We start from the raw sequence: 56881 nt of genomic DNA, 5'->3' as shown, positions 1-56881 counted from the left end.
TCGTATTGAAACTGGCAGTCAGTAGTAAATCAGGCAGGTAAAACGGTAAAGAGACATGTACGTCCACGGAAGTTGACGTGCATCTTAAACGTGCGCACAATCTCTATTTCCTTCTAGCGGGCCGATTGAGCTTCGAATCTAGCCCCTCCCCACCTGAGATCTCCACGTATGAGCACTAACCAGCGTTTTGCACCTAAAACTGAACTCACCATTACGCCTTTTTGGCGCAGGTTGCCGGGATTCTTCATCTATCCACTGAAAACTGCCTCCATTCTGCGGATTGCCGGATACGCACTCGTTGCCGCACTTACTGCAGTACTGCCCAAGTTGTTGGGCGGCATAGTCAATCTTGTTTTGATTGTGCTTTTTTTAAAGTATGTGTTTGTGATCATGGAACGTACCATGAATGGGCAATTTGAAAGCGAAACCAGTCTTGATGCGGACGAGGGCGATGTAAAACAGGTGTTTCGTCAGTATGGCCTGATTATTATTTTGGCGTTTCAAATTGGCATCTGTGCCGCACTCGGTGGCCGTAACGGTTTATTTATAAGTCTGTTGATGGGCGGGTTGATGATGCCAGCCGCGATCATGATTATTGCAGTCACGCATAGCTTGTCACAGGCGCTGAATCCTTTACGCATTTTGTTCTATATAAAAACTATCGGTATTCCCTATTTGGCGTTGTGTTTTTTTCTGTTTAGTTTGATGGGTAGCAGTGCCTGGTTACAAAGTTTTTTGCATGCGCATGTCACTTCGTGGATGGTGCAGCCGCTGATGAATTTTGTCAGTTTTTATTTCATGCTGATGATGTATCACATGATGGGTTATGCGATTTACCAATATCACCAAAAATTGGGTGTTGATGTGGAAGTCGGATTTGAGCAGGCCGAAGCCAATCTGGCAGAGAAAAAGGGCAGTGATCCTGCGCTCGCTTTATTGAGTACGTTAATCGCGGATGGGCAGGAACAGGCCGCTATTGACTTGCTGCGTGAAGCGATAAAAGCCCGTTGGGAAAATAACGAATTACATGAGCGTTATCAAAAACTGCTAATGGCTCATGACCCCAGTGCGGCGCAACATCATGCGCGTGAATTTATCGCGAAAATGGTCAATGAAAAACGTTTATTCAAGGCGCTCGATTTATGTGAATATCACTTGAAACTGGACCGAGAATTTCGACTTCAGGATTCGTACCAGATCCACGTATTGGCAACGGCGGCCAAATTGGCGAGTCGCCCCAAACTGGCCCTGGATTTAATGCGCCAGTTTGACCGACGCTACCCAACTCACCCGGATATTCCAGCGATCTACTTTTTATCCGCGCAATTACTCAGCGAGCACTATCGTAAAAACGCCGAGGCGCAACAAATTTTGCAGGCGATTCAACGGAAATTTCCCGACCATCCCTTGGCCGGTAATGCGCGTGATTATGCTGTGGTGTTAGATAAAATGGCAGCGTTGGGCTGACGTTTTAGCCCGATTTTTAGCTCATTTGCAGTATTTTATTTGCTGCCTGAGCTTCTTCCGAATGTGGAAATTGCCGGATTAAACGCTGTAAAGTCGCGTTGAACTGGTCTTTGCGCTGCTCACGATAATAACCACGCGCCAGCGCTAACAGTACCGTCGGAAGTTCTTGGTGCGGTGGCGTGGCACGTTGCAATACAGCGGTTAATTTTTCCGCATCATCCACATAGCCGGTGCTGGCAAAACGTTGTGCCAACTTGCTGACCAGATCACTCCCTAAACGGTGCGAAGGTTTAGCGCAGCGCAGATACTCCTGAAAAATAGTGTAAGTCTGATGTGATGTCGTTTCATCCATGGCGCGCAAGGAGAGCAGGCGTAACGCCGCGCGGTGATATTCCTGGCTAGCCGGATCCGCTTTGGCAGCACGATAAACCAGTTTCGCCAAATTCACATCCTTGGGGTGTTTGGCTTGAAGTTCCGTGAAGATGCTCAAGGCTTTTTTGAACTCCATTTGCCCCAAATAATTCATGCCGCGTTGGAATGCGGCGCCATCCATTTCATCTTTTTCGGCTTCTTGATGCTGTTGTTTGATCTGATTGGGACGCTGCCAGCGATACAGCGAGGCAATCAACGCGCCGCAAAGCAAACCACCAAAGTGCGCCATATACGCAACATGCGAGCCATTTGCGCTAAAAAACTGATACAACTCATTACCCAGCCAAAGCGGCAGCAGCATAATCGCCGGGGCGCGGACATAGTCAAAATAAAATCCCAGCGAGTAAAAGAAATCAATTTTTCTAGAGCCGAAAATGACAGTGTACATTCCCATCACGCCGGCAATTGCTCCGGAAGCACCCAGCAAGGTTTGACTGACTTCAGCGTTCAGTAACCCAAAACTATACGCTGCTACCAAAGCTGAAATACAGTAACCCAGCGTAAAAACAATTTTCCCAACCATCGATTCCACCAGAAAACCGACTAAAAAAAGTACCACCATATTACCGAGTAAATGATCGAATCCGCCATGTAAAAATGCGGAAGTAAAGGCCTTGAGCAAGCTTGGGTTATCTACCTCGAAAATATAGCGGGAGGTAAAGGAACGTTGCTCCATATAGTGTACGTGCTGGGTTTTCCAATTGGTGTATTCCGGCGCTGTTGGTGTAATGATTTTTTCGGACTGTAAGGCAAGCATGAATTTGGTGTCATGCACCATTATCGGTAACGCCATACCATTTTTTTTCAGTAGCAGAGCATTGAATTTTTTGAATTCATCGCTGCGACCCTGTTGCTCAAGATAGCTCGCATAGCGCGGTAATTCCCAGTCGGGTAACTCGGAAGAGAAATAGTATTTTCCAGCTTGCTGTTCGTGCTGTGCATCCTTACCTTGCAATGCAAAGAACACGTAACAGTTCACTAAAATCAGCAACAGAGTGATGATAGGTGGTCGCTTCCAATTTACTCTGTCGCCAACGGGGATAATAAACATGGTGGTTAATATGGTCTAAATACGTTGTTTCCGCTTACGTTACAAATAGTTGCTTATTTGCATTATTGGGAGCTTATAGGCTTCGTGGAAGTTTGTCTATGCCCTAAATAGGGCATTCAATCATGTAGGAAAAATTCCTTCGCCATTAACTCTGTAATCGCATTCCCGTCGTTTTAGCTGCTTTTTTATCGAACGTAGCGGTATAGTCGCAACCTGCTTTATGTGCGGATCGTTCAATCAAACAATCGGAAAAATCTGCATTGGAACGCGTAAAAATTGTCAGTGCTTTGATTGCTGTTTCTGCATTTTCCACGACTAATTCTTTGGTTTTTAACAGCATGTCGAGAATCGTAATGACCTCTGGTTTGGTCGCGTTGTAACAGCTTTGCATGACCCAGACTAATTCAGTTAATGCCACGATGGTGATGTAACCTGGATTTTCGCTGGATAGGGAGGTAATTAGCGTGGTGGCAATGGCGGATTGTTGCGGCTCATCTTGGGCAATGTAGCGAACCAGTACGTTAGTATCGAGCCCGATCATCGTGCTTTTGCCGCTTGGGCGGCGATTGCCTGATTCATAGCCTCAATGGTGATCGGTTTTTCTGGCATGTGCAGCATGCCTTTCAGCGCGAGTACTGGGCTGGTGGCTGGGATGATGGCAAACTGTCCTTTTTGAATTTCAATAAACTCAATCCGGCTACCTGCTTCAAGACCAAGTGCGGCGCGGATGGGGGCTGGGATCGTGATTTGACCTTTTGTGGTCATGGTTGCCGTTGTCATCATTTTCTCCTTGATTCCTTACATTAAGGTAAGGAATCAAGCTTGTCAAGGAGAGGATATTAGCATTTGCTACTTTTTAACCGACTTCTCCACATAACAATTCTCCTGCAAAAAACGCATCGCGCCGTATAAATTGGTGTCCCAATCATCAAGCAGGTAGGTTTGCGCTTCCAGGCTAAAGTCAGTCCAGTCGTCTAGCAAGCTAGCTTGCTTTTCATGCGGAGCATGCTGTTTGATGAAGTCGCTAGCCAGTTCTGGCTGAAAGCCTTCGCTGCGGATTTTTTTGACTAAGGTTTTTGCTGCTTTTTCGCTCAAACTGGTTTTGGCTGGAGTGGCGGCGGCAATGCACAGCAGCATTGTCAATATCGCGTCGATATCGGTTTTGCCCTTGGTGTGCTTGCTCCATTCTTTGGATACCAGCGCGTCATAGCTGGCGCTGTCTTCCATGTCGTGGTCGCGGATGAAGAAGCGATCTTTTAGCTGATTGATCAGCTTATCCAAAGAAATTTCTGTATCGAGAATTTTTGGAATGTCGTTGGTCAGAATATCGTGTTGCAGGCGCGTGATGATGGCTTGCTCTGCTGTGCTCAGTTGCTGACTTAGTTCAATGCTCAACTTTGCTGCTTTAGCGATGCCTTTGCTGCGCGTGAGATTGAGCATGTTGGCGAATTCCACCTGATTAAAACAGCGGATATTGACGATGACTTTCTTTTGCAAACTGATTAATAGCGCGCTGCGGATAATTGCTTCGGCTTCGCTATGTTGGTCATGAAAATCATGCGCAGATAAACCGAGCGCTTTTCCCAGTTTTAACGCCAGATTAATCTCTACCTGATTCGTTTGCCGTTGCTGAACTGCCGCTTGATAATCCGGTCCAGTTTTTTTGCGTGACCAGAACTCCAGGAAATCTTCGATCCGGCCTTTTTCATCCATGCCCAGAATCGCATATTCAGGCATGGCAAACAGCGCTTTGAGTAAATTCGAGCCGCCGCGTGACAGGCTTAAAAAAGTATTGTCACGGATTAGTTTTGCCGCAAGTTCCAAGTCGCCCTTAGCGGTTTCAATTAGGTACAGGCTGGCTAAATTGACGATGCGCAGGCGCGCTGTGTCAATTTCCGGACGCAGGTATTGACTACCAAAGGCGGCGGCAATCTGCACCATGCCTTTGGGTGCTTCAATGGCGATGGCGCTTATTTTTTCGTTGTTGATGATGCCTTGTTGAAAACCGTAACGGAGTGCTTTTTCAAAAAACGGCCTATCTTCAAACGTGGCAACTTGAAAGTCGCTGTCAGTATCGCTCATCGTGGTTATAGAGCCGATTCTTCTTGCAAGCCTTCAAAATCAGGGCGCTCGGTACTTGGCATCGGTTTGTCATTATCTAAAACGCCTTCCGGCAATTCACCCATGTTTTCCATAAAGGCGTCATGTTGGGCATTTTCTTTTTTCAGGCGTGCGCGTAATTTTAGTAACACTTCACGGAAAATATCCGGATGTTGGTAGCGCAGAATCGTGGTGACTTCCATCCAGTCATGGTCTTCCACATTCGACATGTCAAGCGGTGACGATTGCGGTTCCGATTCGCGAGTTAAATTGAGCAAGTCATCATCAATGGCCTGAGTTTTAACTTCGTCGCTGTATTCAAATAAATCGAAGGTCGCGTAGCGATAAAAGAATTCGATGCGTTCGGTGCGTTCAGCCAGATAATCGGCCAGTGCGTCATAACCGCCATCGACTTCACTGATCGCATATAAAAATTCAGATGGGTCAGCGTCTTCGCGGAAAATCACCGAATTGATCATGCCACGTAATTGTTCGTGGCTTAAATCGGCGTAACGTTTTTCCAAAACCACCGCCTGTGCGAATTGCGCCGGAGTGACCAATAAATTGACCAGTGATTCTTTAGAGCAGTCGTATTCGCGAATAATGGCTAATAAATCTTTGGCCGGAAATTGATCCAGAGCGACCACTAAAGCCTGGTCGCCTTCGGTTTCAGCCAAGGTTGCCAAAGCAGATTCTGCGCCGACGATGTCGCCAGCCTTAATTAAGTTTTGTGCTTGTATCAGTGCAGGTAGGCTCATGGTTTCCTTGTATTAGTAGGTAAGTGAGTCAAATATTAAAGTTACTCTTTACGATCAAAACCTTGTTCAGCCAGCCAGTTTGCGCCGGCTTTATCTAAATCATATTCGGTGGTTTCGCCTTCATCGGCCACGCGCTCATCCGAATTCAGGTAAGCGTCGTTATTGTCGTCGTCATGCTCATTGTCGTGCTCATGATCATGGAGATCATCATCTTGATCTTCGTGATCAGCACTGTGCTCGTCTTCGTCGGCATTCGACGGATGTGCCGCACGTGACTGGCTGCTGCGGTTTAAATATTCCAATCCGGCTGTGGTGATTAAAAACGCTTCACCGTCTGGGTCGGTTAGTACGATGTTGACTAAGGCCTGTGCCCAAGGCTCCAGAATAATGGCCTTTTTTAGCGTTTCCCAAGTTGGGAATTTATTCTCTTCGCGTGTCACCAGCGCTTCCAACACCATCACGTTTTTAAAAAAGAAACCGCCATGAAAAGCCACTGCCACCATTTCAGGTGCGCTTTGCATCATCATCAATAATTGCGGAACCTGTTCGCGCTTTTTGGCCAGACGTGCTTTAAGCACGTTGTTGCCTTCAGAATCGGTGCGCAAGTCATCTAATTCGGCATTGTAAGATGATTTTAAATTCGCAAAATAACGTGATATTTTCAATGCAGTACTCCTGATACATAAGTGGACCAAATTTCGCTGGCGGTTTCGAGCGGTGATTCCAGCAGATTGCGCCGCCGGTTGTCATCATAAACGGCTCTTGTTACCGGGTCAGAAAGCACTTCATAAGCTTCCCTAACTTCGCGAAATTTGCTTGGTGCTAGTTCTGACGTGTTTTTATCCGGATGAAATTCAGAGGCTTTCAGCCGGAACGCTTTTTTAATTTCGTCTGGTAACGCAGTACTGGCTAGACCCAGCACCGCGTACAAATCTTTATTAATGTTCATGACCGTGAGCGCCATGGACATGGCCGTGCTCAATTTCTTCTTCTGAAGCGGCGCGTACTTCCAACACTGTTGCTTCAAAACGCAGCGCCATGCCAGCTAATGGATGATTGCCGTCGACAGTTACTTTGCCTGCATCAATTTTGGTGATGCGGAATTGATGCGATTCTTCTGTTTCTGGGTCACGCGTTTCAAACATCATGCCGACTTCAATATCGGTTGGGAACAAGCCGACTTCTTCTTCGCGAACCAGGCTTTCTTCGATTTCACCAAACGCTTCGTCTGCGCTCATGTTTACTTTGACCGTGTCGCCCGCAGCGCGGCCTTCCAGCGCGGCTTCAACCGGTGGCAAAATGCTGTCGTAGCCGCCGTGTAAATACACAATCGGCGCATCATTTTTGTCGATTAATTGGTCGTTTTGGTCGAACATGCTGTAGTTGAGGCTGACGACGGTATCTTGAGTAATTTTCATAGTAATTTGAGGTGTGGTGTTGGTGGTGAATCCGCAGAATTTTAGGTGCGCGTTAGCGAGCTAGTTAAAATGAGGTGCGCAGAGCGCGGATTCAGTTAAGACGTTACTTCGGTAAGGGCGATATTGTACCAGAGCAGCAAGCTAAGTTAGCAGTGGCGCATCTATTGTTGCGCTTGTTTGTCTTTGTTTTATTATTTAGCATACCGGAGCATGCAAATAAATAAATCGATCTATCTATAAACTAAATTTCTTATTGAGCTATTAATATACTGTCGAAAAATGCGATTTTTATCGACTGGAAAGCCATTGAATACGTTAAATTTTTCAAAAAACAGAGCGAGTATATGATTTTTGTGTTTTTGATGCAAAAGTACGTTATTTAGTCGGAATGAATCGCTATTATCCGCTTCGTTAGAGTGGAGATCAATGTTGTTCACTGGAATATTGTTGGCATATACAGACGCAATAGAACAAGATAAAGTCGGTAAAAATGATATGTCCCTATTAAGTTGGCTTAAAAAGTGTTTTGTTAAGTCTCTGTTTGCTCTTCGGCTATCCTAAACTACGTAAAAATTTCAACATCAATTTAACAAGGAAAAATATGTTACCAAATTTCATTTCACGCACTCGCTTAGTCGCCCTGTTTAGTGCCCTGCTATTGGTGAGCACGTTGGCGCAGGCTGAAGCACCTCCGGCAAAATTGGCCAATATCGTGATCCTGGCTACCGGCGGCACCATTGCCGGTTCCGGTGCCAGCAGTACGACAACGGTGGGCTACACTTCTGCCACCGTAGGCGTTGATAACTTGATTAATGCGGTACCTGAATTAAAAAAAGTGGCAAATGTGCGTGGTGAGCAAGTATTTCAAATTGCCAGTGAAAGTCTGACGAATGAACATTGGCTTAAATTAGCCAAGCGCGTCAATGTGTTGCTGGCTCAACCGGATGTTGATGGAATCGTTATTACGCACGGCACCGATACCATAGAAGAAACCGCTTATTTTCTCGACTTAACGGTAAAAAGCCGCAAGCCTGTCGTCGTGGTTGGTGCTATGCGTCCCTCTACGGCCATTTCGGCAGATGGTCCGATTAATTTGTACAACGCGGTGCTGTTGGCGGCCAGCAAAGATGCCATCGGCAAGGGTGTTTTGGTCAGTTTGAACGATCAGATTAATGCCGCACGTGAAGTGACCAAAACCAATACATCTACGCTGGATACGTTTAAAACACCTGAACTCGGCATGCTGGGTTACATCCAAGATAATCGCGCCCATTTCTATCGTCAGTCGACGCGTAAAAATACCTTAGACACTGAGTTTGACATTGGCAATCTGGACGTCCTGCCACAAGTTGATATCGTTTATGGCTATGCCAATGTGAATCGCATTGCACTGGATGCGTTCGTTACTGCTGGCGCAAAAGGCATTATTTATGCAGGTGTGGGTGACGGAAGTCTGGCGGCGCAAATAAAAGGACCATTGGCAGAGGCGCGTAAAAAAGGGGTGATTATTGTGCGTTCCAGCCGCGTTGGACAAGGTATTGTGGCCCGCAATGGCGAAGCCAATGATGATGACCTTGACTTTGTCACTTCTGATACGTTAAATCCGCAAAAAGCACGTATTTTGTTGATGTTAGGTCTGACTAAAACCCATGACACCAAGGCGTTGCAAACAATGTTTTCTATCTATTAAGTAATGAACAGGCAATGAAGATGGCAAAAGTGCATCGCCTGCGTGCCAGAGCTGCCGAACATGTCGGCAGTGCTGAAGCGGAGCATCGGGCGAATTTGGATGTCGCATTGCGCTATCCCGGCAAACGTAGTTTGGCGCAAGTGTTGAGTCAAATGCCTAATGTCGGTAAAGACGAGGATTTTGTTCGGCCTATAGAATTAATGCGTCAAGGTTTGGCCGATGTTTTTGATTGATACCAACAATCACCATTCCTGGTTACGATGCAATATCGCAGACTATTGCCAATAGTGGCGTAACTCTGCTCAACCCCTTTGATAATGTCAGTTGATTTTGGCGTTATTTGCCGAAAAATCTGGGATAATCAGCCCTTCTGAAATAAATTACCGACCACTATCATGGAATTAGCTAAGTCATTTGAGCCCGCCGAAATCGAGAAAATTTGGCGTAATGAGTGGGAGCAACGCGGTTATTTCGCGGCTTCCATGGATCCCAACGCTCCCTCGTTTTGCATTCAGCTACCGCCACCGAACGTTACCGGTACCCTGCACATGGGGCACGCTTTTAACCAGACAATTATGGATGGCTTAACCCGTTATTACCGGATGCGTGGTCACAATACTTCCTGGGTGCCGGGCACCGACCATGCCGGGATTGCTACCCAAATCGTGGTGGAACGTCAGTTAGATGCGCAAAAAATCTCGCGCCATGATTTAGGTCGTGAAAAATTCGTTGAAAAAGTCTGGGAATGGAAAGAACAATCCGGCTCCACTATCACCGGACAGATGCGCCGCATGGGAGCCTCGGCCGACTGGGCGCGTGAATACTTCACCATGGATGCACCGCGTTCTAAAGTGGTGGCCGATGTGTTTGTTCGCCTGTTTGAGCAAGGCCTGATTTATCGCGGTAAACGGTTGGTTAACTGGGACCCGGTATTAGGTACCGCGGTGTCTGATTTGGAAGTGGTGTCGGAAGAAGAAGACGGTTCGATGTGGTATATCCACTATCCGTTTGCCGACGGCTCCGGTCAAGTGACCGTGGCCACGACCCGTCCGGAAACCTTGCTCGGTGACGTAGCGGTAGCAGTTGATCCGACCGACGAACGTTTTACGCATCTGGTTGGCAAGATGTTGAAACTGCCGCTCACTGATCGCGAGATTCCGATTATTGCAGATGAATACGTTGATAAAGCCTTCGGTACCGGCTGCGTCAAAATTACGCCTGCTCATGACTTTAACGATTACGCCGTCGGTCAACGTCACCATCTGCCGTTAATCAGCATCTTGACGCTGGACGCCAAAATTGTGGATGAAGCGCCGGAAGCGTATCGCGGTCTGGATCGCTTTGTTGCACGTAAAAAAATGGTGGCCGATTTAGATGCGCAAGGTTTGCTGGAATCGGTAAAGCCGCACAAACTCATGGTGCCGCGTGGCGACCGTACCAATGTCGTCATTGAGCCGATGCTGACCGATCAGTGGTTTATGGCGATGAGCAAACCAGCACCGGAAGGCACGCACTTCCCGGGTAAATCGATTGCCGAAGTCGCGTTGGAAAAAGTAGCGAACGGCGAAGTTAAATTCGTACCGGAAAACTGGAGCACCACTTACAACCAGTGGCTGGGCAATATTCAGGACTGGTGTATTTCACGTCAATTATGGTGGGGTCATCAGATCCCGGCCTGGTATGGTGATGACGGTCAGATTTTTGTTGCACACAGCGAGGCAGAAGCCAAGTCCAAAGCAGCGCAAGCGGGATATAACGGTGCATTAAAACGCGATGAAGATGTATTAGACACTTGGTTCTCGTCGGCGCTGGTGCCATTCTCAACCATGGGCTGGCCGGAACAAACGCCAGATTTAGCGGCTTTCCTGCCCTCATCCGTTTTGGTAACCGGTTTTGATATCATCTTCTTCTGGGTTGCACGCATGGTCATGATGACCGCGCACTTCACTGGAAAAGTTCCGTTCCACACAGTGTATGTGCATGGTTTGGTGCGTGATTCGAGCGGCCAGAAAATGTCCAAATCCAAGGGTAATACGCTGGATCCGATTGATCTGATCGACGGTATTTCGGTCGATGCATTGGTCGGCAAACGCACCACTGGCTTGATGAATCCGAAAGACGCAGAAAAAATCAGCAAGGCTACCCGCAAGGAATTTGCCGACGGTATTCAAGCGTACGGCACCGACGCGCTGCGCTTTACGATGGCGAGCTACGCCTCACTTGGTCGCAACATCAATTTTGATCTGGGTCGCTGCGAAGGCTATCGCAATTTCTGTAATAAATTATGGAATGCCACGCGTTTTGTGTTGATGAATACCGAAGGTAAAGACTGCGGTTTTGACAGCCATGTAGACGGTGTTTGCAAGCCGGAATATTTAGATTTTTCACCAGCGGATCGCTGGATAGTTTCTGCTTTACAGCGCACTGAACAAGACATCGCTAAAGGCTTTGCCGACTACCGTTTCGACAATATCGCCGCCAGCATTTATCAATTTGTCTGGGATGAGTATTGCGATTGGTATTTAGAAGTTGCTAAAGTACAGATGCAACATGGCAGCGAAGCGCAGCAACGCGCAACTCGTCGCACCTTGTTACGCGTGCTTGAAACCATTTTGCGTTTGGCGCATCCGATCATTCCGTTTATTACCGAATCCTTGTGGCAAACCGTTGCGCCATTAACTGGTCATAAAATGAATCCGGCTGGTGACAGCATCATGTTGCAAGCGTATCCGGAAGCTAATCTGGACAAACTCGATGAAGCCGCCGAAGGCTGGATGACGGCCTTAAAAACCTTGACCGATTCTTGCCGTAATCTGCGCGGTGAAATGCAATTGTCACCTGCACAGCGCGTGCCTCTGTTGATGCAAGCCGTGAGCAGTGAAGAGAAGCTGCGTTTGCAAGCTTTTGCGCCGTACTTGCAAGCGCTTGCTAAATTATCTGAAGTACAGGTGTTAGATGCGTTGCCAGAATCACCAGCGCCAGTGTCGATTGTTGGCGAAACCAAGTTGATGCTGAAAGTGGAAATTGATGTGGCCGCTGAACGTGAACGTTTGAATAAAGAAATCACGCGGTTAGATACCGAAATCACCAAAGCGCAGGCTAAGTTGGACAATGAAGGTTTTGTAGCTAGAGCACCTGCTCAGGTTGTGGCGCAAGAGAAGGAAAGAGTGGCAAACTTCTCCGCTACACTGAATAAGCTGCGCGAGCAGTTTGCGAAGCTGCCCGTCGCGTAATTAATCAGATTAAAGCAGGCGTAACGTGTCGATAAGCTGCGTTCGCCAGTAAAAAATAACCAAGGAGATCTGCATGACGCATAAAAAAATCAGCACTGTAGTTATTGGCGTATTAGCCGCATTCATTAGTTTTGCGGTTTGCGCGCAAGATAGCCCGGTTGGTTTATGGAAAAACATCGACGATGTAACAGGTAAACCAAAAGCCTTGATCCGCATTACAGAAAACAATGGCGAACTGACTGGAAAAATTGAAAAACTCTTCAAAGAAGCCAACGAAGATCAAAATCCAAAATGCGACAAATGCGAAGGTGCCAATAAAGACCAACCAGTAATCGGCATGGTTATTCTGAAGGGCTTAAAGAAAGACGACGACGAATACAACGGCGGCACTATCTTGGACCCAGCTAACGGTAAGATCTATAAAAGCAAATTAGTGTTGGAAGAAGGCGCAAAGAAACTTAATGTGCGTGGTTATATTGGCTTCCCGTGGTTAGGGCGCAGCCAGGTTTGGGTACGCGAGCAGTAATTATTAACGTGTGAATTAACGCTTGATTCATTAGCGTGATTGAAAAGGGAAACAGCTTGTTTCCCTTTTTTCCTTTTAACATGCAACATTGGTCAGATTACGTAAATTTTAGATGGCTAATTAAAAATTATTTGCTATTGTGAATCTTAGGCGTGTTTGATATTAAGCGTTAAAAATTAGTGTCAAAATATTCGGTGAAATGCACATTCGGAGCATAAATGGGTAATTTGATTTCCAGGTTATTTAAGATTTTTAAATCTGGGTATGTTCCTAAGGATAGCCAGTTTGCCCCCATTCAGACTAATTCTCCGTTAGTTTTAAAAGAAGACCCCTCTGTTGTTTCGAGCACCACTGTAGACAATACAGTCAATACCCTAGCATCTGAAGAAAATAAAAAGGCAGATTCAGTTATTGAATACGACGGTGACTATAAAGATTTGCCTGACTTTGTTGATCGTTGTTATTTTGACTGGATGGCAGGCAAAGCCAGTGAAAACTCAAGTACGGATGAGTCGTTCGAACGCAAAATTATTGAGTATCTCGATGTACTGGCAGAATCTGAATTTGCTGGCGCCAATTTAATTCCGCGTGTTCCCAGCGTTATGGTGCAATTGCTGAAACGTACTCATGAAGAAAATGTAACCGGTTCAGAATTGTCGCGCATCATTGCCAAAGATGTGGTGCTGGTCGCCGCCATCCTGAATGAGGTGAATAGTTCTTTTTATAATATGAACGATAAGGTCACTGAACTCAGTCAAGCCATCCTCCTGCTCGGCCATAACCGCTTGCGTATGGTGTTGGCAAAGATCTCCTTTACGCCGGTCTTCAATGATCAGTTGGGGACATACTCCAAACTGACCTCGTCTAAACTTTGGGAAGAGTCGCAACAGCGCGCAATAGCCTGTTATTTATTGGCCAAACACCAAAATATTGATCCGTTTATGGCATTTTTAGCCGGATTAATGCAAGACGTGGGAATAATAGTGGCGCTGCGGATTTTTGACAGAAGTAGTAATAATTCTGATTTTCCAACCGCTACCGAATTCCGTGCAGCATTTCAAAAGAAATCGTTGATTTTATCGGCACGGATAGGCCAAATCTGGACATTGCCGGAAATTGTGACTAAAGCAATTGATGCGCAACTGATGGAAAGCACCGAATTAGCCGCGCTACCTATGGGAGTGGTATTAAAAAAAGCCGATTTCATCAGTAAAACCTGCATATTGATTAACACCGGACAACTCAATGTGGATATGGAGCAGGTTAAAGATATTCTTATCGAGTCAGAAATGGATTGCCTTTTGTCCATGCAGGGAGGGCAGATAAGTTTGGCTAATATTATGTAAACGGTTGGCGCTGTTATTAACAAAGGAGCTACTTAATGAGATCGTACTTAAACCCCTCGTACAGAGGGATTGATCAACAATGAATCATTCAGAAAAATATAACTCAACTCGATCTGTCGTCCACGTTGCAATGCCCGCGCCAAAACAATCAACATCTTCAGTCCAAACCGGACAATCGAACCTCATGGCACAAGCCAATATCGGCCAATCGTCCGCATCACGAATAGCAATTCGTTCTAAAGCTTGTTGTTTTAATTCAATGTAAAGATCAAGTTCGATGGGTTGAATGATGACGGTGAGATTGTTTAATAACTGCATCGCCGTGGTGCTTTGAATGCCACGTTTTTCAAGCAAGGCTGGCAGATATTTTCTGGCATCAGCATAGGCTATTTCAGGTGCAAAGAATTTGATTGTAGCCGCATACTTAAATATGAGCTCCCTAGCTCGTTTTCCCAATACTGCGCGTATCAAAATATTGGCATCAAGTACGATGGTTTTGCTATTCATTCTGTTTTACACGCGTTTTTTTACGTATCGCTTTGAATTCATTCACAACAGCATCCACATTAATCGACTTTTCTGCAAGCATCTGATCCAAGGTTTTGCTGGCTTTTTTTAAAGCAGCAATGTCCGCATCAACCTGACCATGTGTCGGAATGAAGTAACCAACGGTTTGGCCATGACGTGTTACTGCTACAGGAATGCTGGCCGCAATGTATTCAGCCAGGTCGGCACGAAATTCACGAATTCCTACTTTTATCGTTTCCATATTATTTCCTTAATATTGATAATCACTGTGTACACATTTTATGTACTGATTGGCTTAAATGTAAATAGGGCGATTACTAACTTCGTCGTGTTATCTTCTGCATTGCAACAAACTGTTTCAGTTTTATTTGGAAAAGAGTAGGCTGTGCTAGACTTCTTCGTTGGTATTTTGTACTTAAACCCCTTGCTCTAGCTCCAAAAAATGTTAAGGAAGGAAACAGTATGACCGAAGATGAAGTACGACAAAACGGCTTTGCCATGCCGATGCATAATCCGGCTTATCCTCCAGGACCGTACCGGTTTGTGGATAGGGAATTTTTGATCATCACCTACCGCACTGACCCGGTAGCGCTGCAAAAAATCATTCCTGCACCGCTCAAAATGATCGATCCTATCGTCAAATTTGAGTTCATCAATATGCCTGATTCCACCGGTTTTGGTCATTATTGCGAATCCGGCCAAGTTATTCCCGTGACACTGAATGGCGTGCCTGGCGGCTATGTGCATAGCATGTACCTGAACGACCATCCGCCGATTGCTGCTGGGCGCGAATTGTGGGGCTTTCCTAAAAAACTCGGCGAACCTGAATTGCGCATACACAAAGACACCCTGCTAGGCACGTTGGAATATAGCGACACGCGGGTAGCTACCGGCACCATGGGTTTTAAGCATAAAACGCTGGACCCGAAATCGGCATTGGCGGCGCTGTTGGCACCGAGTTATTTGCTTAAAATTATTCCTCATGTTGATGGCACTCAGCGTATTTGTGAACTGGTTCAATACAATTTAACCGACATCATTATCAAAGGCGCATGGAGCGGCCCGGGCGCATTGGAATTAGCCTCCCATGCATTGGCTCCGGTAGCCTCATTACCCGTTTTAGAAGTTCTTTCTGCGACCCATATTCTGGCGGATTTAACACTGCCGTATGGGACTGTTGTGTACGACTATCTCAATCGATAAGGAAACATCATGCTACTCAAAGATAAAGTTGCCATCATTACTGGCGCAGCCAGCGGAATTGGTAAAGAAATTGCATTTGAATACGCCAAACAAGGCGCAAAAGTCGTCATCGCCGATTTGGTTTTAGATGCCGCACAAGCCACAGCTGCTGAAATTGTTGCCGCTGGCGGCGTTGCCATGGCTGTTGCCATGAACGTAATCGACGAAGCGCAGGTAGATAAAGGCGTGGCCGATGTGGTTGCTGCGTATGGCGGCGTGGATGTGTTGATCAGCAATGCCGGGATTCAAATCATTAGCCCTATCGTTGAACTGAGTATGGATAGCTGGAAAAAACTGTTGGCGATTCATTTGGATGGCGCATTTTTAACCACCCGTGCCTGCATGCGCGCCATGATTAAAACCGGTCGCGGCGGCTCTATCATTTATATGGGCTCAGTCCACTCACATGAAGCTTCGCCATTAAAAGCTCCGTATGTAACGGCGAAACATGGCTTGATTGGTTTGTCCAAGGTGGTGGCGAAAGAGGGGGCAAAAGATAATATCCGCGCTAACGTTATTTGCCCTGGTTTTGTACGCACGCCATTGGTGGACAAACAAATTCCAGAGCAGGCTAAATCATTAGGTATTTCTGAAGCCGATGTGATTAAAAACGTGATGCTAAAAGAAACCGTGGATGGCGAATTCACGACCGTGCAAGACGTCGCGCAAACCGCCATCTTCTTAGCCGCATTCGGTTCGAATGCCTTAACCGGGCAATCGATTACCGTAAGCCACGGATGGCATATGCAATAACCTGAACTTAGAATTGAATTAAGTGACGATAAAAAAATGGCGTGATGTTCACGTCATTTTTTTATGCAATGGGTTTATAAGGTGAGAAGTATGGAGTGCTTAGATTTAGACGTATTACAAACAGCGTTGACATGGCGTGAAGCCGGCTTTGATGTGAGCCTTGCCACGGTGGTGCAAACTTGGGGTAGCGCGCCGCGTCCACCGGGTTCATTGCTGGCGATTCGTTCTGACGGGCAGGTACTTGGTTCGGTTTCTGGCGGTTGTATTGAAGATGATCTGATCGCTCGGGTGCGAAATCAGGGTATGCCAGAGAAGCCGGAATGGGTGCAATACGGTGTAACGCGCGCACAGGCGCAGCATTTTGGATTGCCTTGTGGCGGAATTTTAGAATTGGTGTTGGAGCCGGTAACGGACTCAAGCTGGATTGCTGAAGTATTACAACGTACCAGCATGCATGAATTGGTACAGCGGACTTTAGTGCTAGCAAGCGGCGCGATTATGTTGTCGCCAGGTCAGCCTCAATCATCGCAATCGTTATTTTTCGACGGTGAAAAATTGACGATGGTGTTTGGCCCGCAATTACGCTTGCTGATGATCGGTGCCGGTCAGTTGTCGCAAATTGTGGCGCAAATGGCGCAACCATTGGGGTTTGATGTGCTGATGTGTGATCCGCGTGAAGAATATACCGGTACGTGGCAGCCCGCATGGGGACGGCATATTGCCGGCATGCCGGATGACGTGGTGCTGCAAATTAAGCCTGACGCACATACCGCGATTGTGGCGCTTACCCACGATCCTAAATTGGATGATATGGCCTTGCTGGAGGCCTTAAAGTCGGCGGCTTTTTATGTCGGTGCGCTAGGTTCGCGCGCTAATAATAAAAAACGTCGTGAACGATTAGCCTTGTTTGACTTGAGCGATGAACAGATCGAGCACCTGCATGGTCCGATCGGTTTGCATATCGGTAGCCGAACTCCGGCGGAAATTGCGATTTCGATTTTGGCGGAAATTATCAGCGTTAAAAACGGGGTGATACCGTCTCAAAAAAAACTAATCGATTAAATATTCGCTATACAAAACTAATCGACAACCCCGCCAAACTCGCGCCGGAAAACGCACTGCTCCAAGTTTGTCCTGCTTTGATCTGCGGTAAATCAGTCCAGGTTCCAGTACAAACTATTTCACCGGCTTGCAAAGTAGTTGATTCAGGCTGATTTTTTAGTAGTTGCTGCAAATGCCAAAGCGCGTGCAGCGGGCTTTCTAATAAATTGCTGCCAAAACCGGCTGAAAGCAAGGTGCTATCACAAGATAGCGAAACGGCGGTATTCCCTAAAATTCCACCTAAATTATGGCGCGTAGTCGATGCTAGTTGATGTGGTTCGCCGATTAGCAAGGAGCCATGAAACCCAAACGCCGCAATCGCGTCGGCGGTATTGAATTCCCAGCGTGGAAATGGGCAAACTACGATTTCCATTCCGTGCGCCATCCACTCCAGACAGTCGGCCAATTCGGTCAAACTTGCATCTGGTGCTGGCGTGGTACCGAGCTTGAAAATAATTTCAGGTGCTAAGCGCGGCTGTACTGCGCCAGTTAAACTTTGAACGACGTGGGTTTCTTCCAAATAGCGCACCGTGCTGGAAAATAATGGCGTCCAAACCAGACCTTGAATCGGTGCATTTCTTCCGTATTTTTTCAATAAAGTCTGGTTGGCAAATGCAATCTTGCGACCGATTTGCACTTCACCTGCGGCGAGTCGTTGGGCTTGAATTTGGCGCGCAATAAAATAAGCATCTTCCACGCTGATCTTGGCGTTGGCGGGAAAAGGGCGCATCTGTTTTGCTTGTTCTCGCGCCTCTAAAAATTGGGTGGCGTACTGATCTGCTTGAGCGGGCGAGAGCATGGTGGATGTGTTGGTTGGTATTAAGGAGGCATCATTGTGAGCGAGGTGCCGGCATTAAGCAAGCCTTGTCAACGTTGCGTTACTTGGCTAAAAGCGGTTCAAAATAGGAGAAAAAGTGCCGAAAACCATGGAAAATTCGATGAATTTATATACTCCTATGTTTTTTTTAATATTTAACAGTATATTTAAAGCCCAATATCGAACCTTACTATTTTCTTGATATTTATAAAATATACATAGGTATTATTAAAGCAAGATGTAGGGTGGGCACGGTTTTGTGCCCACGCGTAACCTTTAATACACAATGGATTTGTGTGAAATTATTATTGATCGAAGGTAATGCGTGGGCAGGTAAGGAACGCGCCCTGCATGGCGACGCCGTTCCGCAGGCGAGGTGCATGCCCTCGAATTCCCTGCTCCACCGTGCTCACGCTACATATTACGTCTGCGTCGACCAATATTCACTAACTACACCCGAGGTTGGCAGTGTTAAACCAAAGTGCTGGTAGGCGCTAGGCGTGGCAATGCGGCCGCGTGGCGTGCGCTGTAAAAAACCTTGCTGTATTAAAAATGGCTCAAGCACGTCTTCAATCGTGTCGCGTTCTTCGCCGATTGCCGCTGCCAAATTATCGACGCCAACTGGTCCGCCGCCAAATTTGTAGAGCACTGCTTCTAACAGTTTTCTATCCATTAAATCAAAGCCCAAGCCGTCCACATCCAACATGCGTAACGCAGCATCGGCTACTTCTTTGCTAATTTGGCCGTCATGTTTTACTTCCGCAAAATCGCGCACCCGGCGCAATAACCGGTTGGCAATCCGCGGTGTACCACGTGCGCGTTTTGCGATTTCGCGTGCGCCGTCAATATCAATTGGTGCGCCCAGCAACGCGGCTGAACGGGTCACAATTTTAGTCAATTCATCAGCGGTATAAAATTCTAAACGCGCCACAATGCCAAATCGATCGCGCAATGGATTCGTTAACATGCCGGCGCGGGTAGTAGCGCCGACCAGCGTGAACGGTTGCAGATCAAGTTTTACCGAACGCGCCGCCGGGCCTTCACCGATCATGATGTCGATTTGGTAGTCTTCTAATGCAGGATATAAAATCTCTTCCACAACCGGTGACAGCCGGTGGATTTCATCAATAAACAGCACATCGTTGGCTTCTAGGTTGGTGAGTATCGCCGCCAGATCGCCCGGGCGTTCCAGCACCGGTCCCGAAGTCTGACGTAAATTAACACCCATTTCACGCGCAATAATGTGAGCTAAAGTGGTTTTTCCTAAACCCGGTGGCCCAAACAATAAGGTGTGGTCAAGTGCTTCGCTACGCATCCGTGCGGCAGTAATGAAAATTTCCAACTGAGCGCGAATTTTTTCCTGACCAACATATTCATCCAGTTGTTTAGGACGAAGCGCACGTTCAATCACTTCTTCCTGTTTGGATGCCGGAGCCGCCGTAATAATACGCGGGGGAGGTGCAAATTGGTCGGTTTGGATGCTCATAGCTGCCTTGGATTTTATTTAGAAAGCGACTTTAACGCCAGCTTGATACCGTCAGAGACGCCGCAATCTTTAGGCAATAATTTCAGCGCCATCAACGCTTCTTTGTCGGAATAACCCAGTGCAATCAGGGCATTTAAAATGTCGCTGGATGCATCTGGCGCGGCAACTTCACCCACGCCATGTGCGATGTTTGCGCCAAGTTTTCCTTTGAGTTCCAGCAGCAAGCGTTCCGCCGTTTTTTTACCGATGCCTGGTACTTTAATCAAACGCCCGGCTTCTTGTAGCGTAATCGCTTGCGCCAAATCAGCGACCGACATGCCAGATAAAATCGACAACGCGGTACGTGCACCGACGCCGCTAATTTTGATCAATTGTTTAAATGTGGCGCGTTCTTCGTGGTTGCTAAAGCCAAACAGCACATGCGCATCTTCGCGGATTGCTAAATGGGTATGTAACACCACTTTTTCACCTAGAGAAGGCAAGTTGTAGAACGTGCTCATCGGCACATCAATTTCATAACCAACGCCATTGCAATCGAGCAAAATCTGCGGAGGATTTTTTTCCAGTAAAACACCAGCAATGCGACCTATCATCGGGGAACTTTCAACTTATCAAGTAGACGGTATTTTAGCTGTTTTAGGTGCTGCATATGTCGATAAATCGCAAATGCCAGGGGTTTTGTTTAAACAACAAATCTTCGTGATCCCAATTGAACAATCAGTGCAGCCGTAGTCGCAATTAAAAAAGCAACGGCGATTTCCATCGTTGGTAATAGTAGGGCGAGAGTAAAGCAAAAAGTGGCAAAGGCGTACCAGCCGAACAGCATGCCGCGTAGCTGATTTGTGGCAAATTCACGACCTTCGCTGCGGTGTGAAAACACGGTCAGAACCAGACTCATCACGGGAAACATCGCAAAAATACCAGTCAGGCGCGGCCCCAGATTTGGCGCGAAGTAAGTCACCGAAACTGCCAACACGGCTCCTGCACTCATCCGTAAAGGGAGATCAAAGCGCGATGGCGCTGAATTGCTTGGGCGACTGATCACTTTCGGGTATAAGCGCGGCGCCGCAATGATAGCTAAAACACTGGCGATTGCTGCTGCGTAAAGTGACAAAGAAAGCAGCTTGAGTCCGAGCACCGCCAGCGTATAAAAGAATAAGGCGACCGCTAAACTACCAATCCAGTTCAATCGCACTGCCGCCCAAACATATGCCAGGCCAAATACGATGATGGCTAATACGGCCGATAAGGTGCTGGTAGCAGCGATAATCGCGAATTGATTACCCTGATCTAATGCGATGAAGAATAAAATCGGTCCGGCGACGATAGGAAAAGCGGATAACCAGCCAGCTATTTTAGGCCCCCAGCGACGGCCCGATAAAGTGACGAGGCCAATCAGCGTTGGCACTAACAGCAATTTTAGTAGGAGAGTGATGAGCACAATGATTCTTTGTTTAGGGGAGTGTGAGCACGAGCAGCTTTATTGCCGGGCTTGCCAATCTGAGAAAAGCAGCCCGTAAATTGCGGAGTCCGAACTTACGCCATCGACAATCCAGCGTTCGCGCAGATAGCCTTCTTCCTGAAAACCAAGCCGTTCCAGGGTTTTGGCCGAGCCGGTATTTCTTGGGTCGATATCGGCCTCAACCCGGTTCAATGCCAGCTCGGTAAAGCCGAACTTTAGCAGCGCTTGCAAGGCTTCGTTCATATAGCCAAAACCCCAGGCGTCATGCAACAAGGCGTAACCCATTTCTGCGCGTCGGCATTGTTCGTCGAGACGGAACAGCGTGCAAGAACCGATTAACAGATCATCTTCAATCCGGACAATGGCTAAATCTAAATATTCACCTGCTTGCATCGCTCTTAAATCTCTTGCAATGCGTTCATGGGCGACTTCAATTGACGTCCATGGCAATGAACTCCAATAGCGCATAACTTCTTCGTTTGAATGGATCGCAAAAAGAGCTGCCGCGTCTGACGGTTGCATTGGGCGTAACAGTAAACGCTGCGTGCTAATGGTAACAAGATCGAACTGTGGCATAGCGATAGAGAAAATTTAGTTGCTACATGTTAGCACTATGATGCCTTAGTTGCAGAGAGGTAAGCTAAGCGCTTGTAATATTTTTCCTTGCGGATTCTGCACAAAAGCAACCACGGACAGATTTTTCTGTTTCGAATTGATCGGAATGTTGAGATGAACCAGGCTGGTATTTTGCAACTCTGGCGTGAGTTTGATGACCGTCCCCCAATCACGCGCGACTGCATCGTGCTGCAGAGTTTCGCCTTTATTTTCGCCTGCGCTAACAGAGCTGCTCAACCCTTGCTCCACCAAAACGTAATGCAGTTCGCTGGCTTGCGATGTTTTAGTGTCAATTTGAAGTGTGAGTTTATTCGTGACATTTTTTTCAAGCTTGATATCTATCGACGCTAAGGCCGGTTGTCGATTGATGGTTTTAACAGCTCTAAGCAAGTCGGAACGCCAATTACGAAACTCAAGCCCGCCGATAAAAAATTCAGGCGTATAAATGGTGCGTGAGCCAGACAGAGCGCTTAAATAATTTTGCCTTTCCGTATGCAGCGGTTGCGCATACGGATCTTTCCAGCCGATGTAATCCCAATAATCGACATGCAACGCAAGGGGAATAACGTTATCTGCGGTAAGGCCGGGTGTTTGGTAAAGCTGTTTCACCGTTTTGTCAGCTGGTGGGCAACTACTGCAGCCTTCCGATGTATACAGCTCAAGCAAGGCAATGGTGTAAGAGGGGCTGGATTTACTGCAAACTTCAGCCGCCGGGCTGGAGGTCAGCCAGGCAAACTGTACAGCGACGATAAAGAGTAAGTGTTTCATAACAGCCTTTGAGGAAAGTCATAGACATCAGTCGATGGAAATGCCGTTTCCTTACAGCCGATCTTGAACGTTCTTTCTATGGTGCTTGCCTTAAAATCCAGCCGTTTCCGTCTGGATCGTTAAACATGGAATAACGTCCCCAAGGTTCTTGTCTAATTTCAGAGAGTTGCACGCCTCGCGCAGATAGCGTTGCGTGATCTTGATCGATATCGGTAACATTGAGCATGACACCCTGAAGACCTCCCGGGGGCATTTTTTCAAGCCATGTCACTAGTGCAATGGTGGTTGCGCAGCCCTTGGGGGCTAGTTGTATCCATTGCATTGCTGGCCCCATGGACTCTTCCCGAATTAGCTCAAAACCCAGTATTTCCTGGTAAAAGTGTTTCGATTTCGACTGATCGGATACCGGTACTGAAATGATTTCGAAAGAAATGATAGACATCAGATGTTCCTCCTTAATATGACAGCTTTCCAAGTCAATATTGACACCTTTGGATTTAACAACAGCACTTCGCGGCTAGTCAAATAAATTTTTCACACCGTGTTTTCAGCATTCGCAGGCACCAGATAATGCCCAAACAAACGCGCTATAGCGTAGACCAGCGCCATTGACGTTCCAACCAGTGCGGCATGTAACAACCAAAATTGCGTACCGGATAATCGTTCCAGCAGTCCACCTAGCCAGCCGACCAGGTTATTTCCCATAAACAAATGCAGGTAATAAACACCCATGATGGTTCCTGCAACTGCTTTCGGCGCGGCGCGCGCATACAGAGCCAGCCCTACCGGAAATATATTGGCAAATCCCAAGCTGTTTAAAACCTCGAATGCCAGCACCCATCCTATTCCTGCTTTTTGACCGCTGCTTGAAATAGTCGCCGCCATTACCAATGCCAGTAATGCGGCAGTACACAGGCTTAGGCCGATGGTTATTTTGATGATTTCAGTCGGTTCATTAAAACGCTTGGACCACCAGCGCCAAAACGCCAGACTTAACACCAGGCAGGTTACGCTGACTGCAGCGTCCAGCGTAATTAGCCAGGTGGTTGGCATTTGGCGTCCAAAGAAAACCAAGTCAATATTTTTGGGCACCCATAACAAATAAGCATTGAATACTTCCTGGTTTCCGACGCTACCGATGGCTAAGACCGGCAACAAAAATAGCAGCACATAAATCGCACGGCGTTCATTGGCCGTCAAGATCGCTTTCGGTGTTGCTGTTACCGTTTTTGTGGTGACTACTTGATCTACCGGCAGCCATTTGCGGCCAGAAAGATAAACGACCAGTGAAATTAGCATGCCAACACCTGCTACGCCAAAGCCATAATGCCAGCCGTATACTTCACCGAGTGTTCCAGCAATCAGCGGTGCAGCAATGACTGCCGCATTAATAAACAAAAAGTAAATTTGAAACGCATCGGCACGGCGCATATCACTAGGCGAATACAGTTCGCTGACTTGACTCGCCAAATTACCTTTGAAGCAGCCAACGCCGCATAACAAACAAAGTAAGGCGATTAAAAAAGAGAAATCAAACGCCATCAAAAAATGACCGGCAGCCATTAGTAATGCGCCAATCGTTATGGTGGTGGTTTTACCTAGCCAGCGATCGGCAATCAAGCCGCCGACAATCGGGGTGAGATAAACGAAACCGGAATACAGACCAAATATAGCTGAGGCAAGCGCCACGGTTGACAGCGTGCCGCCGTATATATATTCAATAAAGGCGCGGAACGCAGTAAAGCCGGTGATGTGTTCAATATGGCCGGGCAGCAGTAGTTGCTGCACCATGTACAGCACTAACAGTGTTTGCATGCCGTAGAAGGAAAACCGTTCCCATGCTTCGGCAAAGGAAATGTAGGCTAGCCCGCGTGGATGTCCAAAGAAGGAGCGATCCGTCTCATCGTCGAATGTGGCTTGATTCATCATTTGAGTGGTAGTCATGGGAGCGATCAATTTTTAATTTATAAAAATACTGCCGGTTCGCACTCAACTGTGCTGCTAGTGTGGTGCTGTTGGATTTAACAACGGCAAGTCGTTAGCCGTCAAATAAACCCGCACATTGTGCCGCTTTCTGTCGGATTCACGCACCAAACTAACCGACCAGCCGACCACCGCGCACACGCATACCACGTTTAGCGATACCCGGAGCCAATTTGCTTAAGGCTGCCAAGGTGTCCAGGCTGTGGGCGTGGCAAATTGCTACGCCTAAGGCATCGGCAGCGTCTGGCCCAGGCAGGCTGGGAAGTTGCAACAGGCGTTGCACCATTTCCTGGACTTGTTCTTTTTTTGCTTTGCCGTGGCCGACCACGCCTTGTTTGACTTGCAGCGCGGTGTATTCTGAGACCTCTAAGTCTGCATTCACCAAGGCGCAAATCGCCGCGCCACGGGCTTGGCCTAATAGCAAAGTAGATTGGGGATTAACGTTGACGAAGACTATTTCAATTGCCGCGCAATCGGGCTGATAGGTTGCCACAATTTCAGCAACGCTTTTGAAGATGGTTTTGAGACGTTCTGGTAACGTGCCGTCGGCGGTTTTGATGGTGCCGGAAGCAAGGTAGAAAATTTTCTGCCCTTGCTTTTCAATCAGGCCAAAACCAGTGGTGCGTAAGCCGGGATCGATGCCGAGAATTTTCATCTGAATCGACCCGGATTAGCGGAAGAGAATGGTATTTTAATGACGGAAATGGCGAACGCCAGTCAACATCATCACCACATTGCGCTCATCGGCAGCATCAATTACTTCCTGGTCGCGCATTGATCCGCCCGGTTGAATAACACAGGTAGCACCAGCATCAACCACAACATCCAAACCATCGCGGAACGGGAAGAAAGCATCTGAAGCAACGGTAGAACCCGCTAATGTTAAGCCGGAATTTTTTGCTTTGATTGAGGCAATTCGTGCTGAATCAACCCGGCTCATTTGACCTGCGCCTACGCCTAATGTCATGCCATTGCCGCAGAAAACAATTGCGTTCGATTTAACGTATTTAGCAACCCGCCATGCAAACAACATGTCTTGCAATTGTTCTGGTGTCGGTTGACGTTTGCTGACGATTTTTAAGTCATCCAAACCAATATTTTTAGCGTCAGGCGATTGCACTAACAGTCCGCCGCCAACGCGTTTGTAATCGTGTTTGTTGACAGCCAAACCGGCAGAATCCAACGAAATTTGTAATACCCGAACGTTTTGTTTGGTCGCAAAAATGGCGCGTGCTTCTGCCGTAAATGACGGTGCAATCAATACTTCGACAAATTGTTTAGCAACCATTTCAGCTGCAGCGCCATCCAGTTCACGATTGAACGCGATGATGCCGCCAAAAGCTGAAGTCGGGTCGGTTTGCCAGGCTTTGCTATATGCCGCTAACGGTGTTTCGGCAATCGCAACGCCGCATGGATTGGCGTGTTTAACGATCACGCAAGCCGCCGGGCCATTGACTGCATCAAATGATTTTACGCATTCCCAGGCAGCGTCCGCATCGGCGATATTGTTGTACGAAAGTTCTTTACCTTGCAGCTGAACATAGTTCGCCAACGCACCATCAGCTACATTTAAATCGCGATAGAACGAAGCAGATTGATGCGGATTTTCACCGTAACGCATTTCTTGCACTTTTTCAAAATGCAAGTTGAGCGTTTGCGGGTAAGCGCTGCGCGTGCTGTGTTCCTTGTCTTCGCCTAAGCTGGTCAAGTAATTGGTAATTGCGCCATCGTATTGCGCGGTATGGGCAAATACTTTTTTTGCCAAGGTAAATTTGGTGTCGTAGCTGACTGTGCCGTTTTGGGCATTCATTTCGGCCAGCACCACTTTATAGTCAAGCGGGTCGCAAATCACTACCACGTCTTTGTGATTTTTTGCTGATGAGCGCAACATGGTCGGGCCGCCAATGTCGATGTTTTCAATCGCGTCTTCCAACGAGCAGTTGTCTTTGGCAACAGTGGCTTGGAACGGATATAAATTCACCACGACCATATCGATAGTAGGAATGTTGTGCTGCTCTAATGCTGCCATGTGGGCGGGGAAATCGCGCCGCGCCAAAATGCCGCCGTGTACTTTAGGATGCAAGGTTTTGACCCGGCCATCCAGCATTTCAGGAAAACCCGTGTAACTCCCCACCTCGACTACTGGCAAACCTTGTTCTGCCAATAACTTGGCGGTGCCGCCCGTGGATAAAAGTTGTACGCCCATTGCAGACAAGGCGCGCGCAAATTCGACGACGCCAGTTTTGTCAGAGACGGAAATTAACGCTTGTTTTATCATGATCTTGCAGTCAAAAGGTGGAGAGTGGTTTTTTGAATTGCATTATAGGTAATGCAGAATTCAGCTTAGCTCTTTCGCGACAACTAACGAAAGAGCCAATCTTTAATTTAGCTTTAGATTAAGCCGTGTTGTTGCAATTTTTTACGCAAGGTATTGCGATTAATACCCAGCATGTCAGCCGCTTGAGACTGATTACTTTCAGCGCGCGTCATTACCATTTCTAACATCGGTTTTTCGACCGCCAGCACCACCATGTCATAAATATTGGATGCAGGTTGTTCGCCTAAATCGCGGAAATACTTTTCCAGATTCTTGGAAACGGCGTCTTGAATGTTATCTTTGCTCATATTGTTTTTGTTTTAAAGGTTAGAGGTAATCGGCCTTTTCGAGGCCGACTTTTTTGGTTTTGGCTTGGTAGCCAGAAACCGATCGGGGTAAAAGGTAAAACTATGCGGCTTGTTTTTCAGTGGAATCTTGGGTGAATTGCCCACCCCAATCATCATCAAACTGAACTACGGGGCAGTATTGTAACCGTTCATTGCTCTGAGAATCAAAAAAATCTTGGACTGCGCGTAATTGTAATTCGCAAGATTCTAATTTATTCATCTGCTGTCGGAACGCTTCGCCACCCACCAGGTCATGCACGTACCAGCCTATGTGTTTGCGCGCCGTTCGGACTCCCATAAATTCGCCGTAAAACGCATAATGGGCCAACAAATGTTCGGCCATTAAGCCGCGGACTTCAGATACTAAGGGGGCCGGTAAATACTCGCCAGTCGCTAAATAGTGCGCAATTTCACGGAAGATCCATGGACGGCCTTGCGCTGCACGTCCAATCATTACCGCGTCTGCGCCCGTTACTTTCAGGACGTAAGCGGCTTTTTTAGGAGAGGTAATGTCACCATTTGCCACGACGGGCAAATTGACGGCCGCTTTTACTGCGGCAATTGTTTCATATTCAGCAGCACCTTTATAGCCATCGGCGCGGGTGCGACCATGCAGGGTTAGCATTGCAATGCCGGCAGATTCTGCCATTTTTGCAATGTTTAATGCATTTTTATTCTCAGAATTCCAGCCTGTGCGGAATTTAAGTGTGACGGGGACATCAACTGCGGCAACAACCGCATCTAAAATCCGGCCAACCAGTTTTTCATTTTGCAATAAGGCCGAACCGCACCAGCTATCGCAGACTTTTTTGACCGGGCAGCCCATATTGATATCAATTATCTGTGCCCCATTCGCCACATTATGTTTGGCACATTCGGCCAACATAACAGGATCGGCACCGGCGATTTGAACCGCTTTGGGCTCCATTTCGCCTTCATGATTGGTGCGGCGACTGGATTTTTCCGTGTTCCATAAGCGCGGGTTTGACGCCGACATCTCTGAAACCGCATAACCTGCACCAAGTTGCTTACAAAGTTGCCGAAATGGTCTATCCGTCACGCCAGCCATTGGCGCGACAAAGACGTTATTACGCAAAATGTGAGGGCCGATTTGCACAGTGGAAATTTTTTTGAGGTCTGGGGAGACGCCATTCTAATCGAATCTGCCTAAAATATCAGCAAATTAAAATGAAATTTTTTAGTTGAATTTCTGCTGAATTTCGGCATGGAAATAAAAAAAATGTTGCTCAATTTTTGTAATTGATGCGCCGCAACCAATAGTTGTTAAGCGATTAATTTCAAGTTGCATCGTTGTTTTTTTGCCGTAAGGAAACTAAATTAGATGGAAATCCCTAACCAATTCTTACTTTCTGTAAGCAAATGTTGCCAAGTGGAAATAAGTGTGACAGCATAAATTGTGCGTTGCCGTGAAGCCTATTTGGTATTTACACAGCGTGGGTTGCGGCACATCGCGCTGCGCATCCCACCCAGAACTGCAAGATTAGCAAGTGATGACGATCACACTCGTTTTTGTGACAAACAGTTGTGGAAAATAAATGACTATAAAGAAGCCATCCGGCTTATCTACTATTTCTGATTCGATCTTCAGCTTTTGCGTGCGCATTGCTGTGCCATTGGTGCTGATCGCGATAGTTATCGCCTTCCAATATAAAGAGTTACAAGTTGATCGTGCCCAGCATATCGAGCACGCGCATTTAAATGCGCATGACCTGGGCTCAACCTTGGCGACCAGCATTGCCGGTTCGTTTGAAAATATCGACCTTACTTTGCAGGCAGCGTCTGACCATATCCAGCTGTGGCGTTCCGTTAAAGAAGTTGATGCCAACGCCGTCAAACTTGCTTTGCTTAAATTACAAAGCCGGATTCCCTCCATGATTTTGTTAAGAGCCGCAGACGCCAACGGCCACGTTGTGTTTTATTCACGGGGCGATAAATCGGCAATGTTCAATGTGTCTGATCGCGATTATTTCCAGCAACTTAAAAATAATGTGAATGCTGGAATGGTAATTTCTCAACCGCATATGGGACGTATTTCAAATAAATGGGTGCTGGTTTGTGCGCGTCGCCTGAATCTCCCGAACGGTGATTTTGGTGGTGTAGTGCTGGCCTCAGTTGAGCTGGAGGGCTATATAAATCAGCTTTCTGGCGGAATAATAAAGCTCAGTGGCGATGATGTATTTTTGCTGCGTGATGAACAAAGTAATGCGCTGATACGCTATGCGCATGGCAAGCAAGACATGCAAATCGAGGGAACTAAGGTGAGCTCGACCAATTTATCTGAATTGGATCGGGTTGGTGCGACAACCGGTTCGTACGTGTCGAAATCTGCCATCGATCAAATTGAGCGTGTTTATTATTACCAGCGCATTGAAGGTCGGCCGCTGAATTTAGTGGTTGGGATCTCGGTGAAAGATGCGCTGGCTGAATGGCATGTCGAAGTGAAAAAAGCGTGGACCGAAACCGGTATGTTGATACTGGTGATCCTCCTTGCAACGGGTTTGATTTATCTGGCGCGAATCCGCCAACAAAAAGCCTTTTCCGATTTGCAAAGCATACAGGTAGTGCTGGAAAAAACAAATCAAAAATTAGCTAAATTAAGTACCACAGACGGGTTAACCGGGCTGGCAAATCGTCGCAAGTTTGACGAAATTGGTCCGCATGAATGGCAGCGTGCTTTGCGCAAACGGGAGTCGCTGGCGGTGGCGATGGTGGATGTCGATTTCTTTAAAATTTATAACGATGAATACGGACATCAGGCGGGCGACCAATGTCTGATCGCGATTGCTAAAACGTTGGCTGCTGGCCTGCGCGATGGTAGTGATTTTATCGCTCGTTATGGTGGCGAAGAATTCATTATTTTATTGCCGGGACAAGATGCGCAAGGCGCATTTGATGTGCTGGAGCGCTTGCGCTGCGATATAGAAGCATTAGCCTTGCCGCATGCAGGCAGTGACTGTGCTTCGGTAATTACTTTAAGTGCCGGTTATGCGGCGATGGTGCCCGAAGCGAGATCAACTTTGGCTGAACTTATTGAGAAGGCAGATCAAAATTTGTATTCTGCTAAACGTAATGGCAAGAATCGGGTACTTGGTGCGAGTGGTTGGGTGTCAAATGCGAGTGATGCAAACCTGATTTTTGGGGCGTAGGGTGGGCACGGTTTTGTGCCCACGCGTTACCGTTGATTAATAATATTCTTAATTTAAATCCATTGTTTATCCGCGGGATTACGCATTTAACTCATCCAAAGCTAGCTCCAAATGCGCAACGTCGCCCCCCTGAAGCATCTTCAGTTTTACGCTATCTTGATCCGAGCTTAATTCAAAGCGGTTAATACTTGCGTTTAGCATACTCACCTGGCGCGGCGCATCCAAGGCGAGTTGATGAGCGATCCGGTAAGCACATTCCAGCACGCCGCCATGTGCAACCACCACAATTTTCCCGTGTTGAAAACGTTGACTCAACTCGAGTAAAACCTGCTCGATCCGGGTGTGAAATTGACGTATCGATTCACCGTTAAATTCGCCCTGAGCATTGGCAGGAAATTGCATGTCTATTTCATACGCGCGCCATGCCGCATATTCAGCCGGAAAGCGTTGTTCAATTTGGCTAATTAACTCGCCTTCAAAACCACCGAAACAACGCTCACGCCATGCGGGTTCAATAATGCATTGCTGGTTTTGATACTGGGCAATCGCTTGCGCAGTTTGCATCGCTCGTTGTAAATCACTGCAAATAATTGCGTCGAGAGACTCATTTTTTAATGCCAACGCCAATGCTTGCGCTTGCTGCAAACCTGCGTCATTTAAGGGAATATTCAGGTGGCCCTGCAAACGACGTTCGGCATTCCAGGCGGTTTCTCCGTGTCGAATTAACAGTAATTCAATCATGTGTCTGCTCTTCAAGAGTCTTTTTTACTACCTTGCATTCCAGCCAAAAAGTCACCGGCCCATCGTTGCATAAGGACACTTGCATATCCGCGCCAAATTGACCTGTTGCCACTTTCCCATCGTGTGGATATTGTGCTTTGGTGAGTGCGACAAAATGGTTGAATAATTCTTGCGCCAAGGCCGGTGCTGCGGCTGGCGTGAAGGAAGGGCGGGTGCCGGAATTGGTGTCGGCGGCCAGGGTAAATTGCGGCACTAATAAAATGCCGCCAGCAATGTCGCGCACGCTTAAATTCATTTTGCCCTGCGCGTCAGAAAATACCCGGTATTTAAGTAGTTTTTCACACAAGGCTTGTGCTTCTTTGGCGCTATCGTCACGTTCGGCGCACAGCAAAACTAGCAAGCCTTGTTCAATCTGGCCGATTACATTACCAGCCACCGCAACTTGCGCGTGGCTGACGCGTTGGATTAAGGCGATCATCTTAGTGCAATCATTTAACTCAGCGTCACTTTTGCGAATTTGCGCTTACCAACTTGCAAGACAAATTCACCTTTTGCTACTTGCAGGTTTTTATCGCTAATCACTTCGCCATTAATCCGTACGCCGCCTTGTTCAACCATGCGCAGTCCTTCGGAACTGGTTGCGCACAAATTGCTTTGTTTAAGCAACTGCCCGATGCCGAGCGGTGCGCCGCTTAATGTGCATTCAGGAATGTCGTCTGGAATGCCGCCTTTAGAGCGATTCATAAAGTCAGTTAGCGCATCATCTGCTGCTTGCTGGTTATGGAAGCGAGCGACTAATTCTTGCGCTAATGCGACCTTTAAATCACGCGGGTTTTTACCTTCTTGCACTGCCTTTTTATGTGCCGCTAAATCAGCCAGACTGCAGGAAGACAGTAATTCGTAATAGCGCCACATCATGTGGTCCGAAATACTCATGACCTTGCCAAACATGGTGTTGCCCGGCTCGGTAATGCCGATGTAATTGCCTTTGGATTTTGACATTTTTTCTACGCCATCCAAGCCTTCTAATAACGGCATCGTCAAAATACATTGTGGTTCTTGTCCGTAATCTTTTTGCAGTTCACGTCCAACCAATAAATTAAATTTTTGATCGGTGCCGCCTAATTCCAGATCGGCTTTCAGTGCGACCGAATCGTAGCCCTGCATTAGCGGATATAAAAACTCATGTACTGAAATTGGCGTGCCGGCTTTAAAGCGCTTGGTGAAATCGTCGCGCTCCATCATCCGTGCAACGGTATATTTGGACGACAATTCAATCATGCCGCGCGCACCGAGCGGATCAGACCATTCTGAGTTGTAGCGAATTTCAGTTTTTTCAGCGTCCAATACCAAGCTGGCTTGAGCAAAATAACTTTTGGCGTTCTCTTCAATTTGTTCGCGAGTCAAGGCAGGGCGCGTGATGTTGCGGCCAGACGGATCACCGATCATCGAAGTGAAATCGCCGATTAAAAAAATCACGGTATGACCCAGGTTTTGCAACTGGCGCATTTTGTTCAGCACCACGGTATGACCTAAATGCAAATCGGGCGCGGTAGGATCTAAGCCTAATTTAACCCGGAGCGGAATGCCGGTTTTTTCACTTCGCGCTAATTTTTGCGCAAACTCTGATTCAATCAGCAACTCATCCACGCCGCGTTTGGTTATGGCTAACGCATTTTGAACCGCGTCGGAGAGCGGCAGGTCTTTTGAGGCGAGTAGGGATGTTGGATTCATAAATTTAGGTTTTAATAATATTTAATTTACTTAATTCTGCTTAAAATCTAGGCAAAAATTTTTTGTTTGGTATAATACGCGATCCGCCGGAAAACGTTGTGATAATGCAATGCATTGTGATTGTGCAGTTTGCTTATAAAAAAATTCGCAGATTCGGATTCGTAAAAAACCATTATTCTAGCTTATTGCATGCCATCACTAAATAAAACCACTAATTCAGCTGTCACTTCAGCTTTAGATTCTGTCACCAAACTGGTATCAGGCTCCACTCGCAAAACACGTATCATCACTGTTTCTGCACTCTTTCTCACCCTCGTTGCATTTGGTGCCGCCGGTGTTGCGCCATTAGCGCCGGATGCGTCTGATTTGCCAGTCAGGCAAATCGTAGAGCAATTGCAAATTCCTACCCTGGAAGCGCAAATGCAGGCATTGGAAGAGAGTGATCAACAATTTATCCACGAAGAAAAAGTGCAACGCGGCGATACCTTAGCCAGCCTGTTGCAACGCCTTGGCGTGGATGATGCGGCAGCGAATACGTTTATTAAATCGGATAACACGGCACGTCTGGTTATGCAGCAAAAAGCCGGTAAAACGGTGCGCGCGCAAACCAATGAAGACGGCGAGTTGCAATGGTTGCAAACCAATATTTCCGACAATCGCGATAACCTTTCTCAAGTAAAAAATATCACGATTACCCGTCAAGACGGCACCGATACGTTTAAAGTTGCCGAAGCCAGCACTGCCTTAGAACGCCATATCGAAATGCACACCGGCGAAATTACCAGTTCCCTGTTTGCCGCCACCGACGCCGCACAAATTCCTGATGCCGTTGCCAGCCAGTTAGTCGATATGTTTTCGACCAATATTGATTTCAAATCTGATTTGCGCCGTGGCGATCACTTTCAACTGGTGTACGAAACATTTTGGCAAAATGGTGAAATGGTCAGTACCGGTAAAGTATTGGCAGGCGAATTCAATAATGCCGGACGTTCGTATCAATCCGTTTGGTTTGATGATGCACCGGGCACTGGTGGATATTATGGCTTCGATGGTAAGTCGATGAAAAAAGCCTTCCTGAAATCACCAATCGCTTTTACCCGAATTTCTTCTGGTTTTTCTATGCGCGTACACCCAATTTCTGGACAATGGAAGCAACACACCGGCGTTGATTTTGCTGCACCTACCGGTACGCCTATTCGCGCATCAGCTGACGGCGTAGTGGATGTTGCCGGACCATCTGGCGGCTACGGTAATCTGGTGGTGTTAAAACATTGGGGTAGTTACAGCACGGCCTATGGTCATATGAGCCGCTTTGCTGCTGGTATGCGCAAAGGCGTTAAAGTGCAACAAGGCGATATTATCGGTTATGTCGGTTCAACCGGCTGGGCTACCGGGCCACATTTGCATTATGAATTCCGTGTTAATAACAAGGCACAAGATCCGCTCAAAATTAAAGTAGAACAAGCGCAAACACTCACGGCTGTTAATCAGCCACGCTTTAATACCACGGTTCAAGACGTACAGCATCGCTTTGCTTTATTGCGTCCGAATGACGCGCCAGCTAAAATTGCAACTCGCTAATCATTAATAAATACGCGGATACTTTACTCCGTGCCAGGACACAACATGCGTTATTACATCGGCTTAATGTCTGGCACTAGTTTAGATGGGGTCGATGGTGTGTTGGTCGAAATGGGTGAAACTGACGCGCAGCTCAAGCAGCTCGCGGCCAGTTATGTCCCCTTTACTACTGAGTTACGTGCTTCGCTATTATCTTTGCAAATCAGCGGCTTTGATGAAATTCATCGAGCCTCGCAAGCCGCCAACCAACTGGTTCTGGTGTATGCCGAATGTGTTTTACATCTACTGAAAAACACTGGGTTAGCACCTGCACAAATTACCGCCATCGGGGTTCACGGACAAACCGTCCGGCACCGCCCCGAATATGGTTACACGTTGCAAATTAATAATCCGGCTTTGCTGGTTGAGCTGACCGGTATTGATGTAATTGCAGATTTTCGCAGTCGTGATATTGCTGCCGGCGGTCAAGGTGCTCCCTTGGTTCCCGCGTTTCATCGGAGCATATTTGGTAAGCAAGGCGAAACCCGCGTGGTTGCCAATATCGGTGGAATTAGCAATATCAGCATATTGCGTGCGGACGGGTCCACTCATGGTTTCGACACAGGGCCGGGCAACGTATTAATGGACGCATGGATCATGCAGCATAAATCGCAAGCGTATGATGCCAATGGCGATTGGGCGCGTCTTGGGCAGGTTAACTCCGCATTACTTGCACAGTTGTTAGATGAGCCTTTTCTGCGCTTAGCACCTCCCAAAAGCACAGGGCGTGATTTATTTCATTTGGATTGGCTGAATCAAAAACTTAGCCTGTTTAGTGAAGTATCTGCTGTCGATGTGCAAGCGACTTTATGTGCGTTTACCGCACATAGTTTGGCTGATGCCATTACAACTTACGCGCCAGATGTCCAAAGTGCATACATTTGCGGCGGCGGCGCTTATAACGCGACCTTAATGGCGGTAATCGAGTCCGCATTAAATTCACATTCAACATCAGTCAACGTACAAAGCACGGAAGTATTAGGTGTTTCGCCTAACCATGTTGAAGCGTTGGCGTTTGCCTGGTTAGCGTATCGTCATACTGAAGGTCTGGCAGGAAATTTAGCTGAAGTAACTGGTGCGGCCGGTGAGCGGATTTTAGGTGCGTTGTACCCACGTTAACGGCTAGAGCTGCGTTGTTATAGTTAAGTCAGTTCCGCTCAATTTAGCTATTTTTTGCTCGGGGCGACTATTTCTAAATAGCGTCGATGCGTTTCATCAAACTGAAGATTAATTTTGATTTCCTCAATCTGATAATTATGTATCAGGTGTTCGGAGTGTTCGATAGTTTGGGCTAAGTCATCTTCTTGATTTTGCGCCGCAATTATTTTATTAGTTTGATTTTGCGGAATATGTAACTGTTCTTCACGGTTTTTATTTAATGCCGCTGTCGTGACCTCGATAAGATGTTTTTCTACCTTGATCTTGGCCTCAAGCACATCCACTGCCTGATGTCGCGCAATTTCCACGGACTGCTCATTAGGATAGTGTGCGATCAAATAGCGCTGTTCTTTTTTAAGCTGTTCCTGCTGCTGGGCTTCTTTTACGCGCTGTTGTTCTTTAAGTTCTGCAGCACGTTTTTGTTCTGGTGTTAACTCCGCAGCAAATTCTTGTTTGAGCGAGCCATTGTTGCCATATATCTGAGTGGATCGATTCGCACATTCCGGTATCGGGCGGTCAGACGTGATCATATGCCCGGCACTATCTTTGCAACTATAAATATCAGCATGTGCGCTGGCTAAATGCAGAACAAATAAAATCGGCAAAAATTGAAGTTGAGTTTTAGTCATTATTTAGGCGGAAACTGGTTTCATCCAATTAATAAATAACGCCACAATTGAGACAGCTATTCGGCGTGTGCAGCGGGCTTGTAATTTAAGTATTAAACAAGCGTATTTTTTGCTAATGAGCGTGCAACAACCGATTTTATGCTCAAATTTAACAGCGTCCAATAATAAACCAAGAACATTCATTCGCAAACTGATATTAGAGTAGAGCAAGCCTATTCTTCAAGAACCACGTCCCAGTGTATGATTTTGCCCGGATTCAGCAGGTTTTTAGGGTCAAGCGTTTGTTTGATACTGCGCATTACGTTTATAGCCGGTGCGCCATGTTCTTGAATTAAAAATTCCATTTTATGCAGCCCAACACCATGCTCGCCAGTGCAGGTGCCATCCATGGCAATTGCACGGTTAACCATGCGTTGGTTAACTGCTTCGGCGTTAGCGATTTCCGTTGGATTGTTAGGGTCGACCAGCATTAACACATGAAAATTACCGTCGCCGACATGACCGATGATGGTGTAAATTAAGCCATGCTTGTCGCAATCGATTTGTGTTTCAAGTATGCACTCAGCTAAATGAGAAATCGGCACACAGCAATCGGTAGAAATAGCGCGCGACCCAGGGCGTAGCTGTAAAAGTGCAAAGTAGGCGTTGTGGCGTGCAGTCCATAAACGCGAACGGTCTTCTGGGTGAGTGGCCCATTCAAAATCAGCCGAGCCATTGTCACGGGCAATTTCCTGTACTAGTTCCGCTTGTTCGCGCACACCATTCACGCTGCCGTGGAATTCAAATAACAATAAGGGTTGAACCGGTAGCGCCAACTTGCTGTAAGCATTAATCGCCTGCACGCCGCTGGTGTCGATAAATTCCACCCGTGCCACTGGAACTCCAAGCTGCATAATTTGGATTACGCTTTGCACCGCTGCTGCGGTGCTTGGGAAAGAACAAACCGCGGCAGAAATAGCTTCTGGCAGCGGATACAATTTGACGGTGACTTCGGTGATAATCCCCAGCGTACCTTCGCTGCCGACAAACAATCGGGTTAAGTCGTAACCCGCTGCCGATTTTTTAGCACGCGTGCCGGTTTTAATCACACTGCCATCGGCGCACACCACGGTTAAGGCCAGCACATTTTCTCGCATGGTTCCATAGCGAACTGCATTGGTACCGGATGCGCGCGTGGCGCTCATGCCGCCTAGTGTTGCATCTGCGCCCGGATCTATCGGGAAAAATAAACCGCTATCCTTAATTTCCAGGTTAATTTGTTTGCGGGTAACGCCAGCTTGTACCGTCGCGGTTAAGTCCTCGGGATGAACTGCAATCACTCGGTTCATTTGAGATAAATCAATACAAACACCACCGTGTATTGCCAGCACATGGCCTTCTAATGAGGAACCAGCGCCGTACGCAATCACGGGCGTATTGTAGCTATGGCATAGCTGCATAATGCTGGCAACTTCAGCGGTACTTTGCGCGTATACTACGAGATCCGGTGGCATTGCATCATAGAAAGACTCATCTGTTCCATGATGTTCTCGCACCGATTTAGACGTGCTGCAACGATCGGTAAATTGATGTTGCAGTGCGATGAGCAAATCACTGGAAAGAGGCGAATGTGCTGCGGTCATGTTGGTCATTGCAAATCCTTTTAAGTGATTTTTCCTTACTTTACAACTTTAGAGTGAAACATGGGCAATAGATTATCAAAAATCGCCACCCGAACCGGCGATCAAGGCACTACAGGTTTGGGCGATGGCAGCCGGACTGACAAAGACAGTTTACGCGTGCACGCCATGGGCGATGTGGATGAATTGAATTCGCAACTGGGGCTGCTGCTTTGCGAAGATTTACCGCCCGGTTTAGCCAATGAGTTATTGTTGATTCAGCACGATTTATTTGATCTGGGGGGCGAAATATGTATACCCGGCTATCAATTAATTACTGATGAGCAAGTCGCCAATTTGGATGCTCTGCTCGAAAAATATAATGCGGATTTACCTGCCTTGCAAGAATTCATTTTGCCAGGCGGTTCACGTTCCGCTTCGTTAGCGCATGTGTGCCGCACCGTTTGTCGTCGGGCTGAACGGATGTTGGTGAGTTTGGGTAAGGCTGAACAAATTAACCCGCAACCGCGCCAGTATTTAAACCGCTTATCTGATTTGATGTTTGTGCTGTCGCGCGTGTTAAATCGTTATTCTGGTGGCGGCGATGTGCTTTGGCGCCATGAAAGAACGGCATAATTATTTTATGACGGTGTGGGGCTACCTGGTTTGATCGACGACGGGCGGCACCCACACCGGATTGCTAGTTTAACGGGAATAAATACGTTGTATGTCTTGCGCAAAATGACCTTCAAGATTTTTGCGTTTGAGCTTAAGCGTTGGCGTGATCAGGGTGTTTTCAATGGTCCATGGCTCCAGCGTTAATATCGCCGCTTTCGGTTGAGCATAATAGGGAAAGCTTTGCGTCAGATCACGCAGGCGTTTTACAACGGCATTAACAGCAGAGTCCGATTGCAGGCTCTGCTTGTCATCGGGATTCAGACTGAGTGAGATTGCAAGCTGCTGCCAGTAACTGAGACTGAGCACAACAGCGCATGCGATGAACGGCGCATTGTCTCCAAACGCATAAGCCTGTTCGAATGCACTGTCATTGGTAATGGCTAACTCCAGATCAACCGGTGCAATTTTTTCCCCGGTTGACGTCACAATAATTTCTTTGACGCGCCCCTTAATACGAACCCGGTCAGCGACTATTTCTGCCTGATCACCGGTATGTAACCATCCATCAATAATCGTTTTGGCAGTGTCTTCTTCGCGCTTCCAATAACCACGCATCACATTCGGGCCGCGCACCAGTAGCTCGGCATTATCGCCAATTTTCACCTCGACTCCGGTAATCGGGCGTCCGACCGTGGCTGGATCATTGTCGTCTGGGGCATTAAAAGCAATGATCGGTGCGGTTTCTGTCATGCCGTAACCTTGCACGATCGGTATGCCTAGAGCAAGAAAGCAGTGTGAAATTGCCGGGGAAAGTGCGGCGCCACCACTGACAGCAACCCGCAGCCGTCCACCAAACTGGTTCATCAATTTACTTGCTACCAAGGGATTCAATATCTGCCAACTCAACTCGTCCAGAGTTGATCTCAGCACGTTAACCGACGACATACCCTGAGTACCGGCAAAGCGCCGCCATCCAACCGCAATGGCGACATTAAATAGCCAGTTTTGCGCTTTGGAGCTCGCCAATTTAGATTGAATAACGGCATAGACCCGCTCATAAATACGTGGCACCGAAATTAATATCGTTGGCCGTACTAGCAGCAACTCTTCCGGCAATTGTTTGACGGAACGTGAAAAGACCACACAGGCACCCGCTGCAATCGGAAGATAGTAGCCGGCGGTTCTCTCAAATGTATGTGAGAGGGGGAGGAAAGAGAGGAAAACGTCATCCGTTACCGGCGCAATCCGCTGCACAACGGCGCGCACATTCGACATTACATTTTGATGGGTGAGCATCACGCCCTTCGGTTTGCCTGTGGTGCCGGAGGTATATACCAGCGCAGCAAGATCATGCGGTTCTGGAAATTGGGCGGTAGATTGTTCCTGAGTATTGTGCGCTGTTGCCAGCCATTCCTGCAAGTTGAGAACAGGTACTGACGAATTGGATTCTGGCTGCGTCTTTTGTAATACGACAACTTGCTGTAGCGATGGAAATGCGATATTGGTCGCAGCAATGGATTGCCATTGTTCATCCGTGGCAGCAATTAAAAATGAAGCATCACTATCGCTCAGAATGTAGGCGATGCTGGCTGGATTATCCAGCGCATGCATGGGCACAGGCACATGGGCAAGCGCTAGAGTCGCCTGATCTATGCATACAGCATGCAAGCCATTCGGCAATAAAATGGCAATTCTGGAGCCGCGTGCCATTGCCAACGTAGAAAGCGCATTAATAAAACCGGCAATGTGTTGATTGGTCTCTTGCCAGCTAGAGCTAATCCATTGCCCGCTCGAATTATCAAATTCCCGGTAAGCTTCGGCGGTCGGTGTTTGCCTTACACGCCAGGCAAACAGTTCTGCCAAGGTGTTAATAGAGGATAAGGCATTGTCATCGGTGGACATCGTTTGTTTCAACATGAATGGGAGACCAATATTCTGGGTGGAAAATAATCGAATTGTTTCAAGTAGCGGCGACCATGTCAGTGCGCCGTAAGCTTTTACGGTGACGTATTCGTATCAACCTGAATAAAACCACCGCCCAGTGCCCGGCTCAGGTTGATGGAAGCGGTCAGTTGACGATTGTGAAGCTCAATCAGCCTGGCCTGTTCTTCAAGCACCGGTAAAGTAGATTCAAACACGACAATATCATCAACCAGACCACGCTCACGATGTGCTTTGGCGCTTTCCATTTTATAAGAAATGGCAATCAGTCTGGCATTTTGTAGTTGTACTTGTTGATCCAAATCAACAAGTACAATGCCATTGGACGCGACTTCTTGTACGGCATTGACGACTGCCTGATTGTATTGCGCAATCAGGGTATTACTCTGATGTCGGGAATTGGCCAGCGCAGCATTGAGTCGCCCTCCATCAAAGATGGGCAGGGATAAACCCGGAATCAAATTAAACTGTGTGCTTGATCTATGTAGTAAGTCGGCCAAGTGCAATGAATCCAGACCAAAAAACGCCTTGATATCAAAACTGGGATAAAAAGCTGCCTTCGCCATGTCAACCTGGCTTAACGAGGCTTGCACATACCAGCGAGCGGCTTGTAAATCCGGACGTCGGGCCAATAATTCATATCCCAATGTGGGAGGTAAGGCTCCGCTGTCAGACGGCAGTGGCACTGGCTTGATCTCAGGAAAATTATCTGGCCCGGCCCCGGTTAATGCCCGCAAACTCTCTTTCAGGATTGTGATTTTGCTGTGTGCGGCGCTGATTTGCTGCTCTAGTCCGAGTTGATGTACACGCACCATCTCAGTTGGCGTGCGTGCTTCAATCCCTGTTTCGGCGCGTGCCAAATGCGCAGCGACCATGTTGTTTTCAAGGTCACGCGCTTGCTCAAGCAAATTGAGCGCAGCGTAAATGGATTGCATATCGTAATAAGTCAGAGCCACCTTTGAAGACAGGGTTAGTGCCACTTCCGCCGTCTCTGCTTGGTGTGCGCGTTGCACGCCTAAGGCAGCATCTACTTTGGCACGGTCTTTGCCCCACAGGTCGAAGGTATATTCGGCTGAAAATCCCATGGTTCCTTCGGTGTACCAGGGCCCGGTAAGGCCTTGGGCTGGGATCGTGTGTGCGAACGGCCCCAGAAAACCATTTTCAGATAAATCCTGGCGGTTCAGTGAGGCACTAAATCCAACAAGCAAACCAGTGGTAGATACGCTATAGGCAGTTTGCGCTTTACTCGCTTCTAAACGTTGTTGCGCCACGGCCATAATGGGTGCTTCTTTCAACGCACGTTCAATCAGAGCGTTTAACTGTGCATCGCCATAACGATGCCACCATTGCGCTTGCGGCCATGCCTCGGTTGCCAGCCGGATGTCTTCAGCCAGGCGTATCTGATGTTCGTCGATTTGAGGCAGCGCGGGAGAATCTGTTTTTATCATCGCGCATCCGCCGATCATTAGAGTAGCTGTCAGCACGGCTATCAATAGTGACGGTTTGCCATACCCGACTACCTTCAAAAAATGGGACTTCATCATATTCTCACTGGTTGCTCTGGTTGCATAGGTTGTGACAGGGGCAAAGTATTGCCAAGCTGGATGATGCTTTCATAGGTGGCATGAACCGCTGACAGAACGTTGCTCGCTTGACTGAGCGCCGCTTCATGTGCTGAAATCAATGCATATTCCTGTTTGAACTTTGCAAAGGATTGTTGTAGCGATGGCTGAGTTGTGCCTTCTTCATTAAACATGTCAGACATGTTTTCCAATTGCAGTGCCGCGCTTGCCTTGAATGAATTCAACTCACTCCAGATATCGATGTCGGCTGATAAGCTCCGTTCCGAATGCGCCAATTGCGTTTGCAGCCAATTAACCGCAAACAAAGCTTCTTGCACTTGCGCCAACCAGGTTTGCATTTTTACCGTGACGCTGTCATGCGCATATTGCCAGCCCGGCTCAAGTGCTACTCTGGCCTGTATTTCGCGGTTCTGAGCCAGCAACGACCAGCTTTTCAGCCGGGCCTGATCCAGAGTGCGTAGTTGAGTAATATCGTTTTGCGTGCTTTGATCCAAGCGGGCCACAGTTGCAATACTTCTTAACAGACGCGCCAGCATTTTCTTCAGTTCGCCTTGCTCACTCTCGGGCCAAAGCGCACTGTAAACGGTAATGGATACGCCGATACCAAGCAGGATACCTATCATGCGGTCACGAATCTCCGGTAAATTGGTCGAAGGTTCGAACTGGCCGAACAAGGCTAGTGCATAGGCAAATACAAGTTGCGCACCGATATAACTGATACGTGCCGAGCCTGCCGCGATCCATGCGCCGACAGCAATAACGGGTAAAGTCAGCATCAACAGTCCGACTATGCCGTCCAGATGCGGAACCACATACACTGTCGCTAACAACGCCGCCACACTACCCATGGCACAGCCCACCACGCGCAATAATCCTTTGTGAGAGCTGGCGCCCAAGCTGGGTAATGCCATGATCAGGCAGGTCAACATGGATGTCTGGATGCCAGGCCATTGCACTGCCGTGTAAAAAGCATAGCAAAAAAATGTGGCTAACATCGTCTTGAGCGCAAATTGGGCATAGACCGGATTACTCAGCGCATCCGCTGCAATCTGCGGCTCTTTATCTGGTGTCGCGGATAGAATAGGCGCTTGTTCTGCCTCGGCCAGGGTATTTAAAGCATGTGCCATTTCATGAAGAATGGCTATGCGGGGATCATCATTTTTTTCTTCACTAATTGGAATAGCCGCTATGGAAACGGCAGTCTCGTGACTAAACTGATGTTGCAATTCAGCGCAACGTGCCAGCAGGGCAGCCAACAAGTCAGGTTGATTAAATGAACTGTCAGAACTGTTGCATGGGGATAAGCGGGACAGCTTTACGGCCGCCGTGTGCAGTCGATCCACAGTATTTATGCGTATCAGATAACGTGATTTATTCAGCAAATAGTGATTGTCGCCCATCGTGGCAAAAACCAGATGCCGGTGTAGCGTCAGAACGCCACGCTCAATCAGGTCTAAACCAAGCGGAGCAGGCGCGGGAAGCACTTTGCCGGCATTTAACTGACTCAAGACCACATTCAACTGCCGATGCAGTTCCCCTGCCAGTAACTGAGCTGGTTTTGCCGGAAGCATCAGATAGTTAACGGTAATGGTCAGCACAATTGGATAAGCGATAGCAACCCAGACCCAGAGTAATGCCCGTGTCACGACTTCAGGATCATTGGACACATCAACCAGACTTTGCAAATTGATGACAAACAAGGCGACCAGATAGCCTATCGTCCCCAATTTGCTGATGCGCATGAAATACATTCCGCAAAAGCCGATCAGAGCGGCTCCGAAAATGCGCAAAACCGGATAATCCATCGTCATTTTCAGTAGTAGCATGCTCAAGATCACCGCCAACGTTGCGCCGACAGCGAGCACGATACCTGACAGCCGTGTTAAGACGGTATTTTCTTGCGCGGTGAAAAAAACCATGATGAGCGACAGGGCCAGAGAAGGAACCTGTAACGTCATGGATATCACGATCACTAGCGCGCTAATTAAAACGTAACGCAATACTGCCGTGGATCTACCGGGAAATGGCACAAACTCATTTCGGAATAAATCCCGCCAGTAGCTTGCGGTAAATGGGGAGAAAATCATAATTAAGGTGCAGTGCCTGCAGCGTCTTTGCTCATCATAGCCACAGCAGATGCGCCGATACGGAATTGGGCGGGATCAGGATTTTTGACCAAAATCCGCACCGGAAAACGTTGCGCAACCCGCACCCAGTTAATGGAACGCGGCACGCGCGGCAGACCAGCAACATCATTGCCGCCTTCTTCCGGAAATACGCCGGAGCCGATTGACTCGACCACGCCATGAAAGCGCTTCGATGGGTCGCTCAGTAAATACAGTAGAACAGGATGTCCCGGCGTAATATTGGCCAATTCAGTCTCACGGAAATTGGCAACCACATACCAGCGACCGGTATTTGACAGCGTGAAAATTGGGTGTCCCGCAGCGACATACTGGCCCGATGAAATCCTTAGCCCAATAATATTTCCATCAAATGGAGCCCGAACGGTAGCGTACTCAAGATTCAGCTTGGCCATCGCTATTTCAGATTGAATGATGTCGCGTTTGGCAACCAGTGCATCTACTCCGCTCACTGCAGCCTGAGCGCGGTCAGCATCCAATATTGCCGTTTTTAATTGCGACTGCGCGCTTTTTTTCGCTGTTTCCGCCTGATCAATCTGTTCCGCTGCGACATAACCGTTACTGAGCAGTGGCCGCATTCGTTCCAATGTATCGGTTGCTTGTTGTGCCGCTGCTTTGGCCCGGTCAATATTGGATTTTGATGCGGCGGCGCCTAATTGCTGTGAGTTGACCGAACGCTGGGTTAACTTGATTTCATTATCCAGTGCAGTTAACGTCGCCTGAGCTTTACCGAGCGCCAGTTCAAATGGGCGGGGATCAATGCGAAATAAAATATCCCCTTTTTTAACGGCCTGATTATCCCTGACCGGCAATTCAATAATGCGCCCGTTAATTTCTGGCGTAACACTGATTGTATCTGCCAACACGTAAGCATCATCCGTTCGCGGTTCCGTATCCAGCCGCCAGATAACGTAACTCAGCAATCCTGCGGCAATGAGCAGCAATGTTATCGCAACCAATCTGCGCACATAATGCTCTCTATTATTTATGTTATTCATGCTTGTCATTTCACAATTAATTTTGGAAGAACAACAGCCAGCCCAACATGGCAAGGATTGCTGTCAGAGCTGAATAGCTCAACAATAAAACAGGTGAATTTATTTTTTTAATAACGCCAGCACCAACCAGGCCAGCGTGAGTCAACATCGCCAGAAGGATTCCACCGATGAAACAAAACATCCAGTCAGGGAAATAAGCTCCCAGTACATTAATTGATGGAGATCTGGCACACCCGCTGAGTAGCAGGTTTGAAATAAATACAACGACTAAAAACCTTTTTGTCATTCAGTGCCTCTATCCGGTAAATTAAAATGACTAGTGACTTAAGTAAAACTGTCTCAGCGGAGTTGCCTTGGCTTGCTGAGACAAATTTTTGTAAGTTTTAACGACAGGCATTTATTTTATCTGCCTAGGCAGATAATGTCAAGGCAGATTGTTTTCTAAGGGCATCATATTTGAAATAGAGCTAGCGCATTGTGCTAAGCAAAAGTAACCACATCGCGAAGAGAGCCAATCCTGGCTAGCGTCGAATAAATTGTTATTTCACTTTAGGCGATTACGTCAGAGAAGGGAATATTAAAAAACGGGGGAAACTCTAGGCGTAACTCTACTCAATAAGCCTTCGAGCTGATCTAATTCAGAGGCTGAAAAATGGCCGAAAAAACTTGCCATTACTTTGCTGGAGCTGGCCAGCAACTCCGGATAAATACTTTTACCATGAGGCGTCAATTCCACCATAACACTGCGGCGATCCTCTACGCTGCGCACTCTACGTAAAATATCTTTACGCTCCATGCGATCCAGCATCCGAGTCATTGCGCCCGTATCGTATGCAAGTTCCTTACAGATTTGTCCCACTGAACTGGCTCGGCCGGATGCCAATGCTGCAACAATGGCATATTGCGCTGCGGTCATATCATATTGCGCAAGCTCTTTATCTAAGGCATCAACAAATTCAATTTGAGCGCGATAAAGTAACCGCGCCGCTTGAGCCTGTTGTTGGTAGCCAGGGACATCTAAGGAGTTTGTCATTGTGAGTAAGGGAGATTGTCATCGACCTTGGATACTAATCTGCCCAGGCAGGAGAATGCAAGGTGAGTCTGACGAGAAAGTCAGGAAAAGAGGAGTTTCAGCACCCGGTGTCGATCTGCCTTTACGCGCGATTCCCGTGTAGGCGAGAATCGCTGAACTTCACATGCTTGCTGCTGAATTAACGGATATTAAGCCCGTTTGTCATTCTCAATCAACGCATAAGCCGAATGGTTATGAATCGATTCAAAATTTTCTGCTTCTAATGTGTACGCCAAAATCCGTGGGTCGGCATTTAAGACACCAGCCACATCGCGTACCAAATCTTCTACAAATTTAGGATTGTCATAAGCGCGTTCGGTGACGTATTTTTCGTCAGGGCGTTTGAGCAAGCCATACAATTCGCATGAAGCCTGCGCTTCCACATTGGCGATTAATTCGTCGACTGAAATGTCGGTAGAAACCAAGGCGCTAATGTTGATATGGGAACGCTGGTTATGCGCACCATACGCGGAGATTTTCTTCGAACATGGGCATAAGCTAGTCACCGGAACCATGACTTTAATTGTAGTTTCAACCTGGCCATTTTTAATTTCACCAGTAATGCCGACTTCGTAATCCATCAAACTTTGCACGCCCGAAACCGGCGCGGTTTTGTTGATGAAATACGGGAATGTCAATTCAATGCGACCAGCAGTTGCATCGAGTAACTGCGTCATCTTTTCCATTAAACCAACGAAGATAGGCATATCCATAGCGCCTTGTTGGTTTAATTCTTCCAGCAACGCAATGAACCGTGACATGTGCGTGCCTTTTTGTGTTTCATCCAGATGCACATACATATTCCAATGTCCGACCGTGGCTTGTGTGCCAGAGCTGGTTTTAACGACGAGTGGATAACGCACACCTTTAACACCAACCCGCGCAATGGCGATTTTGCGGGTGTCAGGGGTACTTTGTATATCGGGAATTGAAAGCGTTAAATCGCGCGTGTTCATCACATAACCTCACTTACAGAACGGCTGTTCCGTGTTATTTAAATTGGGCACTACTGTTGTTACTAATTACTATTACTCACTAAGCGCGGTTCAACTACCGTAGTTGCCTCCGCCAAGTGGTAATGCCCTTGTATCGAATTGCTAATTCCAACCCCATCTAAACCACATAATGCCAGCAATTGGCCAGCTTCGCCGTGGTCGATGAATTGGTCGGGTAAACCCAAAATTAATACTGATTTGTTAATGCCTAATTCGGCTAAGGCTTCTGCAATTGCAGAACCGGCACCACCCATTTTTGCGCCTTCTTCGACGCTAACCAGAATGTCGTGCGACTCAGCTAATTGCTTCACTAACGCGACATCCAGCGGTTTGATAAAACGCATATTAGCAACCGTGGCGTTGAGCTTTTCTGCAGCTTGCAATGCAGGGGCAACCATGCTGCCAAACGCAAAAATGGCAATTCTTTTGCCTTGTCGTTTAACTTCGCCAGTGCCTAATGGGATGGTAGTTAACTCTTTTTTAACTTCAGCGCCTATGCCCGCACCCCGTGGATAACGGATCGCAGCAGGCCCATTATATTGGAAACCGGTGGTGAGCATCTGACGGCACTCATTTTCGTCCGATGCAGCCATGATAACCATATTAGGAATGCAACGTAAATAGGCTAAATCATAATTGCCGGCGTGCGTTGCGCCGTCTGCGCCGACTAAACCCGCGCGATCTAAGGCAAACGTCACATCCAGATTTTGTAATGCGACATCATGGATTAATTGATCGTAAGCGCGTTGCAAGAACGTGGAATAAATTGCCACAACTGGTTTTAATCCTTCGCAAGCCAGACCGGCTGCAAATGTGACGGAATGTTGTTCTGCAATGCCAACGTCGTAATAACGGCTTGGATATTGCTGCTCGAATTCCACCATGCCGGAACCTTCGCGCATGGCTGGGGTAATGCCGACCAGGCGCTTATCTTGCTCGGCCATATCGCACAGCCAATCGCCAAATACTTTGGTGTAAGTTAGTTTCGGTGCAGTGGCTGGTTTAATGCCTTCAGCCGGATTGAATTTGCCCGGGCCGTGGTACAAAACCGGATCTGCTTCCGCCAGCTTATAACCTTGGCCTTTTTTGGTAACCACATGCAGAAATTGCGGGCCTTTGAGCTCTTTTAAATTCTGTAGAGTCGGGATTAGCGCTTCTAAGTCATGGCCGTCAATCGGGCCAATATAGTTGAAGCCAAATTCTTCAAACAAGGTGGCAGGCATGATCATGCCCTTGGCGTGTTCTTCTAAGCGCTTGGCAATTTCCAGCATCGGCGGAGGTAATACGGATTTACCGACATTTCTGGCCGCTGCATAAAACTTGCCCGACATTAAACGCGCCAAATAACGATTTAACGCGCCAACCGGCGGCGAAATCGACATGTCGTTATCGTTCAAAATTACCAGTAAATTGACATCTTCCATCACGCCGGCATTGTTCAATGCTTCAAACGCCATGCCGGCAGTCATGGAACCGTCGCCAATAATAGCAACCGAATGCCGGTTTTCGCCTTTGATTTTTGCGGCAACGGCCATTCCCAGTGCGGCAGAAATTGAAGTGGATGAATGTGCTGTGCCGAAAGTATCAAACTCACTTTCATCGCGTTTAGGGAAGCCGGAAATGCCGTTGAACTGGCGCAGGCTATGCATTTGGTCGCGGCGACCGGTGAGGATTTTATGCGGATAAGTTTGATGACCCACATCCCAAACCAGCCGGTCGTCCGGCGTGTTAAATACATAATGTAGCGCAATGGTGAGTTCCACTGTGCCTAGGTTGGACGATAAATGTCCGCCTGTTTTGGAAACGGAATCCAGCACAAATGCACGTAATTCATCCGCTAAAGGTTTGAGCTGCGCACGCGATAAATGGCGTAAATCGGCAGGAGAATTAATGTCTTTTAATAAGGTCATAAAGGCTTTCTTACGCAGAACGCTGCACAATGAAATCGGCTAACTGAGAAAGGCGCTGGGTGCGTGAGTTTTGCATTGTCGCGGTAAATGAGTGCAGCGCATTATGCGCTTCTATCCTTAAATTTTCGGCTAATGTTTGCGATGCTGCGAGCCCTAAAATGGAGACATAGGTCGGCTTGTTATTGGCGGCATCTTTACCTGCTGTTTTGCCGAGCGAGGCGGAATCGGACGTGGCATCTAGAATGTCATCCACCACCTGAAATGCTAAGCCAATTGAGTGTGAATAGCGATGCAAGGCTGCCTGGTCAATTTCATTTAGCTCTTGTCCACATAATGCGCCTAATAATACCGAGGCGCGCAATAATGCACCGGTTTTAAGTTGGTGCATTTGCTCTAACTGGTCGCGCGATAAATTGCAGCCTACGCTCGCCAAATCAATCGCCTGTCCGCCGCACATGCCTAGCGATCCGGAACTGTGCGCTAAAATTCTCAGCATTTCCAATTGGCGTGCAGGAGCGGTTTTTCCTTGCGCTAAAATCAAGAATGCTTGCGCTTGCAATGCGTCGCCGACTAGCAGCGCAGTGGCTTCGCCAAATTTCACATGTACCGTTGGTTTGCCGCGTCGTAATGCATCGTCATCCATGCACGGCATATCGTCGTGCACCAAGGAATACGCGTGGATCATTTCCAGAGCGCAGGCGGCGCGCGTTAATTCCGCATAGTCGGCATCAAATAATTGCCCCGCTGCGTACACTAGCAAAGGCCGCACGCGTTTGCCGCCATCCAATACGGCATAGCGCATGGCTTCGTGCAAATGCGTTGGGGTTTGTTGTGGCGATGGCAAAAAGTCAGTTAATGCAGCCTCGATGTGTGCCTGACTTTGCTTCATCCAATCGGATAAGGTGCTGGAGGTGGTCATCAAGATATTAAGCTCCGGCATCATTGGTGTCAGTTTGCGACGGTTTAAAGGGTTTCAGTAAGTCGCCATCCAAAATTTTGACTTGTTGTTCTACTTTTTCTAATTGTGCCGCGCAATACTGTACTAACTCAGAACCACGTGCATACGCTTCTACTGATGCTTCCAGCGCTAATTCGCCAGCTTCCATACGTGCAACAAGTTGCGCTAATTCAGCCATCGCTGCTTCAAATGAAGCGGGACTAGCGTTGCTAGCGGCGGTTGTTTTTTTTATCATGGCGTTGTGATGTCGGTAATGAAGTGGAATTAAATTAGTGGCTATTAAAATTAACCCTCTATTTTAAAACAAGTTGACGGATATCAACGTAAATAGACGCTGAATCTGAGCCTTAATTCCAATTTCTATATACCCCTCTATTTTTTTAGAAAATCTAAAGCATCCAATTGGTTGTGGAATAGTGGAAAATTAATTTTTGTAGAGTATATATTTAACTCATTGCAACTTAGAATCAATTGCACAATATTGTTGAATTAATACAATAGTGTGCCGGATATAAATTATCAAAACTAAAGCCAAGACTTTAGCCAAGTTAGCCCTGCCGAGGTGTTATTGCGTGGCCGATATTCGCAGCCTATCCAGCCGGTATAACCGAGCGCATCAATCAGTTCAAACAAATACGGGTAGTTGATTTCACCTAAATCTGGCTCATGTCGATCTGGCGCGCCAGCAATTTGGATATGTCCAATGCCTGCATTGTTGCGCTGCATGTCACGCCTGAGTTTGGTGGCTAAATCGCCTTCCATAATTTGGCAGTGATAAATATCAAATAACACCTGTACGTTGGGTAAAGCTAATTCCGTACAAATAGCTTGCGCCTGTTCTTGCTGATTCAAAAAATAACTGGGCATATCGCGCGTATTAATCGGTTCAATAACTAAGTTAATGCCGGCTTGTTGTGCTAGCTCCGCCGCATAGGCGAGATTGTTTAAATATACGTTGCGTTGCGCACCTGAATCGCTATCCGGCTGAATCAAACCAGCCATCACATGCAGCTTTTTGTTGCCTAAAATGTGGGCGTAGTTGAGAGCTTGGTCTATTGAATGCTTAAAGTCATTGATCCTATTGGGTAATGAGGCTAGGCCCCTTTCGCCGTTCGCCCAATTGCCCGGTGGCGCGTTAAACAGCGCGAGTGTTAAATTGTTATCGGCCAATAATGTGTTGATTTGGGCCGCTGGAAATTCATAAGGAAATTGAAATTCGACCGCTTTAAATCCGTCATGAGCCGCTGCGGCGAAGCGCTCAACGAATGTAAATTCGGGGTACATCATGCTTAAATTGGCAGCAAAACGTGGCATGGAATACTTTCTTTGATGTTATTTGGACGAGTTTCGTAGCGTGAATCTTAAAACAATTAAGCTGAATTCGGGTATAATCCGACGTTCTGTCCAAAATTTCCGTTTCTCTTCACCGAATTGAACACAGGTTTTTGCGGATTCTTTCTCTCTTAGGTTGAGTAAATATTTGGGGGGGTGGGGATGTCCGATCTGGCTACATTCGCCAAACTAGTGCGTTCAACAGCGCAACTTCCGGTTTCTGTCTATTTTGATGAATCGCTATTGCAGCGTGAAATCAAACAATTATTCCAGCAAGGCCCACGTTATATCGGGCATGAACTGATGGTACCCAATGTGGGCGATTTCGCTACACTCGCATCCGAAAATGAAGGTCGAATGCTAGTACGTAGCGAGCGCGGCATCGAGCTGCTTTCTAACGTTTGTCGTCATCGGCAAGCGCTGATGTTTGGCGGCTCAGGCGGTAAGGGAAACCAAACTACGCGCGGCAACGCAACCAATATTGTGTGCCCGCTACATCGCTGGACGTACGATCTTAAAGGTGAGCTACTAGGCGCGCCGCATTTTGACGAATCTCCTTGTTTAAACTTAGCAAATACCAAGCTGCAAAGCTGGAACGGGCTATTGTTTGAGCAAAACGGTTACAACGTGATGGAAAAGCTGAGCCAGTTATCTGTTACCAAAGACCTTGATTTTAGCGGCTATATGCTGGATCACGTTGAAGTGCATGATTGTGATTACAACTGGAAAACCTTCATTGAAGTGTATCTGGAAGATTATCACGTCGAGCCTTTTCATCCAGGTTTGGGCAGCTTTGTTGCTTGCGACGATTTGCGCTGGGAGTTTGGCGCTGATTACAGTGTGCAAACAGTGGGCGTGAATAGCGGTTTGCTGAAATCAGGCTCCAAAACATATCAGGCGTGGCAAGAGCAAGTCCTTAAATTCCGTAATGGCGTTGTACCGCCGTATGGCGCAATTTGGCTGACTTTGTATCCCAATATTATGGTTGAGTGGTATCCGCATGTGTTGGTGGTATCGACTTTATGGCCGCAAGGCGTGGGTAAAACCCGCAACGTGGTGGAATTTTACTATCCCGAAGAAATCGTATTGTTTGAACGCGAATTCATCGAAGCGGAACGCGCTGCCTATATGGAAACTTGCATCGAAGATGATGAAATCGGTTTCAGGATGGATGCCGGGCGACGCATTTTATTTGAACGCGGTGAAAATCAAGTCGGGCCATATCAATCGCCGATGGAAGACGGGATGCAGCATTTTCATGAATGGTTTCGCGCCAATATGGCGATTGATGAAAATAGCTAAAGTAAAACCTGAATGCAATCACTTTGGATATTAGTCTCTAGCTTGCTGTTTGCCTTGATGGGAGTGTGCGTCAAGCTAGCATCGGCTTTTTATACCACCTCAGAAATCGTCATGTATCGCGGCATATTTGGCGTTTTCTTTTTATTCCTCATTTCACGAATTAATCACACCAGTTTAAAAACTCGCATGCCGTTGCGCCATTTTGGTCGCGGCTTGGTTGGGGTTATTGCTTTATGGCTGTGGTTTTATACTATCGGCAAACTTCCGCTGGCCATGGCGAATACGCTCAACTACATGTCGCCGATATGGATAGCCGCAATGCTGTTTGCCTATAATTGGTGGCGCGGGAAAAGTGGTTTTTCCTGGGGCTTGCCTAGCGCAATTATGCTGAGTTTCGTCGGCGTGATTTTATTGCTACAACCATCGATGCAGCCAGAACAATTACCTATCGCATTTATTTCTCTTGGTTCCGGCATGCTGGCAGCGCTAGCTTATTTGCAGGTGCGAGCGATGGGCTTGTTGGGTGAGCCAGAAACCCGCGTGGTGTTTTATTTTTCATTAACCAGTGCTGCGGCTGGCGCCTTTGCTGGCTTGATTGATCATGACTGGCACTCGCATCAACTTATCGGTATTGTGCTATTGCTATTGGTTGGCCTGCTCGCTTCTACTGCTCAACTAGCCATGACGCGCGCTTATCGTTTGGGTAATCCATTGCTTACGGCTAATTTATCCTATAGCGGCATTATTTTCTCCAGTGTGCTTGGCGTACTGATCTGGCATGATAAATTAAGTGTTTTAAGCTGGTTTGGTATTGCTGTTATTGTTGTCAGTGGCATACTGGCGACCTATATACACACTAAATTGACCTCCAAACTTGGTCTGATTAAATAAGGATAGCTATGGGTTCGAACCTCGCAACTTTTACTACTTTGATTTCAGTGAATGAACTTGCCCAGCACAGCAAGCAGCCGAATTGGATTATCTTAGATTGCCGGAATGATTTAGCTAATCCCGATGCAGGGCCTGCGGCGTTTGCACAAGGCCATATTCCAACAGCCCAATTTGTCCATCTCGATCAGGATTTATCCGATCATAAACGGAATGCTAACGGCGTATTTTTTGGTCGCCACCCATTGCCGGAGCGCGCCGCATTTATTGCTAAATTACGCGCATGGGGTATCAGTAATGACACGCAAGTGCTTGCCTATGATGCGCATGGCGGGATGTATGCTGCACGTTTATGGTGGATGTTGCGCTGGGTTGGACATGCTGCGGTTGCGGTTTTAGATGGTGGTTTGCCCGCTTGGGTTGAGGCGAATCAGCCGCTAGACACGCAAATTTTTGAAGCCGCACCGGGTGCTATCAGTGAGCAAACTGCATTGGTTAGTTTGGTTAGCGTCAATGACGTAGTGGTAAATATAGAGACGCGTCATAAAACAGTGGTTGATGCTCGCTCGCCTGATCGTTATCGCGGTGAGAATGAAACGATAGACCCGGTTGGCGGCCATATTCCCGGCGCAAAAAATCGCTTCTTCAAAGATAATTTGCAAGTGAACGGACGCTTTAAATCTGCGCAAGAATTGCGTGCGGAATTAGGTGCGGTAATTAAAGAGCCGCACAATGCGATTATGCAATGTGGATCTGGCGTAACGGCTTGCCATAATTTACTGGCTTTGGAAATTGCCGGAATGCCGGGCGCGGCATTGTATGCAGGTTCGTGGAGTGAGTGGTGTTCTGATCCGGCCAGACCGATTGCGTTGGGAACTAACTAATTGAGTTACTAAGCTGCTGGTGTTTATTTGCTGTCCATATTGGACTTAAGATTACGCCAGATTTGCCATATCATTAGCCCGTTTCTCGCCAAAGAAACGGCGCGCCCCGGCATTAATACCAACATTCCAGCCAGTAAAGCACTAACCCAACCAGGCATGTTTTTAAGTCGCTCAACTAAGCCATTGCTGGCACTGATCCAGCCGGTAATTCGTCCAAGAGCATGACTTTGCGCGGCCAGCGTGGTTCTTTGCAGTGCACATTCAGCGACCAGAATTGAGCGCCGCATTGCTAGTTGTTTAGTGCGGCTCATGATGGCTCCTGCTCTGAGTCTGATTCACGCACCCGTAATAGCTCGGCATCTTTTTTGAGTTCAGCTATGGTTTGCTCAAGCAGGCGTGGCTTGTTGGACATTTGGGTTCTGAGCCATGCCGCAATATATATACTGATCGCACTAAACACTGCAATTAAGCTGAGTAAGACGGCAACCCGATGCTCATCCCAAAACAGTGCAATCACTAAAAATATCAGCAGCGAGACGGCCACACCGCCACAAAATAAGGCTATTAAAGCGTAGATAAAGTAAGAAGAAAAGCGCAAAAACTCTTCTTCTAATTCAACCGTCACCAATTCTAAGCGCGTGTATAGCATTGCTACTACGGTAGAGATAATACGATTAATGGTGGCGGAGATCGTCATCTTATTTGCGCGGAGTTATTTACGGCTAATTAATAGGCCAATAACAAGGCCAACTGCAGCACCTAAGCCAACTGCTTGCCAAGGATTGTCTTTGACGTAGGTGTCGGTAGCTTGAGCGGCTTCCTTGGTTTTGCCGACCACCAGTTTTTCTAAGCGGATTATTTCATCTTTGGCGTTTTTGAGGGTGGTTTCAATGCGTTCTTTTGCGCTTCTGAAATCTTCGCCATTGGGTAAGGCGGAGCTTTTCATCAGGACTTCAGCGTCTTTGATGACTGCTTGCAGGTCGTGCATCAGATCATCGTTGTTGGTGTGTGAGCTCATGATTTCTCCAATCGAATTGAATAAGTACGTGCTTGGGAATTTATCGTAATGCAAAGTCTAAAGCTATTCCGATAAAAATAAGACAACCTAACCAGTTATTGTGCCGAAACGCAGCAAAACAACCTTCGCGACTTCTATTTCGTATTAAAAAATAATGATAAATTGCGCATGCGAAGGCTCCTAATATACCAATTGTGAACCATAAACGCAAACCGTAAGACCAGCCTACCCACGTAATTATCCCTAGATTTGCTGCATAGCAGAACATCACTGCGACCACATCAAAACGTCCAAAAGTAATTGCCGAAGTGCGTATGCCAATTTTTAAATCATCGTCTTTATCGACCATCGCGTATTCAGTATCGTAAGCTAAGGCCCAAAATACGTTTGCGAATAACAGCACCCATGCAGTACACGGGATTTGATTTTGTACCGCGGCATACGCCATGGGAATTCCGAAGCCGAACGCAATACCTAAATAAGCCTGAGGTAAGGCAAAAAACCGTTTGAAATACGGATAACTCGCGGCGATAACAATGGCAGCAATCGAAAGTAATTTGGTTAATCCGTTCAGCGGAATAATTAAGGCGAATGATGCTAATGCCAATACGGCTGCAACTAGCAACGCCTCCCAGCTTTTAATTTTTCCAGAAGTCAGAGGGCGCTGCTCGGTACGTTTGACGTGCTTGTCGATGTCGCGGTCAGCATAATCATTTACCGCGCAACCGGCGGCACGCATGAGCGCGGTGCCGATCGTGAAAATCAGCACCAAATGCCAGGCAGGTTTTCCATTGGAGGCCAGCCATAGCGCAGAAAGTGTTGGCCACAGCAATAGCATGATGCCGATCGGTTTGTCGAAACGGGTTAGTTGCAAATAGAGGGTTAGGCGGTGCATGGTGAATTTTTTGATAAGCAAAACGGCCATTGTAGTTAGTTGACGGTGTAATAAGCAACTAATTCACTTATTACTGGTTTTTGAATAAATTTTGGGTGAGTGATGAATTTGTCATATTTAATCCCCCCCTGTTTAGACGTGGGACATAGGTAACGGGTGTATCCAGACATGGGTAACACATTTAAGCCGAATTAGTTGCAGCGCGCAAGTCGATTTTAAGAATCTTCTGGCGACAGTAAAATACATTAAATACACC

58 protein-coding genes are annotated in these 56881 nt (G+C 47.3%); 16 read left to right on the top strand and 42 right to left on the bottom strand.

The window, feature by feature from the left end; all coding sequences use genetic code 11:
* Positions 1-168 precede the first annotated feature (168 nt).
* Positions 169-1467, top strand: a complete 1299-nt coding sequence (locus S2091_RS18605) for a tetratricopeptide repeat protein (protein ID WP_105533467.1) — start codon at positions 169-171, stop codon at positions 1465-1467.
* A gap of 16 nt (positions 1468-1483) precedes the next feature.
* On the opposite strand, the gene S2091_RS18600 is transcribed toward S2091_RS18605, so the two are convergent.
* The 8 genes from S2091_RS18600 to S2091_RS18565 all read right to left on the bottom strand — a co-directional run bounded on the left by S2091_RS18600 (position 1484) and on the right by S2091_RS18565 (position 7226).
* On the bottom strand, positions 1484-2950 hold the full coding sequence (locus tag S2091_RS18600) for a rhomboid family intramembrane serine protease (RefSeq protein WP_105533466.1): 1467 nt from the start codon (positions 2948-2950) through the stop codon (positions 1484-1486).
* A gap of 145 nt (positions 2951-3095) precedes the next feature.
* Positions 3096-3491, bottom strand: coding sequence for a PIN domain-containing protein (locus S2091_RS18595; protein WP_105533465.1), 396 nt, complete (start codon positions 3489-3491; stop codon positions 3096-3098).
* The gene (locus S2091_RS18590; protein ID WP_341477007.1) at positions 3488-3733 is read right to left on the bottom strand and encodes an AbrB/MazE/SpoVT family DNA-binding domain-containing protein; all 246 of its coding nucleotides are present in this window, start codon (positions 3731-3733) and stop codon (positions 3488-3490) included. The genes S2091_RS18595 and S2091_RS18590 overlap by 4 nt, the downstream gene beginning before the upstream one ends.
* Positions 3734-3799: 66 nt before the next feature.
* Entirely contained in the window at positions 3800-5032 is a 1233-nt protein-coding gene (locus S2091_RS18585) for a hypothetical protein (protein ID WP_105533463.1), read from the bottom strand.
* A 5-nt stretch (positions 5033-5037) separates the two neighbouring features.
* Positions 5038-5808 carry a hypothetical protein gene (locus tag S2091_RS18580; RefSeq protein WP_105533462.1) on the bottom strand — a complete coding sequence of 257 codons (771 nt, stop codon included), beginning with the start codon at positions 5806-5808 and terminating at the stop codon, positions 5038-5040.
* A 41-nt stretch (positions 5809-5849) separates the two neighbouring features.
* Positions 5850-6473 carry a hypothetical protein gene (locus tag S2091_RS18575; protein WP_105533461.1) on the bottom strand — a complete coding sequence of 208 codons (624 nt, stop codon included), beginning with the start codon at positions 6471-6473 and terminating at the stop codon, positions 5850-5852.
* The gene (locus S2091_RS18570; RefSeq protein WP_105533460.1) at positions 6470-6757 is read right to left on the bottom strand and encodes a J domain-containing protein; all 288 of its coding nucleotides are present in this window, start codon (positions 6755-6757) and stop codon (positions 6470-6472) included. Before S2091_RS18570 ends, S2091_RS18575 begins: the two co-directional genes overlap by 4 nt.
* Entirely contained in the window at positions 6747-7226 is a 480-nt protein-coding gene (locus tag S2091_RS18565; protein ID WP_105533459.1) for an FKBP-type peptidyl-prolyl cis-trans isomerase, read from the bottom strand. The genes S2091_RS18570 and S2091_RS18565 overlap by 11 nt, the downstream gene beginning before the upstream one ends.
* Before the next feature lie 601 nt (positions 7227-7827).
* Here S2091_RS18565 and S2091_RS18560 point away from each other — a divergent pair.
* The 5 genes from S2091_RS18560 to S2091_RS18540 all read left to right on the top strand — a co-directional run bounded on the left by S2091_RS18560 (position 7828) and on the right by S2091_RS18540 (position 14021).
* Positions 7828-8916 carry a type II asparaginase gene (locus tag S2091_RS18560; RefSeq protein WP_105533458.1) on the top strand — a complete coding sequence of 363 codons (1089 nt, stop codon included), beginning with the start codon at positions 7828-7830 and terminating at the stop codon, positions 8914-8916.
* 14 nt (positions 8917-8930) lie between these two features.
* A complete protein-coding gene (locus S2091_RS18555; RefSeq protein WP_105533457.1) occupies positions 8931-9149 on the top strand; it encodes a DNA-binding protein in 219 nt (72 codons plus the stop codon).
* 162 nt (positions 9150-9311) lie between these two features.
* Positions 9312-12149: a valine--tRNA ligase gene (locus S2091_RS18550; protein ID WP_105533456.1), complete on the top strand. Its 2838-nt coding sequence runs from the start codon at positions 9312-9314 to the stop codon at positions 12147-12149.
* Positions 12150-12222: 73 nt separating this feature from the next.
* The gene (locus S2091_RS18545) at positions 12223-12675 is read left to right on the top strand and encodes a DUF2147 domain-containing protein (protein WP_105533455.1); all 453 of its coding nucleotides are present in this window, start codon (positions 12223-12225) and stop codon (positions 12673-12675) included.
* 218 nt (positions 12676-12893) lie between these two features.
* Positions 12894-14021 (top strand): HDOD domain-containing protein, encoded by a 1128-nt coding sequence (locus S2091_RS18540; RefSeq protein ID WP_105533454.1) that lies wholly within the window; start codon positions 12894-12896, stop codon positions 14019-14021.
* Between the two features lie 84 nt (positions 14022-14105).
* Here S2091_RS18540 and S2091_RS18535 read toward each other — a convergent pair whose 3' ends face one another.
* Together S2091_RS18535 and S2091_RS18530 are read right to left on the bottom strand one after the other, a co-directional pair.
* Positions 14106-14528, bottom strand: coding sequence for a PIN domain-containing protein (locus S2091_RS18535; protein WP_105533453.1), 423 nt, complete (start codon positions 14526-14528; stop codon positions 14106-14108).
* Positions 14521-14790, bottom strand: a complete 270-nt coding sequence (locus tag S2091_RS18530) for a prevent-host-death protein (RefSeq protein ID WP_105533452.1) — start codon at positions 14788-14790, stop codon at positions 14521-14523. The genes S2091_RS18535 and S2091_RS18530 overlap by 8 nt, the downstream gene beginning before the upstream one ends.
* A 221-nt stretch (positions 14791-15011) precedes the next feature.
* On the opposite strand from S2091_RS18530, the gene S2091_RS18525 reads away from it, so the two are divergent.
* From S2091_RS18525 to S2091_RS18515, 3 genes are all read left to right on the top strand, one after another.
* Positions 15012-15752, top strand: coding sequence for an acetoacetate decarboxylase (locus S2091_RS18525; protein WP_105533451.1), 741 nt, complete (start codon positions 15012-15014; stop codon positions 15750-15752).
* 9 nt (positions 15753-15761) lie between these two features.
* A complete protein-coding gene (locus S2091_RS18520; protein WP_105533450.1) occupies positions 15762-16544 on the top strand; it encodes a 3-hydroxybutyrate dehydrogenase in 783 nt (260 codons plus the stop codon).
* A 90-nt stretch (positions 16545-16634) separates the two neighbouring features.
* Positions 16635-17606 (top strand): XdhC family protein, encoded by a 972-nt coding sequence (locus tag S2091_RS18515; RefSeq protein WP_105533449.1) that lies wholly within the window; start codon positions 16635-16637, stop codon positions 17604-17606.
* 7 nt (positions 17607-17613) lie between these two features.
* Here S2091_RS18515 and S2091_RS18510 read toward each other — a convergent pair whose 3' ends face one another.
* From S2091_RS18510 to dusB, 12 genes are all read right to left on the bottom strand, one after another.
* Positions 17614-18444 (bottom strand): 2-keto-4-pentenoate hydratase, encoded by an 831-nt coding sequence (locus S2091_RS18510; RefSeq protein ID WP_105533448.1) that lies wholly within the window; start codon positions 18442-18444, stop codon positions 17614-17616.
* 439 nt (positions 18445-18883) lie between these two features.
* On the bottom strand, positions 18884-19948 hold the full coding sequence (gene ruvB / locus S2091_RS18505; RefSeq protein WP_105533447.1) for a Holliday junction branch migration DNA helicase RuvB: 1065 nt from the start codon (positions 19946-19948) through the stop codon (positions 18884-18886).
* A 14-nt stretch (positions 19949-19962) separates the two neighbouring features.
* Positions 19963-20541, bottom strand: coding sequence for a Holliday junction branch migration protein RuvA (ruvA, locus tag S2091_RS18500; RefSeq protein WP_105533446.1), 579 nt, complete (start codon positions 20539-20541; stop codon positions 19963-19965).
* 89 nt (positions 20542-20630) lie between these two features.
* Positions 20631-21389, bottom strand: coding sequence for a hypothetical protein (locus tag S2091_RS18495; RefSeq protein ID WP_105533445.1), 759 nt, complete (start codon positions 21387-21389; stop codon positions 20631-20633).
* 39 nt (positions 21390-21428) lie between these two features.
* Positions 21429-21986, bottom strand: coding sequence for a GNAT family N-acetyltransferase (locus S2091_RS18490; protein ID WP_105533444.1), 558 nt, complete (start codon positions 21984-21986; stop codon positions 21429-21431).
* Positions 21987-22031: 45 nt separating this feature from the next.
* Positions 22032-22793 carry a DUF1223 domain-containing protein gene (locus S2091_RS18485; protein WP_105533443.1) on the bottom strand — a complete coding sequence of 254 codons (762 nt, stop codon included), beginning with the start codon at positions 22791-22793 and terminating at the stop codon, positions 22032-22034.
* A gap of 76 nt (positions 22794-22869) precedes the next feature.
* Positions 22870-23235 (bottom strand): VOC family protein, encoded by a 366-nt coding sequence (locus S2091_RS18480; RefSeq protein ID WP_207769749.1) that lies wholly within the window; start codon positions 23233-23235, stop codon positions 22870-22872.
* Positions 23236-23327: 92 nt separating this feature from the next.
* On the bottom strand, positions 23328-24737 hold the full coding sequence (locus S2091_RS18475; RefSeq protein WP_105533442.1) for a peptide MFS transporter: 1410 nt from the start codon (positions 24735-24737) through the stop codon (positions 23328-23330).
* Between the two features lie 151 nt (positions 24738-24888).
* Entirely contained in the window at positions 24889-25431 is a 543-nt protein-coding gene (ruvC, locus tag S2091_RS18470) for a crossover junction endodeoxyribonuclease RuvC (protein WP_105533441.1), read from the bottom strand.
* A gap of 36 nt (positions 25432-25467) precedes the next feature.
* The gene (purH, locus tag S2091_RS18465; RefSeq protein ID WP_105533440.1) at positions 25468-27054 is read right to left on the bottom strand and encodes a bifunctional phosphoribosylaminoimidazolecarboxamide formyltransferase/IMP cyclohydrolase; all 1587 of its coding nucleotides are present in this window, start codon (positions 27052-27054) and stop codon (positions 25468-25470) included.
* A gap of 113 nt (positions 27055-27167) precedes the next feature.
* Positions 27168-27401: a helix-turn-helix domain-containing protein gene (locus S2091_RS18460; RefSeq protein ID WP_105533439.1), complete on the bottom strand. Its 234-nt coding sequence runs from the start codon at positions 27399-27401 to the stop codon at positions 27168-27170.
* 100 nt (positions 27402-27501) lie between these two features.
* Positions 27502-28557 carry a tRNA dihydrouridine synthase DusB gene (dusB, locus tag S2091_RS18455; protein WP_105533438.1) on the bottom strand — a complete coding sequence of 352 codons (1056 nt, stop codon included), beginning with the start codon at positions 28555-28557 and terminating at the stop codon, positions 27502-27504.
* Positions 28558-28996: 439 nt separating this feature from the next.
* Between dusB and S2091_RS18450 the strand changes: the two genes are divergently transcribed.
* On the top strand, positions 28997-30607 hold the full coding sequence (locus S2091_RS18450; RefSeq protein ID WP_105533437.1) for a sensor domain-containing diguanylate cyclase: 1611 nt from the start codon (positions 28997-28999) through the stop codon (positions 30605-30607).
* Between the two features lie 78 nt (positions 30608-30685).
* Here the strand turns inward: S2091_RS18450 and S2091_RS18445 are convergent, their stop codons facing one another.
* From S2091_RS18445 to tyrS, 3 genes are read right to left on the bottom strand one after another with little or no spacing between them, the layout of a single operon-like run.
* Positions 30686-31348 carry a histidine phosphatase family protein gene (locus tag S2091_RS18445; protein WP_105533436.1) on the bottom strand — a complete coding sequence of 221 codons (663 nt, stop codon included), beginning with the start codon at positions 31346-31348 and terminating at the stop codon, positions 30686-30688.
* Positions 31341-31826 (bottom strand): D-aminoacyl-tRNA deacylase, encoded by a 486-nt coding sequence (dtd, locus tag S2091_RS18440; protein ID WP_105533435.1) that lies wholly within the window; start codon positions 31824-31826, stop codon positions 31341-31343. The genes S2091_RS18445 and dtd overlap by 8 nt, the downstream gene beginning before the upstream one ends.
* 14 nt (positions 31827-31840) lie before the next feature.
* The gene (tyrS, locus tag S2091_RS18435) at positions 31841-33082 is read right to left on the bottom strand and encodes a tyrosine--tRNA ligase (RefSeq protein WP_105533434.1); all 1242 of its coding nucleotides are present in this window, start codon (positions 33080-33082) and stop codon (positions 31841-31843) included.
* A 189-nt stretch (positions 33083-33271) separates the two neighbouring features.
* Here tyrS and S2091_RS18430 point away from each other — a divergent pair, with 189 nt between their 5' ends.
* Both S2091_RS18430 and S2091_RS18425 read left to right on the top strand, forming a co-directional pair.
* Positions 33272-34663 (top strand): M23 family metallopeptidase, encoded by a 1392-nt coding sequence (locus tag S2091_RS18430; protein WP_105533433.1) that lies wholly within the window; start codon positions 33272-33274, stop codon positions 34661-34663.
* Between the two features lie 45 nt (positions 34664-34708).
* Complete coding sequence (locus tag S2091_RS18425) at positions 34709-35821, top strand: anhydro-N-acetylmuramic acid kinase (RefSeq protein ID WP_105533432.1); 1113 nt, start codon at positions 34709-34711, stop codon at positions 35819-35821.
* Between the two features lie 47 nt (positions 35822-35868).
* On the opposite strand, the gene S2091_RS18420 is transcribed toward S2091_RS18425, so the two are convergent.
* Together S2091_RS18420 and S2091_RS18410 are read right to left on the bottom strand one after the other, a co-directional pair.
* Positions 35869-36489, bottom strand: a complete 621-nt coding sequence (locus S2091_RS18420; RefSeq protein WP_105533431.1) for a DUF4124 domain-containing protein — start codon at positions 36487-36489, stop codon at positions 35869-35871.
* 212 nt (positions 36490-36701) lie between these two features.
* Positions 36702-38111: an FAD-binding oxidoreductase gene (locus S2091_RS18410; protein ID WP_423828250.1), complete on the bottom strand. Its 1410-nt coding sequence runs from the start codon at positions 38109-38111 to the stop codon at positions 36702-36704.
* Positions 38112-38171: 60 nt separating this feature from the next.
* Between S2091_RS18410 and S2091_RS18405 the strand changes: the two genes are divergently transcribed.
* Positions 38172-38723: a cob(I)yrinic acid a,c-diamide adenosyltransferase gene (locus tag S2091_RS18405; protein WP_105533428.1), complete on the top strand. Its 552-nt coding sequence runs from the start codon at positions 38172-38174 to the stop codon at positions 38721-38723.
* A gap of 69 nt (positions 38724-38792) precedes the next feature.
* Here S2091_RS18405 and S2091_RS18400 read toward each other — a convergent pair whose 3' ends face one another.
* The 11 genes from S2091_RS18400 to otnI form a co-directional block, all read right to left on the bottom strand.
* Positions 38793-40622: an AMP-dependent synthetase/ligase gene (locus S2091_RS18400; protein ID WP_105533427.1), complete on the bottom strand. Its 1830-nt coding sequence runs from the start codon at positions 40620-40622 to the stop codon at positions 38793-38795.
* Between the two features lie 80 nt (positions 40623-40702).
* The gene (locus S2091_RS18395; protein ID WP_279338219.1) at positions 40703-42112 is read right to left on the bottom strand and encodes an efflux transporter outer membrane subunit; all 1410 of its coding nucleotides are present in this window, start codon (positions 42110-42112) and stop codon (positions 40703-40705) included.
* Positions 42113-42186: 74 nt separating this feature from the next.
* Complete coding sequence (locus tag S2091_RS18390) at positions 42187-44187, bottom strand: FUSC family protein (RefSeq protein WP_243405480.1); 2001 nt, start codon at positions 44185-44187, stop codon at positions 42187-42189.
* A gap of 131 nt (positions 44188-44318) precedes the next feature.
* Positions 44319-45371 carry a multidrug transporter subunit MdtN gene (gene mdtN / locus S2091_RS18385; protein ID WP_105533424.1) on the bottom strand — a complete coding sequence of 351 codons (1053 nt, stop codon included), beginning with the start codon at positions 45369-45371 and terminating at the stop codon, positions 44319-44321.
* Positions 45372-45387: 16 nt separating this feature from the next.
* Positions 45388-45657 carry a YtcA family lipoprotein gene (locus S2091_RS18380; RefSeq protein WP_105533423.1) on the bottom strand — a complete coding sequence of 90 codons (270 nt, stop codon included), beginning with the start codon at positions 45655-45657 and terminating at the stop codon, positions 45388-45390.
* Between the two features lie 291 nt (positions 45658-45948).
* On the bottom strand, positions 45949-46404 hold the full coding sequence (locus S2091_RS18375; RefSeq protein ID WP_105533422.1) for a MarR family winged helix-turn-helix transcriptional regulator: 456 nt from the start codon (positions 46402-46404) through the stop codon (positions 45949-45951).
* 188 nt (positions 46405-46592) lie between these two features.
* Entirely contained in the window at positions 46593-47399 is an 807-nt protein-coding gene (gene folE2, locus S2091_RS18370; protein WP_105533421.1) for a GTP cyclohydrolase FolE2, read from the bottom strand.
* Positions 47400-47461: 62 nt separating this feature from the next.
* On the bottom strand, positions 47462-49348 hold the full coding sequence (gene dxs, locus S2091_RS18365) for a 1-deoxy-D-xylulose-5-phosphate synthase (protein WP_105533420.1): 1887 nt from the start codon (positions 49346-49348) through the stop codon (positions 47462-47464).
* A 10-nt stretch (positions 49349-49358) separates the two neighbouring features.
* Complete coding sequence (locus tag S2091_RS18360) at positions 49359-50267, bottom strand: polyprenyl synthetase family protein (protein WP_105533419.1); 909 nt, start codon at positions 50265-50267, stop codon at positions 49359-49361.
* A gap of 7 nt (positions 50268-50274) precedes the next feature.
* Positions 50275-50541, bottom strand: a complete 267-nt coding sequence (locus tag S2091_RS18355; protein WP_105533418.1) for an exodeoxyribonuclease VII small subunit — start codon at positions 50539-50541, stop codon at positions 50275-50277.
* A 290-nt stretch (positions 50542-50831) separates the two neighbouring features.
* A complete protein-coding gene (gene otnI / locus S2091_RS18350; protein WP_105533417.1) occupies positions 50832-51620 on the bottom strand; it encodes a 2-oxo-tetronate isomerase in 789 nt (262 codons plus the stop codon).
* Between the two features lie 180 nt (positions 51621-51800).
* Here otnI and S2091_RS18345 point away from each other — a divergent pair, with 180 nt between their 5' ends.
* The 3 genes from S2091_RS18345 to S2091_RS18335 are packed head-to-tail and all read left to right on the top strand — an operon-like array spanning position 51801 to position 54712.
* Positions 51801-52940, top strand: coding sequence for an aromatic ring-hydroxylating oxygenase subunit alpha (locus tag S2091_RS18345; RefSeq protein ID WP_105533416.1), 1140 nt, complete (start codon positions 51801-51803; stop codon positions 52938-52940).
* Between the two features lie 12 nt (positions 52941-52952).
* Positions 52953-53831 (top strand): DMT family transporter, encoded by an 879-nt coding sequence (locus tag S2091_RS18340; protein WP_105533415.1) that lies wholly within the window; start codon positions 52953-52955, stop codon positions 53829-53831.
* Between the two features lie 8 nt (positions 53832-53839).
* Positions 53840-54712 (top strand): sulfurtransferase, encoded by an 873-nt coding sequence (locus S2091_RS18335; protein ID WP_105533414.1) that lies wholly within the window; start codon positions 53840-53842, stop codon positions 54710-54712.
* A 23-nt stretch (positions 54713-54735) separates the two neighbouring features.
* On the opposite strand, the gene S2091_RS18330 is transcribed toward S2091_RS18335, so the two are convergent.
* The 4 genes from S2091_RS18330 to ubiA are packed head-to-tail and all read right to left on the bottom strand — an operon-like array spanning position 54736 to position 56625.
* A complete protein-coding gene (locus S2091_RS18330; protein ID WP_105533413.1) occupies positions 54736-55023 on the bottom strand; it encodes a YqjK family protein in 288 nt (95 codons plus the stop codon).
* Positions 55020-55409: a phage holin family protein gene (locus tag S2091_RS18325; protein WP_105533412.1), complete on the bottom strand. Its 390-nt coding sequence runs from the start codon at positions 55407-55409 to the stop codon at positions 55020-55022. The genes S2091_RS18330 and S2091_RS18325 overlap by 4 nt, the downstream gene beginning before the upstream one ends.
* A 15-nt stretch (positions 55410-55424) precedes the next feature.
* A complete protein-coding gene (locus S2091_RS18320; protein ID WP_105533411.1) occupies positions 55425-55730 on the bottom strand; it encodes an ElaB/YgaM/YqjD family protein in 306 nt (101 codons plus the stop codon).
* 40 nt (positions 55731-55770) lie between these two features.
* A complete protein-coding gene (gene ubiA / locus S2091_RS18315; RefSeq protein ID WP_105533496.1) occupies positions 55771-56625 on the bottom strand; it encodes a 4-hydroxybenzoate octaprenyltransferase in 855 nt (284 codons plus the stop codon).
* Between the last annotated feature and the right edge of the window lie 256 nt (positions 56626-56881).

The organism is Solimicrobium silvestre, assembly GCF_002976435.1.
Taxonomy (GTDB): domain Bacteria; phylum Pseudomonadota; class Gammaproteobacteria; order Burkholderiales; family Burkholderiaceae_D; genus Solimicrobium; species Solimicrobium silvestre.
This window is presented reverse-complemented; position numbering and strand designations above follow the sequence as displayed.

Bases quoted from the DNA above. Each gene is read 5' to 3' on its own strand.
- S2091_RS18605 (WP_105533467.1), top strand. From the start codon at position 169: ATGAGCACTAACCAGCGTTTTGCACCTAAAACTGAACTCACCATTACG.
- S2091_RS18600 (WP_105533466.1), bottom strand. From the start codon at position 2,950: ATGTTTATTATCCCCGTTGGCGACAGAGTAAATTGGAAGCGACCACCT.
- S2091_RS18595 (WP_105533465.1), bottom strand. From the start codon at position 3,491: ATGATCGGGCTCGATACTAACGTACTGGTTCGCTACATTGCCCAAGAT.
- S2091_RS18590 (WP_341477007.1), bottom strand. From the start codon at position 3,733: ATGATGACAACGGCAACCATGACCACAAAAGGTCAAATCACGATCCCA.
- S2091_RS18585 (WP_105533463.1), bottom strand. From the start codon at position 5,032: ATGAGCGATACTGACAGCGACTTTCAAGTTGCCACGTTTGAAGATAGG.
- S2091_RS18580 (WP_105533462.1), bottom strand. From the start codon at position 5,808: ATGAGCCTACCTGCACTGATACAAGCACAAAACTTAATTAAGGCTGGC.
- S2091_RS18570 (WP_105533460.1), bottom strand. From the start codon at position 6,757: ATGAACATTAATAAAGATTTGTACGCGGTGCTGGGTCTAGCCAGTACT.
- S2091_RS18565 (WP_105533459.1), bottom strand. From the start codon at position 7,226: ATGAAAATTACTCAAGATACCGTCGTCAGCCTCAACTACAGCATGTTC.
- S2091_RS18560 (WP_105533458.1), top strand. From the start codon at position 7,828: ATGTTACCAAATTTCATTTCACGCACTCGCTTAGTCGCCCTGTTTAGT.
- S2091_RS18555 (WP_105533457.1), top strand. From the start codon at position 8,931: ATGAAGATGGCAAAAGTGCATCGCCTGCGTGCCAGAGCTGCCGAACAT.
- S2091_RS18550 (WP_105533456.1), top strand. From the start codon at position 9,312: ATGGAATTAGCTAAGTCATTTGAGCCCGCCGAAATCGAGAAAATTTGG.
- S2091_RS18545 (WP_105533455.1), top strand. From the start codon at position 12,223: ATGACGCATAAAAAAATCAGCACTGTAGTTATTGGCGTATTAGCCGCA.
- S2091_RS18540 (WP_105533454.1), top strand. From the start codon at position 12,894: ATGGGTAATTTGATTTCCAGGTTATTTAAGATTTTTAAATCTGGGTAT.
- S2091_RS18535 (WP_105533453.1), bottom strand. From the start codon at position 14,528: ATGAATAGCAAAACCATCGTACTTGATGCCAATATTTTGATACGCGCA.
- S2091_RS18530 (WP_105533452.1), bottom strand. From the start codon at position 14,790: ATGGAAACGATAAAAGTAGGAATTCGTGAATTTCGTGCCGACCTGGCT.
- S2091_RS18525 (WP_105533451.1), top strand. From the start codon at position 15,012: ATGACCGAAGATGAAGTACGACAAAACGGCTTTGCCATGCCGATGCAT.
- S2091_RS18520 (WP_105533450.1), top strand. From the start codon at position 15,762: ATGCTACTCAAAGATAAAGTTGCCATCATTACTGGCGCAGCCAGCGGA.
- S2091_RS18515 (WP_105533449.1), top strand. From the start codon at position 16,635: ATGGAGTGCTTAGATTTAGACGTATTACAAACAGCGTTGACATGGCGT.
- S2091_RS18510 (WP_105533448.1), bottom strand. From the start codon at position 18,444: ATGCTCTCGCCCGCTCAAGCAGATCAGTACGCCACCCAATTTTTAGAG.
- ruvB (WP_105533447.1), bottom strand. From the start codon at position 19,948: ATGAGCATCCAAACCGACCAATTTGCACCTCCCCCGCGTATTATTACG.
- ruvA (WP_105533446.1), bottom strand. From the start codon at position 20,541: ATGATAGGTCGCATTGCTGGTGTTTTACTGGAAAAAAATCCTCCGCAG.
- S2091_RS18490 (WP_105533444.1), bottom strand. From the start codon at position 21,986: ATGCCACAGTTCGATCTTGTTACCATTAGCACGCAGCGTTTACTGTTA.
- S2091_RS18485 (WP_105533443.1), bottom strand. From the start codon at position 22,793: ATGAAACACTTACTCTTTATCGTCGCTGTACAGTTTGCCTGGCTGACC.
- S2091_RS18480 (WP_207769749.1), bottom strand. From the start codon at position 23,235: ATGTCTATCATTTCTTTCGAAATCATTTCAGTACCGGTATCCGATCAG.
- S2091_RS18475 (WP_105533442.1), bottom strand. From the start codon at position 24,737: ATGACTACCACTCAAATGATGAATCAAGCCACATTCGACGATGAGACG.
- ruvC (WP_105533441.1), bottom strand. From the start codon at position 25,431: ATGAAAATTCTCGGCATCGATCCCGGCTTACGCACCACTGGTTTTGGC.
- purH (WP_105533440.1), bottom strand. From the start codon at position 27,054: ATGATAAAACAAGCGTTAATTTCCGTCTCTGACAAAACTGGCGTCGTC.
- S2091_RS18460 (WP_105533439.1), bottom strand. From the start codon at position 27,401: ATGAGCAAAGATAACATTCAAGACGCCGTTTCCAAGAATCTGGAAAAG.
- S2091_RS18450 (WP_105533437.1), top strand. From the start codon at position 28,997: ATGACTATAAAGAAGCCATCCGGCTTATCTACTATTTCTGATTCGATC.
- S2091_RS18445 (WP_105533436.1), bottom strand. From the start codon at position 31,348: ATGATTGAATTACTGTTAATTCGACACGGAGAAACCGCCTGGAATGCC.
- dtd (WP_105533435.1), bottom strand. From the start codon at position 31,826: ATGATCGCCTTAATCCAACGCGTCAGCCACGCGCAAGTTGCGGTGGCT.
- tyrS (WP_105533434.1), bottom strand. From the start codon at position 33,082: ATGAATCCAACATCCCTACTCGCCTCAAAAGACCTGCCGCTCTCCGAC.
- S2091_RS18430 (WP_105533433.1), top strand. From the start codon at position 33,272: ATGCCATCACTAAATAAAACCACTAATTCAGCTGTCACTTCAGCTTTA.
- S2091_RS18425 (WP_105533432.1), top strand. From the start codon at position 34,709: ATGCGTTATTACATCGGCTTAATGTCTGGCACTAGTTTAGATGGGGTC.
- S2091_RS18420 (WP_105533431.1), bottom strand. From the start codon at position 36,489: ATGACTAAAACTCAACTTCAATTTTTGCCGATTTTATTTGTTCTGCAT.
- S2091_RS18410 (WP_423828250.1), bottom strand. From the start codon at position 38,111: ATGACCGCAGCACATTCGCCTCTTTCCAGTGATTTGCTCATCGCACTG.
- S2091_RS18405 (WP_105533428.1), top strand. From the start codon at position 38,172: ATGGGCAATAGATTATCAAAAATCGCCACCCGAACCGGCGATCAAGGC.
- S2091_RS18400 (WP_105533427.1), bottom strand. From the start codon at position 40,622: ATGTTGAAACAAACGATGTCCACCGATGACAATGCCTTATCCTCTATT.
- S2091_RS18395 (WP_279338219.1), bottom strand. From the start codon at position 42,112: ATGATCGGCGGATGCGCGATGATAAAAACAGATTCTCCCGCGCTGCCT.
- S2091_RS18390 (WP_243405480.1), bottom strand. From the start codon at position 44,187: ATGACGTTACAGGTTCCTTCTCTGGCCCTGTCGCTCATCATGGTTTTT.
- mdtN (WP_105533424.1), bottom strand. From the start codon at position 45,371: ATGAATAACATAAATAATAGAGAGCATTATGTGCGCAGATTGGTTGCG.
- S2091_RS18380 (WP_105533423.1), bottom strand. From the start codon at position 45,657: ATGACAAAAAGGTTTTTAGTCGTTGTATTTATTTCAAACCTGCTACTC.
- S2091_RS18375 (WP_105533422.1), bottom strand. From the start codon at position 46,404: ATGACAAACTCCTTAGATGTCCCTGGCTACCAACAACAGGCTCAAGCG.
- folE2 (WP_105533421.1), bottom strand. From the start codon at position 47,399: ATGAACACGCGCGATTTAACGCTTTCAATTCCCGATATACAAAGTACC.
- dxs (WP_105533420.1), bottom strand. From the start codon at position 49,348: ATGACCTTATTAAAAGACATTAATTCTCCTGCCGATTTACGCCATTTA.
- S2091_RS18360 (WP_105533419.1), bottom strand. From the start codon at position 50,267: ATGACCACCTCCAGCACCTTATCCGATTGGATGAAGCAAAGTCAGGCA.
- S2091_RS18355 (WP_105533418.1), bottom strand. From the start codon at position 50,541: ATGATAAAAAAAACAACCGCCGCTAGCAACGCTAGTCCCGCTTCATTT.
- otnI (WP_105533417.1), bottom strand. From the start codon at position 51,620: ATGCCACGTTTTGCTGCCAATTTAAGCATGATGTACCCCGAATTTACA.
- S2091_RS18345 (WP_105533416.1), top strand. From the start codon at position 51,801: ATGTCCGATCTGGCTACATTCGCCAAACTAGTGCGTTCAACAGCGCAA.
- S2091_RS18340 (WP_105533415.1), top strand. From the start codon at position 52,953: ATGCAATCACTTTGGATATTAGTCTCTAGCTTGCTGTTTGCCTTGATG.
- S2091_RS18335 (WP_105533414.1), top strand. From the start codon at position 53,840: ATGGGTTCGAACCTCGCAACTTTTACTACTTTGATTTCAGTGAATGAA.
- S2091_RS18330 (WP_105533413.1), bottom strand. From the start codon at position 55,023: ATGAGCCGCACTAAACAACTAGCAATGCGGCGCTCAATTCTGGTCGCT.
- S2091_RS18325 (WP_105533412.1), bottom strand. From the start codon at position 55,409: ATGACGATCTCCGCCACCATTAATCGTATTATCTCTACCGTAGTAGCA.
- S2091_RS18320 (WP_105533411.1), bottom strand. From the start codon at position 55,730: ATGAGCTCACACACCAACAACGATGATCTGATGCACGACCTGCAAGCA.
- ubiA (WP_105533496.1), bottom strand. From the start codon at position 56,625: ATGCACCGCCTAACCCTCTATTTGCAACTAACCCGTTTCGACAAACCG.